We start from the raw sequence: 54,538 nt of genomic DNA, 5'->3' as shown, positions 1-54,538 counted from the left end.
CCCGCCACGGCCACCCCCGCGAACGCCCTACAACTGCTGCGGCAGCCAGCCGTTCTGCACCGCCCGCATCCCGAACTCGAAACGACTGCGCGCACCCAGACGCTCCATCAGATCCGTCGCCACCCGCCGCGCCGTCCGCGACGACACCCCCAGCCGCTTGGCGATCGCCTCGTCCGTCAGCCCCTGCGCCAGCAACCGCACCACCGTCGCCTCCGGCGCACTGAGCCCGCCCTCGTCCCGCACCGCCGACGGCCCCAACTCCCGCGCCTGGCCCCACACGTGCTCGAACAGCGCACACAGCGCCACCAGCGTCCCGTGACCGGTCAGCACGACCGCCCCCGCCCGGGTGTCCTCCCCGCTGACCGGGATCAGTGCCGTCGCCCGATCGAAGATGATCATCCGGGTCGGCAGCTCCGGCGCCGTCCGCACCTCCCCGCCCAGCTCCGCCAACCAGCCCACATACGCCACCGTCGGCTGGCTGTTGCGCACACTGTCCAGGTACACCGTCCGCATCCGCACCCCCCGGCCCAGCAGATCCCGGTCATGCGGCCGGGACGCCTCGATGCTCTCCGGAGAATGCCCGCCACCCGGCGCGAACGTCATGATCTCCGCCGTCAGGCCACGGGCCAGCGAAGCGATCCGGTCCCGGATCTGGTCCAGGCCCACCAACTGCTCCACCCCCGCGTGCGAGGCGGCCGGCCGCAGATCCGCGTACTCCGCGATCAACTGCGCAGCCGCCGCCCGGGACGCCTCGATCCGCAGCTGCTGCGCCGCCAGATCAGCCTGCTGACGGGCCATCAGCAACTCCATGCCGACCTGCGGCGACACCGCTCGCAGCTCGCCCTCCCGCTCGTAGGAGGGCCGGATCAGCGCCAGCTCGCTCAGCAGGTCCAGACAGCGCCGGACCTCCTCCTCGCTGCGCCCGAGCCGCTCCGCCAGCGCCCGCACCCCGTCGCCGGGATGCGCGAGCATGCTGCGGTAGACGCTCTCTGACACGGCATCCAGCCCGAGTGCGGTCAGCATGCCTCGTTACCCCCCGGTGTGTAAGGCCTGAATCGCCAATCGCTGCGTACGCGATCATCGCACGCGAGTGCGAGAGGGGGCCAGCAAGGGCCCTTGGACGGTTCCGGACACCGCCGGAACCGTCCAGGTTGATCCTCTATGCCGGGATGTCGACGGTTCGGCAGAGTCCGTTCCATGTACCTGATTCATGCCGAGATCCAGGCCCCGGTCCCGGCCCCGGCAGCGGCGCTCGCGCCCGACACCGCCGGGGCGCTGCTGGCGAGCGCGCGGCCCCAGGAGCGCATCGAACACGTCGCCGTGCACGAGGGCGCCGGCCCCGGCGCCGTCCTCGGCGTCTACCTGGTCGCCGGCCGGCTGAGCGCCGCCGAGACCGTCGTCGACACGTTCTGCCGGCGCGCGGTCGAGACCGTCCCCGCGCTGCACGGCTGGACGCTCACCCGCGTCGGCGCCCCGCTCGTCGCGCCGTTCTACGAGCGCCTGCTGGACTGATCCGGCCCGGCTGGACGGATCCGGACGCTGCCGCTTCCGTCCACCGGAGAGCCCTTCCACCCGCCCTGAACTGCGACGAAGCTAGTACTCGCCAGCAGGGCCCACCGCCCGGAGGCAAACCGGCCGAGCGTCTACCGCGGGACGCGACACCGGACTCACCGCCACCCGCCCAGTTCTCGAAAGAGGTCCACTCCCATGCTTCGCACCCCGCTCGCCAAGGCCGCCGCGGTCGCCGCCCTCGCCCTCGCCGCCGTCCTGCCGATCGCCGGCCAGGCCTCGGCCAACACCATCTGGGACGGTCCCACCCCCGCCCCGGCCGCCACGACGGCGAACACCATCTGGGACGGCCCCGCGCCGGTCACCACCCCCGCGCCGGTCACCGTCACCCCGGCCAACACCATCTGGGACTGACCCGCCCCGCGCCGGCCACTTCCGTGGACACCATCCGGGACTGACCCGCCCCGCCGTCGCCCGAGGCCACCCGACCGCTGCTCCTGCAGGGCAGCCGTCCGCCTCCCTCCGGGCCACGCCCCTCGACTTCCCGCGCCCGCACCGGGCGCCCACCGCCGCTCTCACACCGTCAGGACGCGTCGTCATGCCCTCCGCGCTCTCCAAGCTCGCCCGCATCACCCTCGCCGCCTCCATCGCCGCCTCCGGCGCGATAGCCGCCACGGCCGTCACCACCACCGCGGCCCACGCCGCCGCCTCGTCCACCGTCGGCGGCCAGATCACCCGGTCGGAGATCCTCTCCCGCGCCCAGTACTGGTTCAACCAGAACCCGGGCCTCACCTACAACCAGGGCGCGACCTTCCCCGACTCCAGCGGCCGCTACTACCGCAAGGACTGCTCCGGCTACGTCTCCATGGCCTGGCACCTGGGCTACAGCGCCACCACCCAGTCCATCGCCACCGACGAGAGCTACGAGATCCCGCGCGGCGACCTGCGCCCCGGGGACGTCCTCAACAGCTTCTACGACCACGTCCTGCTCTTCGAGAAGTGGGACGACCCCGGCCACACGACCTTCTCCTACTACTCCTTCGGCTCCACCCCGGTGAAGCACATCACCGGCGCCTCCATCAACGCCGCGAAGTTCGACTCGCACCCCAACGGCGACTACAAGGCGCGGCGCTACAAGAACGTCGTCGAGGACGTCAGCACCTCCCCGTCCTCGCTGCCCTCCGGCACCCTGGTCAAGTCCCCGAACGGCGCCTCGGTCAAGGTCATCATCAACGGCGCGGGCCTGCCGGTCGCCGGCTCCGACGTCGCCCCCGACGGCTACGACCTGAGCAAGATCGTCCAGGTCGACGACGGCGCCTTCAACGCCCTGCCCACCGTGCCGCCGCCCGGCACCGTGGTCCACGACCAGGCCGGCGGTTCCTCCCGCTACGTCGTGGTCGGCGGCGCGGCGCTGGTCATCTCCGGCTCGGACTGGACCGCCGACGGCTACAACACCCGCGCCGACATGGGCGTCCCGTCCAGCTGGCTGCAGGGCGCGATCAACACCAGCCCGGCCACCGGACTCGTCGTGATGGACCAGTCCGGCACCGACGCCGGCCGCTACGTCGTCGTCAACGGCACCGCCATGCACATCTCCGCCGCCGAGTGGACCGCCGACGGCTACAACACCCAGTCCCTGATGGGCGTGCCCAGCGACTGGCTGAAGGCCGCCATCGCCAAGCCCATGCCCAACGGCACCGTCCTGATGGACCAGTCCGGCACCGACCCCAGCCGCTACGTCGTCGTCGGCGGCGCCGCCCTGCCCATCTCCGCCTCCGAGTGGACCGCCGACGGCTACAACCTCCAGTCCCTGATGGGCGTGCCCGGCGAGTGGCTCAACACCACGGCCAGGAAGACCGTCCCGGACGGCACCCTGATCAAGGGCCAGGCCGGCACCGACCCGTCGATCTACGTGATGGTCAACAACTCCGCGCTGCCGATGACCAGCGCCGAGTTCACCACCACCTACGCCAACCAGCCGGTCCTGGGCGTCCCGGAGGCATGGGAGGCCGCCGAGGTCGCCCGCCCGCTCGCCAACGGCACCCTGATCACCAACGCCGCCGGCACCGACTCCACCGTCTACGTGATGGCCGGCGGCCTGGCCGTCCCGCTCACCTACGCCGACTTCACCGGCTACGGCTACGACAAGCTGCCGCTGCGCGGCGCCCCCGGCAGCTGGGAGCAGGCGGCCGCCGCCAAGAGCGCCCCCGCCGACGGCACCCTGCTGCAGTCCTCCGACGGCCCCACCGTCTGGCAGGTCGTCAACGGCGGCGGCAAGAAGGCGGCCGCGCCCGGCTCCTACAACGCCGCCGACGTGGTGAAGGTCCCGACCGCGCTGACCGCCAAGCTCCCCACCGTCGCCTGACGCGCCCACCCCGCCAGGGCGGCCCGGCCACCGCCGGCCGGGCCGCCCGGCACCCGCACACCTGCTCGCACACCCGCCAACCCGCTCGCCAACCCGTACCTGCCCAGGGGGAATTCCGTCATGACCGCCGCCGCCCGCAAGACGCCGGCCCTCGCCGCCGCCACCGCCCTGCTCGCCCTCGCCGCCCCGCTCGCCCTCGGCGGCCAGGCCTCCGCGGCCTCGGTGTCCACCTGGGACAAGGTCGCCCAGTGCGAGAGCGGCGGCAACTGGAGCATCAACACCAACAACGGCTACTACGGCGGCCTCCAGTTCTCCCAGAGCACCTGGCTCGCCTACGGCGGCAGCCAGTACGCCCCCTACGCCAACCGGGCGACCAAGCAGCAGCAGATCCTGATCGCCGAGAAGGTCCTCGCCGGGCAGGGCCAGGGCGCCTGGCCGGTCTGCGGCCCGGGGGCCAACCTGGGCGCCGACCACGCCAACCCCTACCCGGCCGGCACCTCCTACCCCGACCCGGCGTCGCTGCCCACCGGCACGCTCGTCAAGTCGCCCAACGGCTCCTCGGTCAAGGTCCTGATCAGCGGCGCGGGCCTGCCCGTCGCCGGCTCCGACGTCGCCCCCGACGGCTACGACCTGAGCAAGATCGTCCTGGTGGACGACGCCCGCTTCAACGCCCTGCCCACCACCCCGCCCGAGGGCACCGTCGTCCACGACCAGGCCGGCGGTTCCTCCCGCTTCGTCGTCGTCGCCGGCGCGGCGCTGTCCATCTCCGGCGCGGACTGGACGGCGGCCGGCTACAACACCCGCCCCGACCTGGGCGTCCCCACCGCCTGGCTGCAGAACGCGCTCACCAACACCCTCCCGACCGGCCTCGTCGTCCACGACCAGGCCGGCGGCAACGCCCGCTACGTCGTCGTCTCCGGCGCCGCCCTGCCCATCTCCGGCGCCGAGTGGACCGCCGACGGCTACAACACCCGCGCTGACATGGGCGTCCCCGGCGCCTGGCTCGCCTCCGCCACCCGGGCCACCGTCCCGAACGGCACCGTCGTCAACGGCCAGGCCGGCACCGACCCGTCGATGTACGTCATGGTCAACGGCACCGCCCTGCCCATCTCCGGCAGCGAGTGGACCACCGACGGCTACAACACCAAGACCCTGATGGGCGTGCCCGAGGCCTGGCTGCAGGGCGCCGTCGCCAAGCCCCTGAAGAACGGCACGGTCCTCACCGACGCCGCCGGCACCAACTCCACCGTCTACGTGATGGTCGGCGGCCTGGCGGTCTCCCTGACCTACGCCGACTTCACCGCGATGGGCTACGACAAGCAGCCGCTCATGGGCGTCCCCGGCACCTGGCTGGGCGGGGCCGCCGCCAAGAGCGCCCCCGCCGACGGCACCCTGCTGCTCTCGCCCGACAGTTCCACCGTCTGGCTGGTCGCGGGCGGCGGCAAGAAGGCCCTCACCGCAGCCGACTTCGGCCCCGGCAAGTACAGCCTCGCCGACGTGGTCAACGTCCCGACCGCGCTGACCGCCAAGCTCCCGACCACCACCGCGTAACCCCGGCCCCCGACCACCCCCGAGCCGCCCGGCCACACCCGCCGGGCGGCTCGGACGTGTGCCGCCGCCGCGCTGCGTGCCGTGCTCGCCCCCTGCGGTCGGAGGGGCGGCTCCGCACCGGCGCGGAATCGTCCGTGCACGCCCCGCCCGGCTCTGCCGCGAGCCCGCAGTGCCCCCCCGCGCCCCGTGGCATCCGCCGGGGCACCGGCGCGTCGACGCCGGCGGGCGCGGGCCGACCCCCTTGACTTGGGGGGCGGGGCGCCCCGGACCGGTTCCGCCGTGTGTGCGCCCCGCGCCCGCCGGTTCGGAGAGGACGGCCTTGAAGGTTCTGACGCACAACGTGATGTTCCTGTCCGGGCTGACGCAGAAGAGCGAGGGCGACTGGAACAACGCGGCGCGCTCGCGGCTGATCGCCGAGTCCGCGTACGTCGCGGACCACGACGTGCTGGTCTTCCAGGAACTCTTCGACCCCGGCCCCTCCGAGGAGTTGATGCAGGGCCTGGAGGGCCGGGGGTACCGCCACCGCACGCCGGTGGTCGGGGTGGACGAGTCGGGCTGGGCCGCCACGCACGGCCGGCAGATCTCCCCGCTGCACGCCCGCGGCGGGGTCGCGATCGTCAGCAGGTGGCCCATCCTGCGGATGGAGCAGCACGTCTACGACGTGGCCTGCGGCTGGGACGCCGAGGCCGCCAAGGGCTTCGCCTACGCCGTACTGGAGGTCGACGGCCGGCGCGTGCACGTGGTGGGCACCCACCTGCAGTCCGACGACGGCGCGTGCCCGACCGGCCGGGCGAGGATCATGCGCCGCTCCCAGCTGCGCGACATCGACGTCTTCCTGACGGACCGCCGGATCCCGGCGCACGAGCCGGTGATCGTCGCCGGGGACTTCAACACCGACCGCCACTCGCCCGACTTCCAGGACGTCCTGGGCTTCGGGAACCTCCAGGAGGCGGGCCCCCGGACCGGCTGGAAGTACTCCTTCGACACCATCGCCAACGACGCCGCCCTGCACCGCCACCCGGCCGACCCCGCCGAGGACACGGACCACGTCCTGCTCCGCAAGGGCCACGCCCCGCCGTGCGACGCCTGGACGAGCGAGGTCCTGAAGACCGCCTCGCCGACCTGGGAGGCGGGCGGCCGGGCCTTCACCGACTTTAGCGACCACTACCCGGTGACCGCGGGCCGCTGAGCCCGGGCCGGGCCCTGGGGCGGTCGCCCGGCAAGCGCGAGTCGTGCGACAGGAGGAGCGGATATGAGCTATTCGGCACCACAGCAGTTCGGCGAACTCACCTTCGTCTTCAGCACCGGCGAGACGAGACCGCCCGAGGGCTACCACGCCCTGTGCAGCGTCATCCCCGACAACGCCCCGATGACCTGGGTACGGGGGAGCACCGGCGGCTCGGCCGCGCTGGCCGAGCCCAGGCAGTGGCGCAAGGTCACCGACTCCGACGGGGTGCTGCGCGGCCTGGTGCCGGTGGCCCCTCCCGGGTACCGGGCGCTGAGCGCGCTGTGGTCCTCGGACACGGTCCACGGGCCCCGTGACGTCCTGCGCGACCTCGGCGGCGCGGCCTTCGTCGCCCAGGGCGACCTGCGCTGCGTGAAGGAGGAGATCGGCGGACGCCCCTACGTGGCCGTCGGCGCCTGGCGCGGGCGCGGCGGGCTGGAGATCCCCGAGACCGTCCGCCCCGAGACGATCCCCGGCGGCACGGGCTGCCTGCTGACCCCCGGCATCGCGACCTGGATCTCCTACTTCGACGGCGACTACGAGGGGGAGGACCCAGGCGACGTCCACGTGCTGGACGTGCCGATGCGGCAGGTCCGGCAGGGGACGGCGCAGGGCCCGGCCGTCACGGACGGAAGCGACGCGCCCGAGCGGACCGAGCCCGTCGTCGACCGGGAGGTGGTCCTCCCGTGCACCGCCGTCCTCGACCGGGGCGCGTCCACGGAGTGGATCCTGCACAACTCGCCGACGTACACGGTGCGGCGCCAGCGGTTCTACACCCGGGTCGCGGTCACCGACCTGCGGGAGGACCCGGGCCCGGGCACGGTCGGCGCCACCGTCCCATGGGGGGTGGACGAGGCGCAGTCGCAGGCCTGCCGCGAAGCCGTCGGCCTGTCCGTGGGGTTCGAGGCGGGCGTCGAGATCGAGGGCCACGGCGCCAGGGCGGCCGCGTCCCTCAGCCGCGAACTCGGCTACGACAGCACGCGTTTCGTCACCGCCATGACCCGGGAACGGCAGGAGGTCCGCGCCCCCGCGCCGGGCCTGCACCTCACCGCGCTGTACGTCGAGAGCCACCGCATCGAGGTCGTCCGCAACGACCCGGACCACACGCCCCCCTCGGACCGGGCGGGCCTGACGTTCAACGCCCACGCGTCCTGGACGGCGCCCACCCACCCGCCGCGCCACTGAGAGGTCAGCGTCGTCGGCCGCTGCACCCCGATTAACGCCGTCACCACGATGTTGACCGTTCATCAGATCTTGCGAACTCGTGGTCGTCGGCTGGTTGGGCCGGACGGGCGGTGGCTACGCTCGGCCGTGTCGTCCGATGGGGGGCGGCACCCGTCGCGTGCCGCGCGCGCCCGGCCCTCGTGGCCCTCGGGCGTCGGAGCGGAGTACGCGCGGGCGGTTCCCACGGGAGTGGATCATGAGCTCTGTTGGTCGCAAGACCGTCGCGGTGATGGCCGCGGCCTTGGCCTCGCTGGGTGCGGGGAGCGCGGTCACCGCGTCCGCGGCCGCCTCGTCGGCCCCGTCGTGCAGCGGGGCGGCGGAGTGCCCCAGCCTCAAGCCGACCAGGCTCACGACCAGCCAGGCGAGCCTGAACGTCACCCAGATGCAGCTGGAGAACATCCACGCGATGGCCTCCGACGCGGTGACCGGGGAGCCCATCCGCGGCGCCCGGATCGTGTTCGCCACCGTGGGCGGCCGGACGCTGGGCGCGGCCTACACCGACTACGACGGCATCGCCGCGATCACCGCCCCCGAGAACCTGGGCCCCGGCACCTTGCAGGAACTGCTGGGCGGCTACGAGGCCGCGATGGTCGGCGACGGCGTCCACGCCCCGGCCGGCGCGCACGGGGCCATCACCATCGGCACTGACCAGGGCCCCGGCGTCCCGGGCAGCCCGTGTGCCGTGTGCAGCGACCGCGGGCTCAAGCAGGACGTGGTCCCGGTGGACTGGAGCCGGTAGGGGCGCGGGTGCGGCACCGGCCGATGCGGCACCGGGCGTGAGCGCGTTCGAGGCCGCGTGACGACGAGAGGGCGGGAGACCATGACAGGGCCGGACACCGCGACGGAGCAGCCGTCGCCGGTGAGCACGGACGCGATCTGGCGGCTCCCGGTGACGGTCTGCCGCATCACCGGGCTCCTGGGCGAGCGGACGGCCGGCGCCCTGCTGGCACGCGCCGTCGCCGTCGCCTCCGCAGGCGAGGCGTTGCAGCCCTCCCTGATCGGGGACCGGGAGCTGGCCCCCGACTTCCGCCGCTCCCGCTCGTGCCGGGAGTTCGCCGCACCCGAACTGCTGGCGGCCATCGACGAGGTGCTGGAGGCGGTCGAGCACACCCTGGGCGTGTCCTGCCGCAACACCGAGCCCGACTACACCCTCAACGTGCACAACGACGGCGACTTCTACCGGCCGCACCAGGACACCAGCGCCGAGTTCTCCCCCCGGCGCCTGCTCACCTTCGTCTACTACCTGCACGGAACGCCCCGGCCGTTCGGCGGCGGCGAGCTGCGCGTGTTCGACGCCGCCCTGCCGCTGTACGGCGGGACGACGGGGGAGTGGGAGAAGCGCACCTGGCGGGACTGGGAGCCCGAGCACGACAGCATCGTGTTCTTCCGCCCCACCGCCTGGCACGAGGTGCGCCCGGTGCAATGCCCGAGCCGGCAGGCCGAGGACAGCCGCTTCGCCGTCAACGGCTGGCTGTGCAGCCCCGATCCGGCGAACGGGGCGAGTGGGGCGAGCGGGGTGCGCTGACGCTCAGTCCTTCAGCATCACCAGCGGCAGTCCGCTACCGTCCCAGGCGTGGCGCGTCTCGTCGGCCCGGTAGCGGTCGGCTTCCAGGTCGGCGGCGAAGGCCTCCAGGAACTCCCGCAGGCCGGCGGCCTCGTAGCCGGCCCGCCAGCCCTCGTGCGACCAGTCGATGATCTGGCCGTGGCGCTGCGGGGCGGGCGGGTCCAGGTCGATGCAGATCACGTCGCCGTTGCCGATGGAGATGAAGGGGATCCACCCGGCGGACCAGGCGACGTCCCGGCGGATCACGCCGTCCTCCGCCCGCTCGTCCCAGGGCGGGTCCCCGGCGTCGACGGACCGCTCGCGCCAGTCGTCCACCATCGCGTCGAGCGGGTGGAGCGCGGTGTGTAAACCGATCAGGACCCCCGGCAGGCCGTCGTGGCAGCGGTAGGACTCCCGGACGTCCGGCGGGAGTTCCACCCCCATCGCGGCCTCCGCCGCCCGGATCTGCCCGTCGGTGGCGCCGGGCGGCATCGCGGCCGCCACCTCCGGGGCGATCCGTTCCAGCGCGGCCTCGATCCGCGCCCACAGCTGCTGCATCGGGAAGCCCCCTTCGTCGTGTCGAGTGATCGAGTCGAGGACCGGAACGTAGCACCGGCCACCGACAGTCATCAGTCATCGGGCGGTGCCAGGGCTCCTGTCAGAGCCACCTGGTAGGAAGGGGCTGATCGTCAGCCGACCGGCCGTCGATGCGTGGTCACCGTAGGAGGTCCGGATGTCCGTGGAAGACACTCCCGTGCGGGAGGACGTCATGACGGCCGGGGCGGCCCTGCGGATCTACCCCGATCCGGCGGACGTCTTCGTCGCCGACCAGGCCGAGTTGGCCCGGCACCTGCACCCGCTGGTCTCGATCGACCTGGCCCAGGTCAACCCGGCCTGGCACGGGTGGATCCACCTGCTGAGCCCGCTGGAACCGTCGGAGGGCTGCATCGGCGACCACACCTCGGCCTTCCACACGGGGCTCCAGGCGTCCAACTGGCTCGGCTTCACGCTGGAGGGCGACCGCTTCCGCCTGGCCGGTGACCTGCGCTACTTCGCCCGGGCGGCGGGCCCGGGCGAAGTCCCCGACCCCTGGCCGGGGTTCCACGCCGACCTCGCCGAGCACTGCGAACGCCAGGAGCGCAGCTACCGGGCGCACCGCGACAGCTTCCGCCGCGAGGGCCGGCTCGTCCACCTCGGCGACGACGGCCTGCCGTACCCCGGCAGTACCGGCGAGATGGCCCTCCTTGACCAGCTCGGCGGCTACGCCGACTCCGCCGGCAACTGGATCGAGACCGATGTGTTCCCGCTCGACTACGACGGCGACCGCACCTGGCCGGTCGGCCCGTCCGGCCGCCGCTTCGAGTTCGTGGCGGCAGCGCCCGGCTGGCACTACCGCAGCAGCGGCGCCGACTGGATCATGCTGTTCTTCGAACCCGTCGACCGGCTGGCCCTGTTGACCTTCGACTGGAGCTGAGGCGCGGCGATGCCACCGGAGGAGCGGCAGGGCGGTCAGGGCGGTCAGGGTGCGGCAGGCGCCCGAGCGGCCGCGCAGGACTTCTTCGACGAGATGCGCCGGTGGGAGGAGTGGATGGCCTCCTGCCGGCACGACACCACGGGCGGCGAGCAACTGGCGGCGGTGAAGGAGGTGTTCGCCAGGCATCTGGCGGCCAGGGCGCTGGCCCGGCACCAGTCGCGCTACGACCTGCTGTGCTTCGGCACGCCGCCGGAGTTCGAGGCGCCGATCCTGCGCGTCGAACAGGAGTCGCCGGTCAGGTGCTGGGTGTACGTACCGGAAGGGCTGATCGGCGGCGAGGCCCGCTACGCGATGGTGCGCGAGGGCGGTGCGTGGAAGGCCGCGTTCAAGGAGGCCGACATCGCCCTGACGGGCCGGTGGAAGCGGTGGCTGGATCTCTGACACCCGGGCCGGGCCGACCGCTCCGGGCCGACGGCTCCGGGCCGGTCAGGCGCGGCAGCGCAGCAGTTCCAGCGGCGGGCTGGCGAGGAGGTCCGCCCAGAAGTCCTCGCCGAATTCGCGCAGGCCGGCTTCGGACACCTGGAGTGGGACCCACTCGGCGTCGCCGAACCCGGCGGCCCGCAGGCACTCCTCGTAGACCTCGCGGCGCGGGGCCGCGCCCACGATGCTGATCGGCTGCGGGTCGAGGAGGGCGGTGATCCGCACCTGCGGGCCCGTCTCGATCTCCTCGCCGGTCGGCTCGCAGCGGAACCCGTATTTGTCCAGGGAGGGGCAGTCGAAGCGGTAGTCGGGTTTCTGGGCGAGTGCGAAGAACTCCCCGCCCGGTACCAGGCTCCGGTGGATGTTGCGGCACATCCGCTCCATCGCCGCGACGTCCTCGGCGTAGTTGAGGCACTGCACTCCCAGTGCGATGTCGAAGTGACGGTCGAGGGGCCGCAGTTCGGCCACGTCGCCGACCTCGTAGCGCACGCCCAGCGGGTCGCGCTGCTCGATCGTGCGCGCGGCGGCGACCATCTCGGCGGAGATGTCGACGCCGAGGACGTCGGTGGCGCCGCGCCGCTTGAACTCCCTGCTGTAGAAGCCGGTGCCGCACGCCAGGTCGAGGACCGACCGGCCGGCCACGTCCCCGACCAGGCCCAGGAAGCTCGGCACCTCCCCGTAGCGGATCAACGGCAGGGACTTGAACCCCTCGAACGCCTCGCCGATCCCGTCGTACTGCTGCACGCCCACGTGCCGCCCCTCCTGTGTGTCGCCCGCCGGGTCGCGGCCGTGGCGGAAAGTCTCCTCCGCCCCGCCGGGCCGCCGTACTGGCAGATGACACAAAGAAGTTGGTCGGTGGCGGCGGCTCGGGGTGCGCACCCTCCTATCGCCCGACACCACTCTTCGGGGGGCGGGGAAACGCCGTCGAAGGTCCATTCGGGTGACGTCCCGCGTCCTCGCGCGTCCGAACGGCCACACTGGCAGCGCTGAGGAAGCCCGCCGTTCAAAGGAGACGAGTCCGTGAAGAGCCTCGGAAGGACGCTGGTCACCGTCGGTGCCGCTGCGGTTCTGTGCATCGCGGTCCCGGCCAACGCCCAAGCCGCGGAGGGGACTTTCACCTACATCAGCAACAACCAGGAGCACACGCTGGAGAACCCCGAGGGTGACCGCTGCTACGACCTCGGCCGCCGCGTCGCCGAGCTGTACAACGACACCGACGCGGAGGCGGCCGTCTTCCTCGGCGCCGGTTGCCGGGACGAGATCGGGACCATCAGGTCGGGTGGTTCGAGCATCCGACGCGGCATCGGCTCGGTCAGTTTCACCGACGACGAGTAGTCGGCGCACCCGGCGGTGGGGCGGCCCGGCCGTCCGACGTGATCGTGAAGGGCTCGGACCAGTTGCCGGAATCACCGGACAGGACGACCCGGTAGTCGTCTCCAGGGGGGACGTCCGGCACGGTCACCTCCATCCGTCCCAGCAGGATGTCGAAGTCACGGGCGAGGACGCGGTCGAGGAGGGTGACGCTGCCCGCGCGCAAGGTGATGGACCCCGTGCGGTTGGTGATCTGCGCCGGCGGATCCGAGACGTCCCAGGTGACTTCGACCCGCTCGCCGACCCGCCAGAGCGCCCCCGCCCGAGGGGAGAGAATGCGCGGCACGTAGACGTCGCGTCGGGACGTGCGCTCGGCGGAGTGGGCGGCCACCGCCAGGCCGGCGGCCTGCGCCTGGGCCGGCACCGTGGCGAGCAGGCTCGGCATGGCGGCGGCGGCCAGTGCCACCATGCCCAGGACGGGGCCGTTCCAGATCCTCATGGCCCCAGTGTCTCGGTTCGGCCCCCGACGAGCGCACGGACGGGCGCCCCTTCCCTCGATCGGGGGAACGGCCGTCGGTGACGGACGGCCCGTGAGGGGGGCGTGGCCCGGGGCCTGAGGGCGGCAAGCGGCCCGTCAGCCGCGTGACGGGGTGTGAGGTGCGGGTGTCACGGCTCCTTTTTCGGTGCGGGTCGGTCGCCTACGGTGGGTCACCCCGAAGACGAGGAGCGGAGGTTCCCTGTGGCGGACGAGGCGACGACGCAGTACCGCAGCTATGCCTGGGAGGACGAGCACGGCGTCAAGTACGTGGCCGCCTACCCGGGCGACGAGGAGGCCGACGAGGAGCGCAAGGCCGAGCTGCGGGCGTTGGGCGCCCGCGTGTCGGCGGACCTGGTGGCCGAACAGGAGGCCGAGCGGGAAGCCGAGCGGCGCAGGGCCGGGCGAGGGGCCGGGCGTGCGGGGCCGGCGCTGCGGCTGATCCGTGGTGAGGGTTCGTCCTGAGTGCGTGACCGGGCCCGCCGGTCCGCAGGGCGCGGACGGGCGGGCCCGCTTCAGGCCGGGCCGTCGGGGGTGTGGTCGAAGGTGTGGGCGCGGTGCCGGGCGAGGTCGCTGAAGGAGCGGGCGGCGGCGCTCTGGTAGGCGGTGTCCCGGCGGAGCAGGGCGACGGCGCGCGAGGGGAGCGGCGGGTCGACCGGGACGGAGCGCAGGTGGGGGTGTTCGCGGGTGGTGGCGTCGGGTAGCACGGTGGCGAGGCTGGTGCGTTGGACGATCGCGACGAGCGCGCTGACGGAATTGGCCTCGATGGCGATCCGCGGCCGGACCCGGTGGTCGGAGAGGAACCGGTCGATGTGCTGACGGGTCGCGAAGTCGCCGCTGAGCAGGGCGAGTTGCTGGTCGCCCAGTGCGCGGACCGGGAGCGGGCCCGAGTGGGCCGCGTACGGGTGGTCGGAGGCGACGACGAGGCCGAGGTGCTCGGTGAACAGGGTGGTGGCGGTGACGGCCGGCAGGTGCGCTCCGCCGAAGGCGATGCCGAGGTCGAGCTGGTCGGCGGCCAGCTCGGACTCGATGCGTTCCTGTGCCATCTCGCGGACGTCCAGGCTGATCCCGGGGTGGCGCGCGTGGAAGTCCCCGATGAGGGGCCCGGTCAGGTAGGCGGTGAAGGTCGGGGTCACGGCCAGGCGCAGGGTGCCGCGTGAGAGGTCCTTGACGTCCCGCACCGCGCGCTCGGCCGCCGCGAGGTCGCGCAGGGCCCGGCGCGCGTAGTGGGCGTAGGCCTGGCCGGCGTCGGTGAGGCGCACGGTGCGCCCGGAGCGGTCGAGGAGCTGCACGTGCAGAGAGCTCTCCAGCTGCTTGATCTGCTGCGAGAGGGTCGGCTGCGAGACGTGCAGGGCTTCGGCGGCGCGGGTGAAGTTGGCGTGCTCGGCCACGGCGAGCAGGTACCGGAGGTGGCGCAGTTCCATGAGCCAACTATAGGCAGCACTGATGGCAATGATGGCTACCACGTCTTGGACGCTATAGGGCCAGGTCATGCATCGTTGAGGTCATCGACAGGCACCAACGGTCGTCGAAGAAGGAGTGACCTCATGAACGAGATGGCGCAGGGTTTCCAGCGGTTCAGCCGGGAGGTGTTCCCGGCCCGGGCGGCACTGTTCAAGAGGCTCGCCACCACCCATCAGCCGACCGCGCTGTTCATCGGCTGCTCGGACGCCCGGGTCGTGCCGGAGCTGATCACCCAGACCGATCCGGGCGAGCTGTTCGTCATCCGCACCGCCGGCAACCTCGTGCCCCCGTACACCCGGGGCGCGGACGGTGTCGCGGCGAGCATCGAGTACGCGATCGGCGTGCTCGGGGTCACGGACGTGATCGTCTGCGGGCACTCCGCGTGCGGTGCGATGACCGCCCTCGCCTCCGGCGGCGACCTCACCGGCCTGCCCGCCGTCGCCACCTGGCTGCACCACGCGGACGTCGCCAAGGCCCGCACCGACGCGGGCGAGCACCCGGCCGGCGCGGAGCGGGTCGCCGCCCTGGTGAAGGACAACGTCCTCGCCCAGCTGGCCAACCTGAAGACCCACCCGTCGGTGGCCAAGGCCCTGGTGCAGGGCAGGGTGACCCTGCACGGCTGGGTCTACGACATCGGATCCGGCTCCGCCGAGACGCTCGACACCGACAGCGGACGGTTCGTCGCCCTGGCAGGCTGACCACCGCGTCCCCTCCGACCACTCCCTCCCACATCCCCAGACCAGGTCCGGGCACCCGCCCCGGACCCATCCCCGAAAGGCCCACCCCATGGTGCACGCGCAGTTCGACCAGACCGCCCGTCAGCAGCTCGCCTTGGAGGTCGTCGACGCCAAGATCCGCAAGGACCTCACCTGGCAGGAGCTCGCCGACACGACCGGCCTGTCCGTCGCCTTCGTCACCGCCGCCCTGCTCGGCCAGCACGCCCTGCCCGCCGACGCGGCCAAGGCCGTCACCGAGCTCCTGGGCCTGGACGAGGACGCGGCCCGGCTGCTCCAGACCATCCCGCTGCGCGGCAGCATCCCCGGCGGCATCCCCACCGACCCGACCATCTACCGCTTCTACGAGATGCTCCAGGTCTACGGCACCACCCTCAAGGCCCTGGTCCACGAGCAGCTCGGCGACGGCATCATCAGCGCCATCAACTTCAAGCTCGACGTCAAGACCGTCGAGGACCCCGAGGGCGGCCACCGCGCCGTCATCACCCTGGACGGCAAGTACCTGCCCACCAAGCCGTTCTGACCCCCGCGCGGGCCGGGGCGGACCGACAGGCCCCCCGGCCCGCCGTCCCACCCCGGCCCGCCCCCGACCGGCAAGGAACCGCCACCGTGGACTTCGCTCAGCACACCATCGACCTCGCCCGCCGCAACGTCGCCGAAGGCGGGCGCCCGTTCGCCACCGTCATCGTCAAGGACGGCGAGATCCTCGCCGAGAGCCCGAACAAGGTCGCCCAGACCGGCGACCCCACCGCGCACGCCGAGATCCTCGCCATCCGCGACGCCTGCACGAGGCTCGGCACCGAGCACCTGACCGGCACCACCATCTACGTCCTCGCCCACCCCTGCCCGATGTGCCTGGGCTCGCTCTACTACTGCAGCCCCGACGAGGTCGTCTTCCTCACCACCCGCGACGACTACGAACCGCACTACGTCGACGACCGCAAGTACTTCGAACTCGCCACCTTCTACAGTGAGTTCGCCAAGAACTGGGACGAGCGCCGGCTGCCGATGCGCTACCTGCCCAGCGACGCGGCCATCGACGTCTACCGGGCGTGGCGCGAGCGCAACGGCGGCGAACGCCGCGTCGCCGGCGCGCCCGTCGCGGCCTGACGAGGGCGCACACGATGCCCGAGCCGATCGAGAAGGCCCGCGTGGATCCGGCTGGAGAACGGCCGGGCCCACGCCGCAGTCGGCTTCCTCCTCCGCAGGCCACGGGGCACTTCGCCGAGAGGCGGGTCTACCGGTCGTCGAACTCGCCGGTGCGGGTGGCGGTGACGAAGGCCTGCCAGGCGGGGGAGGGGAAGAGGAGGACGGGTCCGTCGGGGTCTTTGGAGTCTCGGACGGGCTGTACGCCGGTGAAGCCGTCGGCGACCTCGACGCAGCCGTTTGACCCGCCGCTGTACGTGCTCTTGCGCCAGGTGATCGCCATCGCGGTTGCCTCCTGCGGGTGGAGTGGGAAGTCGATGGGGATGGCTTCCCACTCCGGCGCCGGGTTAGGCTTCCCGGCCGCCGCCCCCGGGCAGGGGCGGCGGCGCGCGGGGTGGTGAGCTGGGGTGCGGGGTTGGCAACTCGCGCTGGTCGGGGCGTGCGTGCGCGTAGTGTCGGAAGCATGGCGAGCGATCATCTTGGGGATCGGGTCAAGCGGTTGCGGCGCTTGGCCGGTCTGACGCAGGAGGGCCTGGCTTCAAAGTCGGGTGTGTCGGTGGATGTGGTTCGGAAGCTTGAGCAGCAGCGGAAGCATTCGGCGCGGCTGCCGACACTTCACGCACTGGCCAAGGGACTTGGCGTTGAGCTGACTGCGTTGCTGGGCGACCCTCCGGCGGTTCCTTCGACGGGCGCGATGGAATCACCGGCACTGGTCTCCTTGCGACGTGCGATCACCCCGTTTCCGTTCGCGCCTCCTCCGGAGCCAGATGGAGCCGAGTGGCTGTCACTTGCGTTGGTGAGATCCGAGATCGCTGATGGTTGGTCGCTGTACCACGCTGCTGACTTTGGCCGCCTGATCGAGATTCTCCCGGGGATCATCGCCGATGCAAGGCTGGTTGCCACTGTAGGTCGTGGCCGTGATCGGCTTGATGGCCACATGGCATTGGGAAAAGCGCTTCAGCTAAGCGGGCACCTTGCAATTCGCCTAGGCAAGACCGACCTTGGGGTTTGCAGCCTGGAACGTGCGACTACCGCCGCCGACGTCGCGGAGGATCCTCTGCTCGCCGCTATGGTGAGCAACTCCATGTCATGGGCCTACCAGCGCCAGAACCGGTTGGATGACTCCCGCGCGTTGGCCGTTCACGCCGCCGACGAGGTCGAGCGCGAGCGTGTATCCGATGCGATGGGGCTCCGCGTGTGGGGCGGGTTGATTATGGCCGGGGCGATCAGCGCCAGCCTGGGTGGAGATTACGACGGCGCATCGGAAATGTTGCAGGTTGCCGAGAAGGCGTCGGGAAGACTGGCGCTGATGGAGCCGCTTGCGGACAGCAGGATGGTTAGCATCTTCAGTAAGTCATCTGTTCAGATCAAGCGTGTCCGCCTTGCGGTTCAGCATGCGCGATCCGGTGAAGCTCTGTCCCTGGCGAAGAATGTTCGATTCGACTCCGAGATTCCACCGTCCTGGCGAGCATGGCTCTTTCTCGACGTGGCGAGGGCACACGCCGATCTGGGAGACGCTGCAGGAGCTGTCGCGGCACTCGAACGCCTGCAACGGACCGCGCCAGGGTGGATGAGATACCACACGCTTGCAGTGGGGATCGTCTCTGACCTTCTGGCCGGCTCTGCCCATCCTCCGGGACTCTGGAAACTGGCGCGGTCCCTCGGAATCGCTGACTAGTGATCAAAACTAGGACGCTTCGTCCCTGTTGGATGGAGGCCCCCGACGAGATCCTCTCCGTATCGCTTCAATACGGAGAGGATTTAGAACGTGACTGCTGGTATCAAGCTCCACGGCTACGGGGTCCGCTGGGACCCGGAGGGCCGGTGTTACCGGGTGCGGAACGAGACGACGGGGGAGTGGCTGCGTAGCGGCACCTCGGGTGAGCTGGCCGCCTTCTCCTCGTTCTCCGCCGCCTTCAGCGCCTGGCGGGGGTTCGAGGTTCGACGGCAGGTGGGGGCGTGATGGGGGAGAAGGTCTATCGCGCCACCGTCGACCAGCGGCGGCAGGCGGCCGACGTCCTGGACGACCTGACCACCGTCCTCGCTCTGGCCGGGGTGAAGTTGCCGTCCGTCGAGGTCGACTGGGAGCACGGCCGCAGAACGGGCTGCTACCTCGTCGGCCTCGGCTGCGCCCGTCCGTCCGAACTCCTGCGGGTGGTCGACCTGCTCCGCAAGGGGCTGCGCTACGAGCGCCTGACGCGTGACGGCTGAACTCCTCGCCCGCCTCCTGTGGTTGGCGGGCTTCTCCCTCGTACTCCTCGCCGCTCTCAGAAGGTGAACCGCCCGATGCGTGACCCTCGTCTGCTCGCCAAGCCGCCGGTGTGCCGGCTCGGCTGCCTCGTCCTCGTGCGCAACCCGCGCGGCGACGTCCTGCTCGTCGACCCGGACTACATGGACGGGCTGATCCTCCCTGGCGGCGCCGCCCAGCCCAACGAGCCCCCGCACCTCGCCGCCGCCCGCAACCTCCACGCCGAGACCGGCCTCAACCTCCGTCTCGCCGACGTCCTGGCCGTCGATTTCACCCCCGCCGACCGTTACCTGGAGCGCCTCAACCTGGTCTTCGACGGCGGCACCGTGCGCGACGACGTCCGCCTCACCGTCCCGCCGCAGCACCGGAGCGGGCTGTTCGGCGCCCGCTTCGTCCCCGCCCACGAACTCCCGGACGTCATGGCCCCCGCCCAGGCGGCCCGCGCCGCCGAAGCCCTCGCCAACCGCGCCGTCCCCCTCCTCCTCCACGGCCAACGCTCAAGCTGAAGGGCGCGATCTTAAAACCGCCTTTGACGAAGCCGCCGAGTGGCCGCCGCCTCCCGCCGCCAGCCGCTGGCGGGAGGCGCCGGTTCACCCGTGCGGTGGCCTGGCGTTTCCTTTGCCTGATGTGGCCGGAACCCGTGCAGTTGTCGCCGTACGGTCACCACGGGGTGAACGGGACCTAAAGGTCCAGACCACCGCCCAGTACGGCCAGGACGTCCGCCGCGGTCCAGTGCCCGGCGGCGCCCGGGCGGGAGGCCAGGTAGTCGGCGCAGCGGTGCGCGTTCCAGCCGTGGGACTCGGCCAGGCCTGCGGCCAGGGTGCGCAGATAAGGCGCCGAGGGTGGATTGAGTTCGGCGCCGGCCAGGCCTTCGGGGGCGGTGAAGGTCAGCAGCGGGTGCCCGTCCAACTCGCCCGCGTGCACCAGCGTCTCGTACCGGCCGGGCCCGAGCCGGTCGCGTCCGTGCGTGAGGGTGCGGGTGAGGTCGAGGTCGGTGCCGGGGGAGCGGCGCATCTCCTGGGCGGCGATGTCGCTGAACTGGCTGACCGTCATCAAGTAGGCGCGGCAGGGTAGTTCTCCCGGTGCGGCCGGATCGTAGAAGCCGCTGCCGCCGCCCCACACCGCCGACTCCCGCGCGAAGTACAGCGCGCCGGGCAGCACCGCGGCCACGTCCCGGAGCGGCGGGTGGTGGTCGCGGCAGCCGGGGTAGGTGTGTGCGCCGCCGTCGGGGCGGCCGCCGCGCAGGTAGCAGGCGAGCCGGGCGGCGTGCAGGTTCGACGCGTACGCCGCGTACCAGACGAGCCGCGCGCCGCCCTCCGCGCCGCCCCCGCCTCCCGCGGGCCACCGGCGGGATCCGGCCACCATCATCGCTAAACCTCCAGATCTGGCGGGTCCGCTTTCACTACCGGTAGCGTCCCCGCCGCTATGGCGTAGACCACTCTTCGCCTTCGCGTCATATGCCTCCTGCCTCCGGCGATTACCCTTCGCCGCCGAAAGCGATCGAAAAACCCCGAAATGACTTTCGAATCGTTCCCTGATGCCCCCATATGTCGCCGAAAATGAAAAGTTCCTTTGACTCCACCTCCACGGCATCCAGCGGGCTCCCAGTGGAGTCATGGTGAGTGAGGCACCACGCAAGGTGACTCCCCGCATTCATCCTTAATGACTACTCCCAGCCGAGGACACTCCTTATGGACGCACGCCAGGACATGGCAGGCCCGGGAACGCTGAACCGTCCCGGGCCCGCTCACGCCGCCGGTTGGCCGGCGGTCCGGCCCGCGCACCCCCGCAGCCTGCTCGACATCGTCACCGCCACCGCCGACGCCCACCCGCACGCACCCGCGCTGGACACCGGCACCGCCGTACTCGACTACCGCGCCCTCATGCACGAGGTCGACACCCTCGCCGGCGTCCTCGCCGGGCACGGCATCGGCGCCGGGGACCGGGTCGGCGTGCGCATCCCCTCCGGCACCGCCGACCTGTACGTCGCCATCCTGGCCGTGCTGCGCTGCGGCGCCGCCTACGTGCCCGTCGACGCCGACGACCCCGACGAGCGCGCCGACATGATCTGGCAGGACGCCCAGGTGTGCGCCGTCCTCGGCGCCGAACGCCGGCTCGCCCCCGGCTCCGGGGCCGGGCCCCGCGGCAACCCCGTCTGGCCCACCCCCGCCGACGACGCGTGGATCATCTTCACCTCCGGCACCACCGGCCGCCCCAAGGGCGTCGCCGTCACCCACCTCTCCGCGGCCGCCTTCGTCGACGCCGAGGCCCGCCTCTTCCTGCGGCAGCAGCCGCTCGGCCCCGGCGACCGTGTCCTGGCCGGCCTGTCGGTGGCCTTCGACGCCTCCTGCGAGGAGATGTGGCTGGCCTGGCGCCACGGCGCCTGCCTGGTGCCCGCCCCCCGCTCCCTCGTCAAGGCCGGCACCGACCTCGGCCCCTGGCTCGTCGAGCGCCGCATCACCGCCATCTCCACCGTCCCCACCCTGCTCGCCCTGTGGCCGCAGGAGTGCCTGGACGCCGTGCGCCTGATCATCGTCGGCGGCGAGGCCTGCCCCGCCGAACTCGTCGAGCGCCTGGCCACCCCCGGCCGCGAGTTCTGGAACACCTACGGCCCCACCGAGACCACCGTCGTCGCCACCGCCGCCCGCATGCTCCCCGGCCAGCCCGTACGCATCGGCACCCCCCTGGACGGCTGGGAGATCGCCGTCGTCGACGCCGCCGGCCACCCCGTCCCCTGGTACGAGACCGGCGAACTCCTCATCACCGGCATCGGCACCGCCCGCTACCTCGACCCCGCCAAGGACGCCGAGAAGTTCAGCGCCCACCCCGCCCTCGCCTCCCCGCGCGTCTACCGCAGCGGCGACCTCGTGCGCAACGACCCCGAAGGCCTCGTCTTCGTCGGCCGCGCCGACGACCAGATCAAACTCGGCGGCCGGCGCATCGAACTCGGCGAGATCGACGCCGCCCTCCAGGCCCTGCCCGGCATCCGCGCCGCGGCCGCCGCCGTCCGCAAGAGCCCCGCCGGCGCCGACCTGCTGATCGGCTACCTCGTCGCCCAGCCCGGCACCACCCCCGACCTCACCGCCGCCCGCCAGCACCTGCTCGGACGCCTGCCCGCCCCGCTCGTGCCCGTCCTCGCCCTCGTCGACTCCCTGCCCACCCGCACCTCCGGCAAGGTCGACCGCAACGCCCTGCCCTGGCCGCTCGCCACCACCGGCACCGCCACCCCCGGCACCGCCGCCCCCCTGGACGGCACCGCCGGCTGGCTCGCCGGCCGCTGGGAGAGCATGCTCGGCACGGCCCCCGGCCCCGGCGACGACTTCTTCGCCCTCGGCGGCTCCAGCCTCACCGCCGCCCGCCTCGTCTCCGAACTGCGCACCCGCCACCCCGGCGTCTCCGTCGCCGACCTCTACGCCCACCCCGTCCTCGGCGACCTCGCCGATTATCTTGACAACCTCGCCGGCCCCCCTCATACCGGCGGCGCCGCACACACCCCCACCCCCGTCCCCGTCCGCACCGTGCGCCGCACCCCCGCCAGCGCCGGCCTGTGGCAGACCCTCATCCTGCTCGGCGTCTTCAGCATCTCCGGACTGCGCTGGATCCTCGCCCTCACCGCCTTCGACAACCTCATCGGCAACCAGCTCAGCTGGGCCCCGCACAGCTCCTGGTGGCCCGTCGCCGCCGGCCTCCTCCTCTTCTACAGCGCCCCCGGCCGCACCCTCCTCGCCGCCGGCACCGCCCGCCTGCTCACCGCCGGCCTGCGCCCCGGCAGCCACCCCCGCGGCGGCCAGGCCCACCTGCGACTGTGGGCCGCCGAACGCGCCGTCACCCTCTTCGGCGTCGGCGCCCTCGCCGGCACCCCCTGGGCCCGCCGCTACGCCCGCGCGCTCGGCTGCCGCATCGGCGCCGGCGTCCTCCTGCACACCCTGCCCCCCGTCACCGGCCTCGCCCGCATCGGCGCCGGCGCCACCGTCGAACCCGAAGCCGACATCGCCGGCTGGTGGCTCGACGGCGACACCCTCCACCTCGGCCGCATCGACATCGGCGACGGCGCCCGCATCGGCGGCCGCTCCACCCTCATGCCCGGCGCCCGCATCGGCGCCGGCGCCGACATCGCCCCCGGCTCCTGCGTCACCGGCGCCGTACCCGCCGGCGAACACTGGCACGGCTCCCCGGCCCGGCCCTCCACCGAGGCCCGCACCACCTGGCCCGCAGCCGCCGCCACCCCCCGCTCCCGCTTCTGGAACCTCGCCTACGGCGTCGGCCTGACCGTCTTCGGCCTCCTGCCGATCATCGCCGCCCTCCCCGCGCTCGCCATCGTCTTCACGATGGTCGACACCGACCGCACCCTCACCGCGGCCCTCCTCCAACTCCTGCCCGCCACCATCCCGCTGGCCGCCCTCACCCTGGTGTGCCACGCCACGCTGATAGCGATCATGGTCCGCCTCCTGTCCATCCCGCTGCGCCCCGGCTTCCACCCCGCCCACGGCCGCGTCGCCTACTGCGCCTGGGCCGTCACCCGGCTCAGCGACACCGCCCGGCGCACCCTCTTCCCCTTCTACGCCAGCCTCTTCACCCCGGTGTGGCTGCGCCTGCTCGGCGCCAAGGTCGGCCGCCGCGTCGAAGCCTCCACCGTCCTGTCCCTGCCCGGCCTGATGCGCGTCGACGACGGCGCCTTCCTCGCCGACGACACCCTCGTCGCCCCCTACGAACTGCGCGGCGGCTGGCTGCACATCGGCCCCTCGCACGTCGGGCGCCGCTCCTTCGTCGGCAACTCCGGTATCGTCGGCCCCGGCCGCCGACTGCCCGACAACTCCCTCGTCGGCGTCCTGTCCGACACCCCCGTCAACGCCCCCGAAGGCTCCTCCTGGCTCGGCCGCCCCGCCTTCGCCCTGCCGCGCGTCGCGGCCGCCGGCGGCGACGCCCGCACCTACAACCCGCCCCGGCGCCTGATGTGGGCCCGCGCCGGCGTCGAACTGTGCCGCCTGCTGCCCATCGTCCTCGCCGCCCTCCTCGGCGACCTCGTCCTCGCCACCCTCCAGGAACTGCGCGACGACTACGGCCTCACGCGCGCCCTCGCCGCCGCCGGCCTCGTCCTCATCGGCGCCGCCCTCATCGCCTGCCTGGTCACCACCGCCGCCAAGTGGCTCCTCGTCGGACGCTTCCGCGTCGCCGAACACCCCCTGTGGTCCACCTTCGTGTGGCGCAACGAGCTCTACGACAGCTTCGTCGAGGAACTCGCCATGCCCTTCGGCGGCTCCACCATCACCGGCACGCCCTACCTCAACGCCTGGCTGCGCAGCCTCGGCGCCCACATCGGGCGCGGCGTGTGGTGCGAGACCCACTGGCTGCCCGAGAGCGACCTCGTCACCGTCGAGGCCGGCGCCAGCGTCAACCGCGGCACCGTCCTGCAGACCCACCTCTTCCACGACCGGGTCATGCGCCTGGGCCCCGTCCACCTCGGCCCCGGCTCCACCACCGGCCCGCACTCCATCGTCCTGCTCAACTCCTCCCTCGGCGCCGGCACCACCGTCGGCCCCGCCTCCCTGGTCATGCGCGGCGAGAACGTCCCCGGCACCACCCGCTGGCTCGGCAACCCCGTCGCCGCCTGGAACGCCAACCCCACCCCGGCCGCCGGGCGGCGGGCCAAGCGCAAGGTCGGAGTGTGACGCAGATCACTTTGGCCGGGCGATGAGTTGACGATGCGGTCGCGGTCCTACCTGGGTAGACCGCGACCGCATCCGTTCCCGAAAGGGCGTACCGACCATGACCGCCACCCCCGCCAAGGGCCCCGCCAGCTACTTCCCGTCCATCGAGAAGAAGTACGGCCGACCCGTCGCCGAGTGGAAGGACCTCATCCGGGCCTCCCCGCTCGGCAAGCACATGGAGCTCGTCGCCTGGCTCAAGACCGAGCACGGCCTCGGCCACGGCCACGCCAACGCCCTCGTCGCCCACACCCTCGCCGAAGCGGCGGCCTGAGCCCGCCGTGCGGCTCTGCCGGTGACGCCCGGTCCCTGGTTCTGGTGGTGACGCCCGGCCTGCGCCCTGTGGCGGGTGGTGGGCCGGCGGACGACGACGGGGCCGGGGCCGCCTGCGGCACGATCGGGAAGCAGGCGGCCCCGGACCCGGGTCGTTCCGTACGGGCGGGGCATCGACCGCGATGCCCGTACGGCTGCGGTCGGGACTATTCGACGACTTCAACAGCACTTGAAGTCAAGCCCCCGGCGGCCCGGGGCGCCACAGGGCGGGGTAGCCTCGCTCCCGGCGGGGGCCGGCGGACGAGGTTTCAGGGGCGGTCGAATGGAACAGCAACAGCGCGGCTACTGGCGGGTCGCGGACGGTTCGGCGGTCAGCTCCACCCAGGCCCAGGTCGCCTGGACCAGGGCCGCCTACCCGGCCCTGGTGGACGTGGCCCGCCGCTACCACGCGGTGATCACCTACTCCGAACTGGCCGAGACCGTCCAGGAGGCGGCCGGAGTGCGCACCCGGGTGCACCAGCGCACCTGGATCGGCAAAGTCCTGGCCCTGGTGGTGCGCGAGGCACACCGCCGCGGGGACCCGCCGCTGACCGCACTGGTGGTCCACTCCACCGACGGCATGGTCGGCGTCGGCTACCAGGAAGTACTGGCCGTGGCCGGACAGCCGCCGCTCGCAGCGGACATGGACCGCGAACACCACGCCGCCGCCGCCCGCCTCGCCTGCTACCGGCACTTCGGCGCCCAACTGCCCGCCGACGGCGGCACCCCCGCCCTGGCCCCGCGCCTGCAAGCGGCCGTCAACCGCAAGGCGGCCGCCGCCACCCCGCCCCGCCCCCCGGCGATCTGCCCCTCCTGCTTCCTCCAACTGCCCGCCACCCGCATCTGCGACTCCTGCGGCGCCAGCGCGTAGGGGCTCTCTTCCGGATCACGCCGGGGTGGGGCCGACGGGCCCGGACGGAGCAGCAGGCCGGATGGGATGATCTTGCCGGCAGTTCCGTACGAGGAGGCACGGTGGACGACCACTCGAAGCACGACCACTCCCGGTGGGAGGGCGTCGTGATCGCGGCCCGCGAACGTGCCCGCGCGCGGCAGGCCCTCATGGTCGAGCGCTTCGGACTGTCAGGTGACGTGCAGTACCACTGGTCGATGGACGACGCGCGGATCACCTGGTCGCGCAAGAGGAAGTGGTCGCGCAAGAGCGAGGTGTTCCTCACCGGCCGGCTCACGATGATCGGCAGCGTCAGCCTCGCCCGGCAGACCTGGCTGTGGTCCTGGGCGAACGAGTCGCTGCCGCCCGCCGTCCTGGGCGACATCGAACAGGTACGGCGCTTCGGCGAGGACAACGACTTCCCCGTCCTGCCGTGGCCGGGCTTCGACTCCCACCCCGAACTCGTCGCCGAGGCGCGGGTGGTCGCGGCCTCGGTGCTCGACGCCGACGGGCTGTGGATGGAGTCGACGGACGACACCGAGCTCCACTTCCTGCTCCACGACCTGGTGCCCGCCGCGGCGGCCGACTAGGCGGTCGGACGGTCGGACGGTCGGACGGTCGGCCGGGCGGACGGCTGCTCGGCTGGGTGGTCGGGTAGGCGGGCGGCTCGTCGGACGGCCGGGCGGGCGGCGGGGGCTCGCGGACCTGCGGCGGGGCGTCAGGCCCGGACACCGACGGGCAGGCGGCCCGGCATCTGCCAACCCTCGGCAAGGCGGGAAGGGGCGAGCCGGCGCCCGTCGCCGAAGAACTCGCAGAACTTCATGATCAGCGGATCCCAGCCGAGCGGGTCCACGTAGTGGTCCGTGCCGGGCACGAGCAGGCGCTCCTCGACGTGCGCGCGCACCACGGTGACCTCGAAAGCGGTGCACTGCGGGTTGCCCGCCAGCGGCGTGGCCGCCTCCAACCGGCACTCCAACTGGACCGGGCACTCGGCGACGCGCGGCGCCCGCACCAGCTCCGACGGCTGCTCGGTGAGCCCGGCGGCGGCGAACTTGCCCCGCTCGAAGCGGTAGCCCTGCTGGCGCCGGCGCTCGGTCAGATCCGGATTGGCGGTCAGCATCGCGAGGGCGTCGACGGCGTCCACCTGCCCGGAGGAGGGCAGGTTGAGCACGCACTCGCCCTCGCGCCGCAGGTTGACGGCCGTCTGGGCAGTGTTGCCGAGGCCCAGCACGCAGGACTGCCCCAGCCACCACGCCGAGGACATCGGCGCCAGGTTGGCGCCGCCGTCCTCGTTGCGCGAACTGATCAGCACCACCGGGGTGCCGAAGTAGAGGACCTTGAGATCGGTGGCCTTGTGCACGGGAATGCCGTCCTTGAGTGGGAAACCGTTGCCGGCCTCCGACTCTGCCCCCGCCCGGGAGGGGGCGCTGGCGGTGATCGGACACGGCGTTCCCGGCCCCGGCGGACGGCCCTGTACACCGGGCGGCCCCACGTTGGTCGGCCCTGCGCGGAGGTTCGGCCCGGCACACCGGTTCGGCCGTACGGGCCGGTTCAGCACCCGTACGGGCCGGCGGTCAGAGCGAGGCGCTGACCGGACCGCGGGCGGCCACCGTACGGGCCTGGCCGTCGCGCAGCCGGTAGGACAGGCCCACGACGGCCGCCGAGCCCTCGGCCACCTTGGCGGCCAGCAGCTGGGAACGCTCCAGCAGCAGGTCCACGGTCTGGCGGATGTGCTCGTCGACGATCCCGTCCGGGTCCTCGATGCCCGCGGCCCGGGCCGACACCACGCTCGGGGTGACCCGCTCCACCACGTCCCGCACGAACCCGCCCGGCAGCCGCCCCCGGTCCAGCGCCTCCATCGCCGCGCCCACCGCGCCGCACGAGTCGTGCCCCAGCACCACCACCAGCGGACACTCCAGCACGCTCACCCCGTACTCGATGCTGCCCAGCGCCTCCGCCCCGGTGACGTGCCCGGCCGTCCGCACCACGAACAGGTCGCCCAGCCCCCGGTCGAAGATGATCTCGGCCGCCAGCCGGGAGTCCGAACAGCCGAACAGCACCGCGAAGGGCCGCTGCGCCGGAGCGAGGGCGGCCCTGCGCCCGGCGTCCTGGTTGGGGTGCTCCGGGCTGCCCGCGACGAAACGGGCATTGCCCTCCATCAGCACCCGCATCGCCTGGTCGGGGCCGGATATCGGTGAGGAGATCATGCCTGCACCCTAGATCGCCGCAGGTGGGGCCCGCAGCAGGGGGGCGGGGGCAGGGGCCCGACACCGTGTCGCTCCTCACCCGGCCGGCCCAGTCCACGGCCCAGTCCACGGCCCGCCCACCCTGCTGCGCACGGCCTCGCCCGCCTCCTCGCCGCCCGTGTGGTGGGAGGCCGGGGGATATCGTCAACTTGCCTCCTGCGTAGCGGTGTTGGATATGTCGGCGCCGGTCAGCGGCCCGGCCTGCCCTTGGAGACGAACACCTGGACCGTCGAGTGCGCAGGTACGGTGTGGCCGGCCTGCGGCTCGGAGTTGATGACCGACCCGGCGGGCACGTTCCAGTCGGTGAACTCGTGGACCTCGTAGCGCAGTCCCGCCGCCTCCAGCGCCCTGACGGCCGCGTCCTTGGCCAGGTTGACGACCGGCGGCACACTCACCTGCACCCCGTCGGTCGGCTGCATCACCGGGGAGGGGGTGCCGAAGGCCATCGACGGCCCGGGCGCGGGAGCGGACCCGGCGGGGGATGGCGCGCCGGAGGACATCGGCGCCGAAGCGTTCGCGGGGCCCGCGGGCAGGCCACCGGAGGGCGACGGGCCCGAACCCGGCGCGAGCAGTGCCGCACCCGTGCCGATGGCGACCACCGCGGCCGCCGCCACCGCGCCGCTGAGCACGGTGCGACGGCGCACCGTGCGCCGGATGGCGAGGGCGTCGATGACGGGGGCCGGGGTGTTGTCGGCGAATGCGGTCATGGCGGCGAGGAGTTCCTTGTCGAAGTCGGGGTCGGGGGCGGAGGCAGGGTGGCCGGGGTCGGGATCGTGGGACGGGAAGCGGGTCATCACGCACCTCCGCGCGAGGTCGGCGGCGCGGACGGGACGTCCTGCCGGGGCAGTGCGGACCGCAGTTTCGCGAGGCCGCGGGCGAGTTGGGAACGCACGGCGCCGGGGGAGATGTCCAGCGTCTGCGCGATCTCCTGGTCCCCCAGATCGTGGAGGTAGTACAGGACGACCACGGTGCGCATCCCCATCGGCAGCGTGTGCAGCGCCGTGACGAGCTCCGCGCGCAACTCCACCGACCGGTAGGCGTCGCGCGGGTCGGCGTGCTCGGCGCCGGGCGCCGCGCCGGGCCGCTCACCGGAGCGGCTCAGCCGCCGCCACCGGTCGTTGACCAGGTTCACCAGGATCCGGCGCACGTACGCCTCGGGCACCTCTGCGGCCGCCACCCGCCGCCAGTTGCGGCAGGACCGTTCCAGCGCCTCCTGGACGAGGTCCTCCGCGGTGTGCGCGTCCCCGGTGAGCACGTACGCCGTCCGGAACAGCGCGCCCGAACGCTGCTGTACGAACTCGACGAAGTCGATCCCGGGACTGGCCCTGCGCAGCCTCACCCGCCGCCCTCGCTCTCTTCACTCTTCTCGCTCTTCCGCCGTCACCTTCGCCCCCATGACGGACCCCGGCACCGCCCTGCTGCACCGCCACCGCGAAAGTGACGCGGCTCACAACGCTTCGAGGCCGGACGGGCCGGACCACCACGGCAGCCCGGGGGCACACGCGCGGGCACACGCGCGGGCACAACGATGCGCAAACGATGCGAGTAGCCCAGGCGGTGGCCGCTCCGAGACGGTCGCCGTGTGCACGCACTGATCGACCGGCCGGCCACCCGGTCCCCGGCGCCCCGGCCCCCGGCAGGCGAGACTCCCCGCACCGAACCCCCCGGCAGCGAACCCCCGGGCGACGGCGGGCAGGCCGGGCTGCGCACCCTGGCGGCACGCGTGGCCGGCGGCGACGAGCGGGCCTTCGAAGAGCTGTACGCCGCCACCGCCGGAACCGTCCTGGGCCTCGTGCTGCGGGTGCTGCGCGACCACGCCCAGGCCGAGGAGGTCACCCAGGAGGTGTTCCTCCAGGTGTGGCGGGAGGCGGCACGCTACCGTCCCGAGCGCGGCGAGGTCCTGCCCTGGATGCTCACCCTCGCCCACCGGCGCGCCGTCGACCGGGTCCGCTCCGCCCAGGCCGCCGCCGACCGCGACCGCACCGCCGCCCTGCGCGCCTACACCCCGGTCTTCGACGAGGTCGCCGACCAGGTCGAACACGACCTGGACCGCGGCCGGGAACGCGAACGGCTCCGCCGCGCCCTGGCCACCCTCACCGACGTCCAGCGCGAATGCCTGCTGCTGGTCTACTACGGCGGCCGCACCCAAGCCCAGGCCGCCGAAGCCCTCGGCGCCCCCCTCGGCACCGTCAAGACCCGCATCCGCGACGCCCTGCTACGCCTGCGCACCCAACTCGCCGACCCCCCACCCCACCCGGCACAGCCCCGCGCCCGCACCTGCCTGCCGAATCTGTAGACCGGCCTGCATATTCCCCTCGGGCCCGCGGCCGTGGTGCGCACAGGAAGTCGACGGGTCCGACTTCCTGTGCGCGCTGGCGGGATGGTTCTGTCCCCGGGCCCGCCCTGCCGGGGTTCTCGGCGCGCCGGGGGACAAATCTGTAGACCGACCTGCATATTCCCTCCAGGTCGGCAGCTGCGGTGTGCGCAGGAAGTCGACGGGTCCGACTTCCTGTGCGCGCTGGCGGGATGGTTCTGTCCCCGGGCCCGCCCTGCCGGGGTTCTCGGCGCGCCGGGGGACAAATCTGTAGACCGACCTGCATATTCCCTCCAGGTCGGCAGCTGCGGTGTGCGCAGGAAGTCGACAGGTCCGACTTCCTGCGCACACCGATGGCTTCTGCGGAACGAGCACTGCTTGCCGCTCGCATCCGCGACGCCTGTTGCCCCGTCCTGCCCCGCATAGGCTCACGCATGTGCCCGTCCCCGTCCCCGTCCCCGTCCCCGTCCCCGTCCCCGTCCCCGTCCCGGTTCCCGTCCCCGTGTCTGCCTCCGCCGGTCGGCCGCCGGCCCAGGCCAGCCTGACCACCGGTGCCCTCGCCCGCATGCTCGGTGTCTCCCCGACCACCGTCCGCTCCTGGGAACGCCGCTACGGCGTCGGCCCCGCCCGGCGCGATCCCGGGCGCCACCGCCAGTGGAGTCCGCGGGACGTCGCCGTCCTGGCGGAGATGTGCCGCCTGACCGCCCGCGGCGTCACCCCGGCCGAGGCCGCCCGCCTCGCCCTCGCCGTCGAGGCCCCAGGGCCGCCCGAGGCTCGCGAGGTGCCGGGGCTGCTTGCCGGCGGGCCGGCCCGCGGCGGCGGGAACACCCTGCCCGTCGGCACCGTCCGCCCCGAATGCCGGGGGCTGGCCCGCGCGGCCGTTCGCCTCGACGCCCCCGAGCTCGCCCGGATCCTGCGACACAGCGTCGACACCCTCGGCCCGGTCGCCGCCTGGACCGAGGTGATGATGCCCGCCCTGCGCGCCGCCGGCCGCAAGTGGGCTGCCGAGGGCGAGCGCTACGTCGAGGTCGAGCACCTGCTGTCCTGGCACGTCGCCGCCGCTCTGCGCCGCGCCGCCGATCGGGCCGAGCCGCCGCAGGGTCCGGCCGTCCTGCTCGCGGGCATGCCCGCCGAACTGCATGCCCTGCCGCTGGAGGCGCTGGCCGCGGGGTTGGCCGAACGGGGCCTGCCGTTTCGGATGTTCGGTCCGGCCCTGCCGACCGAAGCCCTGCTGGAAGCGGTTCGCCGCACCGGCCCGCCCGCCGTCCTGCTGTGGTCCCAGGTCGCCCGCACCGCCGACCGGGCCCTGGCCCGCCGTGTCGCCGAGACCGCCTGGGGCCCCCACGGTGCCCGCACCCGCCCCGTCGTCCTGACCGCCGGCCCCGGCTGGACCGGCCCCCGCCGCCCCCCGGGCGCCCTGCGCCCCCGCGACCTGCCCACCGCCCTCGACCAGCTGGAGCACCTGCTGCGCTGAACCCCGCCCTGCGGAACCGCGACATGTGCGCCGTACAGCCTTGCCCACGGGCTCGCGCCGTCGGCCTGGAGTGAATATACCGACCGGTCTACAGATTCGATCGCGCCTGCGGTGCGCACAGGAAGTCGGCCTGCCCGACTTCCTGTGCGGGGTGGTTCGCCCTCGGCTTCGCCACACGGCGGGGCCTGCGAGCGGGGCGCTGCAAACGGGAAAAATATATCGGTCGGTCTACATATTCGACTGCGCGCACAGTGGGCGGGCGGGGAGCCGGGAAGCAGGAGCGGCTCGGCGCGCGCGAGAAGTCGGACCTGCCGACTTCTCGCGCGGCTGGAATCGTGGCGTAGAAGAAATATGCCGGTCGGTCTACATATTTCTCTGGTGGGAGCAGAAGCGCCGCCATGCCGCCGTGCACAGGAAGTCGGCGGGTCCGACTTCCTGCGCACGGGCGAGCCTGCGAGACGTGGGGGAGAATATGTCGGTCGGTCTACATATTTGGCTGGTGGGCAAGCCAGCGGGGGCGGGAGGTGGGGGTGCGGCCCCCGGCTACCGGGGGGTTGTTCGCCGGGGGCCGCGGTTCATGGGCTGATGTCGGCTCAGGAGGCGGGCATCAGGACGGTGTCGACGATGTAGACGGTGGCGTTGGCGGTCTGGACGTCGCCGCACAGCACCTTGGCGGCGGAGTTGACGGTGAAGTCCGGGGCGGCGCCGGTCACGGTGAGGTCGTCGGCGGCCAGGGTCTTGTGTCCGCCGGCGAGCGCCGCGGGAGCCAGGCGCTGGGGGACGACGTGGTAGGTGAGGATCTTGGTGAGCTTGTCCTTGTCGGCGAGGACGGCGTCGAGGTCCTTCTTCGGGAGCTTGGCGAAGGCGTCGTTGGTGGGGGCGAAGACGGTGATGTTCTTCGCGGAGTTGAGGGTGTCCACCAGGCCGGCCTGCTTGACGGCGGTGACGAGGGTGGACAGCAGCGGGTTGTTGGAGGCGGCGGTGGCGACCGGGTCCTTGGCCATGCCGGTGAAGCTGCCCGCCCCGTCCTTGGGGACGGCCGCGCACGCGGTGCCGAACGGCTGCCCGGCCGTCACCTGCTCGGCGGCCGGGGCACCGGAAGCCTGGGCACTGGACGGCTGGGGTGCGGCGGCCGCGGTGGTGCTCTTGGCCGTGTCCGAGGACTTCGCGTCGCCGCCGCTGTTGCTGCACGCGCTCAGGGCGGCGGCCAGCAGGCCGGCGGCGAGGACGGCGGCGAAGGGCTTGCGGACCAGGACGGTCGTGTTCATGGACGGATTCTCCTGTCAGGGGCATCGGGCGGATCCCGGATGCCGAAGGGGTGGGTAGGTCGTGGGGTGGGGTCAGGTGACGGTGACGACGACGCTGTGCCAGCCCGTCGCGCCCGAGGGGTAGGGAGGTGTGCGGGTCTCGGGCTGGACGGCCCCGGTGGCGTCGGTGGCGCGGGCCTCGATGCGGTGGGTCCCGGGGGTGGCGCCGGTCCAGGCGTGGGTCCACTGGCGCCATAGGTCGGGCCCGGCGTCGGCGGCCAGTTCGGCCTGCCGCCAGGGCCCGCCGTCGACGCGCACCTCGACGGCGGCGATGCCGCGGTGGGTGGCCCAGGCGGTGCCGGCCACCGTCACGTCGCCGGGCGGCACGCGGGCGAACGGCGCGGGCACGTCGATCCGCGAGGCGGTGCGGACCTCGCCGGTGCGGTCCCAGCCGCGCCGCACCCAGTACGGGTCGCGGGCGGCGAAGGTGGTCACCTCCAGGTCGACGAGCCACTTGGTGGCCGAGGTGTAGCCGTAGAGGCCGGGCACCACCGTGCGGCAGGGGAAGCCGTGTTCGACGGGCAGCGCCTCGCCGTTCATCGCCACCGCGAGCAGCGCCCGGCGCCCGTCGAGGAGCGTCTCGACCGGGGTGCCGATCGTCATGCCGTCCTGCGAGCGGCCGACGAGCTGCTCGGCGCCGGAGCGGACGCCGGCGCGGCGCAGCAGGGCGGGCAGCGAGGCGCCGAGCCAGCGGGTGGTGCCCGCGTAGGGGCCGCCGACCTCGTTGGAGACGCAGGACAGGGTGTGGTCCAGCTCCTCCAGCCCGAGGGCGAGCAGGTCGTCGAAGCCGATCAGCAGTGGGCGGTCGACCAGGCCGTGCAGCCGCAGCGACCAGGCGCGCGGGTCGATGCGCGGCAGGGTCAGGGCGGTGTCGACGCGGTAGAAGTCGGCGGTGGGGGTGATGAACGGGGGCAGGCCGGGGACCGTGGCGCCGACGGCGCGCGGCAGTGGCGGCGCCGGGCGCAGCGGCGGCGGCAGGCGGACGGCGGCGCGGGCCGCGCTGACGTCGCCGCGCCGGTCGGACAGGACGCGTCCGGCCGTGCCGAGGGCGGCGGCCGCGCCGATCGTGGCGCCGGCCGCCAGGACGCGCCGCCGCTCGGGCCCGGCCGGCCGGACCGCGCCCGAGCGGCGGGAGGGGCCAGGGAAAGGGTCAAGGAAAGGGCCAAGGGAGAGGGCGGGTCCGGTCAGCCACCACAGCACGGCGACCGCGCCGCCCGCCGCGGCGGCGGAGGGCAGCAGGTCGGTGGGGACGGCCTGCGGGCGGGCCAGCGCTGCCCAGGCACCGAGGCCGCCGAAGGCCGCGAACAGGGCGGCGGCCGCGCCGCGACGGCGTCCGGCCAGCACGCCGAGGGCCGCGGCCGCGAGGCCCATGACGGTGTAGATCCCGCCCAGCAGGACCGCCTTGTCGCCGGTGCCGAACCGCTGGACCGCCCACGCCTTGACGGCGGTGGGCGCGAGGTCGATCGCCGCCGAGCCGATCGCCACCACCGGTGAGGCCTGGGGGCGGGTGAACGCCGCCGCCGCCTCGCCGGCTCCCACGGCCGCGGCGGCGGCCGCCAGCCCGCACAGCGCCGCGACGGCCGGCCCGGCGGCACGGGTGCGTGCTCGGGGGAGGGCGCCCGGCGGGCTGCTGCTCGTCTCATCGGTCACGGTCCTCATTCGGCGGTCCGGCTCCACCGGATGGGTGCGAGTCCGGATACCCCCCGATCGGGTGACATTGCTCTGGCCGGGTGACACCTCCCGGCCAGAGCCGGGGCCGCGCTGAGGCCGCCCAAGGGCACCCGGGGCGCCCCCGGGGGGTCGGCCCGGGCCCGTCCGGAGTGTTCAGCCGCGTCACGCGTAGCGGTGAATTCGCCGTCCACGGGCATCGCGCGGCAGGCCGTCACCCGCCCGGTGCCGAATCCGTGCACGGCACCGTCACCGTCACCGTCACCGTCTCCTGACCCCGACCTGACCCCGACCTGACCGACCTGACCGATCCGGCCTTCCGCCCGACCCGGTTCGGCCGCTCAGGTGAACGGGATCAGCAGGACCGGCGCCCCCGTGGGGTGAGCGGAGCCGGCCGAGGGCTCCACCGTGACGCCGATGCCGCGCGCACCGTCCAGGGGGCCGTCCAGCAGGAACGCGCCGTCGCCCCGGGGCATCAGCCCCGCCGGGCGCATCGCGGCGCCGTCGTCGAACCACAGCTCGTACGCCGTGCCGTCCGCCGGGGCGGGCAGGCCGGAGGCCAGGAGGACGGCCCGGCCCCGGCCGTGCGACCAGACCACCGCCCCGCTGCCGGTGCCGCCGGCCGCCGGGCCGCTCGCCCGACGGGCGTCGGGTGCCGCCAGCAGCCCGGTGACCAGGTCCTGGTGCCGCTGCAGCGCGGCGGCGAGGGCCCTGGCCCGGTTAGCCTCCCGGTGCTGCTGGACGGCCACGCCGCCGAGGGCCGCGGCCGCCGCCAGACAGGCCGCCAGCGCCAGCCGCGGCCAGCCGCGGGCGAGCCGCCCGGGGCGCCGGGCGCCGTCGGGCCCGGCCGCGGCGCGCGGGGCCTCCTGCCGGACGGTGTCCAGCGCGTCCATCACCCGCGACTTCAGCTCCCCGGGCACCGCGACGGCCTGCGCGGCGCCCAGCCTGGCCAGCGTCGCCGTGAACTCGGCCACCTCCCGGGCGCAGGCCGGGCACTGCGCCAGGTGGCGCTCGAACTGCGCGCGCTCGTCCGCGTCGAGGGCGTGCGCGGCGTAGGCGCCGGTCAGCGTGTGCAGGTCGGCGCCGCTCATGCTCCCACTCCCAGGCAGTCGCGCAGCCGGATCAGCGCGTCGCGCATCCGGGTCTTGACGGTGCCCAGCGGGGTGCCGAGCAGTTCGGCGACCTGCGGGTAGGTGTACCCGCGGTAGTAGGCCAGCGTGATCGACTCCCGCTGCAACTCGGTCAGCCCCTTCAGGCAGCGCCGCACCTGCTCGCGTTCCAGCCGCCCCTCGACCTGCTCGGCGACCTCGTCGAACGCCGGCACGTGCGAGGCGGCGGCTGCCCGCTGGTCGCGGTCGGCGGCCGCCTGCGCCGCCCGCACCCGGTCCACGGCGCGGCGGTGGGCGATGGTCAGCACCCACGCCAGCACCTCCCCGCGCTCGGGCCGGTAGCGGGCGCAGGTGCGCCACACCTCCAGCATCACCTCCTGCGCGACCTCCTCGGACTGCGCCGGATCCCGCAGCACCCGGCGGACCAGCCCCAGCACCGGGCCCGCCACCGCGTCGTACAGCCGGCCGAACGCCTCCCGGTCGCCGCGCGCGGTCCTGCTCAGCAACTCCTTGAGGTCGGTGCCCGGACGCCCCGGCCCGGACAGGTGAACGACCGTACTCATCCGGCCGCCTCGCGCTCGCAACGCACGGGCGACGGCCCCGGCCAGTGGACGGTGGGCATGGCACGACCTCCAGGGAATCCCGGCCGGACGGACACCCGGCCGGGCCGACGGAACACGGCGACGTCAGGCGTTCGAAGCCGCACCCGGCGCGGATTGCCCGCGAAGGACACCAGATTTCCGGCCCCCGCGAAGGACACCGGGTCTCCTGCGGGCGCCCGCACGCCCGGGCGCCCGCAGGAGACCCCTGGAAGACTCGAATCCCCGGCCCCGTCCAATCCCCGGCCGCGTCCGCTCCGAACACCCCGGCAGCGCCCCCCGCGCCTGGCGGGGTACGGGGGGCGCACCCGCCCGCACGAGAGGAGCCGCAGGTGGACGAGCCGACCCGGACGCGCCCGCACTGCCTGGTCACCGGCGCCACCGGCTACATCGGCGGGCGCCTGGTGCCCGAACTGCTCGCCGCCGGGTACCGGGTGCGCTGCCTGGTCCGCGACCCGCTCCGGCTGCGGGACCAGCCCTGGCGGGCCGACGTGGAGGCCGTCACCGGGGACGTCACCCGCCCTGAGACCCTGTCCGCGGCCTTCGACGGCATCGACGCCGCCTACTACCTGGTCCACTCCCTGGGCACCGGGCCCGGCTTCGAGACCCGGGACCGGCAGGCCGCCGAGGCCTTCGCCCAGGCGGCCGCCGCCGCCGGCACCCGGCGCATCGTCTACCTCGGCGGACTGCTGCCCGCAGGCGTGCCCGAACCGCACCTGTCGGCCCACCTGCGCTCGCGCGCCGAAGTGGGCCGCGCCCTGCGCACGGGCGGCGTCCCCACCGCCGAACTGCGGGCCGCGGTGATCATCGGCTCCGGCTCGGCCTCCTTCGAGATGCTGCGCCACCTGACCGAACGGCTCCCGGCGATGGTCACCCCCCGCTGGGTCGACACCCGCATCCAGCCGATCGCCGTACGCGACGTGCTGCGCTACCTGGTCGGCGCCGCCGCCCTGCCCCCCGAGGTCGACCGCACCTTCGACATCGGCGGGCCCGACGTGCTCACCTACCGGCTGATGATGCGCCACTACGCCGAGGTCGCCGACCTGCCCCGGCGCCTGATCGTGCCGGTGCCCGTGCTCTCCCCGCGCCTGTCCAGCCACTGGGTGGGCCTGGTCACCCCCGTACCGGGCTCGCTCGCCCGCCCGCTGGTGGAGTCGCTGCGCCACGAGGTGGTGTGCCGCGAACACGACATCGCCCGCTGGATCCCCGACCCGCCCGAGGGCCTGACCGGCTTCGACCGGGCCGTGGAACTGGCCCTGCGGCGCATCCGCGACGCCCAGGTCTCCACCCGCTGGTCCTCCGCCTCCCTGCCCGGCGCGCCCAGCGACCCGCTGCCCACCGACCCCGACTGGGCCGGCGGCAGCCTCTACCAGGACCTGCGCCGGCGCCGGGTGGCCGCCGACCCGGCCGCGCTGTGGCGGGTGGTGGAGGGCGTCGGCGGCGAGAACGGCTGGTACTCCCTGCCGCTGGCCTGGGCCCTGCGGGGCCGTCTGGACCGCCTGGCCGGCGGCGTCGGCCTGCGCCGGGGCCGCCGCGACCGCCACCGGCTGCGGGTCGGCGACGCGCTCGACTTCTGGCGGGTCGAGGAGATCGAACCCGGACACCTGCTGCGGCTGCGCGCCGAGATGCGCCTGCCGGGCCTGGCCTGGCTCGAACTGCGCGTGACGCCCGACGGCGACGGCGGCGCGCTGTACCAGCAGCGGGCGCTGTTCCACCCGCACGGACTGGCCGGCCACCTCTACTGGTGGTCGGTGGCGCCCTTCCACGCCCTGGTGTTCGGCGCCATGGCCCGCAACATCACCGAACGCGCCCGACCCGCCGCCCGACCCGCCTGACACCCGACTCGCCGCCTGACACCCGCACCCGCACTCCACCGCACGAGGCCCCCGATGAGCACCGCCGTCGTCCTGTTCACCCAGGACCTGCGCCTGCACGACAACCCCGCCCTGCACGCCGCCCGCACCCGCGCCGACCAGGTCGTCCCCCTGTTCGTCCTCGACCCGGCCATCGCCCGGGCCGGCTTCGCCGCCCCCAACCGACAGGCCTTCCTCGCCGAGAGCCTCGCCGACCTCGACCGGGCGCTGCGCGCCGCCGGCTCCCGCCTGGTCCTGCGCCACGGCGACCCCGCCGAACAGGCCGCCCGCCTGGCCGCCGAGTGCGGCGCCGACACCGTCCACACCAACGCCGGCGTCTCCGCCTTCGCCACCCGCCGCGAACACGCCCTGCGCCGCGCCCTCGGCGAGCGCCTGCACCTGCACGACGCCGCGCTCACCATCGTCCCCGCCGGCCTCGTCACCCCGGCCGGGCGCGACCACTACGCCGTCTTCACCCCCTACCACCGCGCCTGGCAGCAGGCCCCCCGGCGCACCGTCCTGCCCGCCCCGCGCACCCTCGCCACCCCCGACGGCCCCGCGAGCGCCCCGCTGCCCGCCGCCCCCGCCGGCACCTCCCCGGGCCGCGCCCCCGGCGGCGAGAGCGCCGCCCGTCGCCGCCTGCGCGCCTGGAACCCGGACGCCTACGAGCAGTTGCACGACGACCTCGCCGCCGACGCCACCTCCCGCCTCTCGCCGTACCTGCACTTCGGCTGCCTGTCCGCCACCGAACTCGCCCACCGCGCCGGGAAGTCCGACACCCCCGGCGCGGCCGCGCTGGTGCGCCAACTCGCCTGGCGCGACTTCCACCACCAGGTCCTCGCGGCCCGCCCCGACGCCGCCCACGCCGACTACCGCCCCCGCCCCGTCCGCTGGTACGACGACGAACGCGAGCTCCAGGCCTGGCGCGAGGGCCGCACCGGCTACCCGATCGTCGACGCCGGCCTGCGCCAACTCGCCCACGAGGGCTGGATGCACAACCGGGCCCGCCTGCTCACCGCCTCCTTCCTCACCAAGAGCCTGCGCCACCACTGGCGCCCCGGCGCCGCACACTTCCTCGCCCTGCTCGTCGACGGCGACCTCGCCAACAACCAGCTCAACTGGCAGTGGGCCGCCGGCACCGGCACCGACACCCGCCCCAACCGCGTCCTCAACCCGCTGCGCCAGGCCGACCGCTACGACCCCGACGGCGTCTACGTGCGCCGCTGGGTCCCCGAGCTCGCCCACCTGCCCGCCCGCGCCGTCCACCGCCCCTGGGAGCTCGCCGAGCCCCCGGCCGGCTACCCGGCGCCCCTGCTGCCCCCCGACGCCCTCGGCACCCGCCTGCGCGAGAGCGGCTGAACCGCCCTCACCCGAACTCACCCGAACTCACCCGAACGGCGTAGCACCGCGTCCGCTCCCGCGCGGGCCCCACCCGCCTCCCGTTGGATGAACCTGCGGCCCGGCCGTCCCCGGGCAGGTCACCCCGGCAGGTCACCCCGGCAGGCCGTCCCACCCCCGGCGTACCACCCGAAGGAGCAGGAGCATGCCCATCTCCAGGACCCGCGACGGCGTCGAGATCTTCTACCAGGACTGGGGCAGCGGACGCCCCGTCGTGTTCATCCACGGCTGGCCGCTCAACGGCGACGCCTGGCAGGACCAGCTGAAGGCCGTCGCGGACGCCGGCCTGCGGGCCATCGCCCACGACCGGCGCGGCCACGGCCGTTCCGCCCCGGTCTACGGCGGCTACGACTTCGACACCTTCGCCGACGACCTCGACAGCCTGCTCACCGGGCTCGACCTGCGCGACGTCACCCTGGTGGCCCACTCGATGGGCGGCGGCGAGCTCGCCCGCTACATCGGCCGCCACGGCACCGGGCGGATCCGCTCCGCGGTCCTGCTGTCGGCGATCACCCCGTCCATGCTGCAGGGCCCCGACAACCCGCACGGCGTGCCCGGCAGCGTCTTCGACGACATCAAGGCCGGCATCCTCACCGAGCGCTCCCAGTTCTGGCAGGACACCTCCGTCAACTTCTTCTCCGCCGACCGCCCCGGTTCCCGCGTCACCCAGGGCAACCGGGACGCGTTCTGGTTCATGGCGATGCACCAGACCATCGAGGGCGGCGTCGACTGCGTGGACGCCTTCGGCTACACCGACTTCCACGAGGACCTGGCCAAGTTCGACATCCCCACCCTGATCGTGCACGGTGACGACGACCGGATCGTCCCCGTCGAGGCCACCGCCCGCCGGGCCGCCCGGATCATCCCCGGCGCCGTCCTGAAGGTGTACGAGAACGGCTCGCACGGCATCGCGATGGTCCCCGGTGACAAGGAGCGCTTCAACGCCGACCTGCTGGAGTTCCTCAAGCGGTGAGGGCGCCCCAGGGCAGCTTCAGGGCGCGCGGCGCAGGGACAGCGCCGTGACGTCGTCGCGGCTGCGGCCCCCGCTCCAGCGGCGGGCCTCGCGGTCCAGGGCCTCGGGCAGCAGGGCGGCGGGGGCGGCGGCGAGGGCGGCCAGGCCCCGTTCGACGGGGTAGAACGCGCCGGTGGCGTCCTGGGCCTCGGTGATCCCGTCGGTGAGCAGTACCAGCACGCCGTCCTCGGGCAGCGCGAACCACCGGACGGTGCGCACCTCGTCGGTCAGCTCCGCCAGCCCGAGCGGCACCCCGGCCGGCAGCGGCACGGCCTCGACCCGGCCGCCGTGCAGCAGGTAGGGGGCGAGGTGGCCGCAGTTGACGGCCTGCACGTCCGCGCCGCGCTCCACGCCCAGCACGGTCGCGGTGACGAAGCGCTCGCTCTCGCCGCCCTGCACCGCGTACGCGTTGTGCCGCTCCACCGCCGCCTCCAGGGCGTCCGCGACGCCGGTCAGCGCCGGCTCCCGGAAGGCCGCCTCCCGGAACGCGCTCAGCACCGCGAAGCCCGCGCCGATCGCCGGCAGGCCCTTGCCCTGCACGTCGCCCACCAGCACCCGGGTGCCGTACGGGGTGTCGGCGACGTCGTACAGGTCGCCGCCGACCAGGGCGTCCTCCTCCACCGGCCGGTACAGCCCGTACAGCTGGACGTCGGGGGTGAGCACCGGCAGCGGGCGCAGCAGCTGGCGCTGCAGGGCGACGGCGGTCTGCCGCATCCGGAACAGCTCCCGCTCGCGCCGCACCCGTCGCGCGCACAGCCCGACCACGGCCGCCTCGGCGCCGACCACCCCCACCAGGGTGCCCACCCGGGCGGCCAGCGAGGACGGCGGGAACAGCACCGTGCTGACCGCCACCACCCCGGCCACCCACACCGAGACCGCGACCGTCTGCGCGACGGTGCCCAGCCCCGCCAGCAGGGCCGGCAGGAACACCAGCAGCAGCACCAGCCGGGCGCTGGTGCCGCTCGCCGCCTGGGCGAGCAGCACCACCGCGGTGGAGGCCAGCACCCCCAGCACCACCGCCCGGTTGCCCGGCGCCCGCGTCCCCCCGTCGTCCCGGTCCCCGCTCCCGTCCGCGCCGCCCACCCCGCCGTCCTCTCCGCCGCCTCGCCGTCCCCCCAGGCATACCGGCGGCCCCACCCGGCCGCCAGCGCAGCCCGCCCGGACGGGCGAGCGCCCGCCCGGGCCCGGACGCCCGGCGCCCAGCTGCCCGCCGCCCGGGCGTCAGGCGCAGGTGCTGTCCGCGCAGAGCTGCCACGGCTCCCAGGAGACGAACCGGTCCACCTCGGTGGTCCGCCACGAGCGGTCGCGGTTCCACTCGCGGACGGTCACCCGCAGCCGCCCGTCCGGCAGTTGGACGATCGAGGTCGGCGCGCCCAGGCCCGCGTTGGGGTCCGGAAGCCTGGGCAGCTGCCGCACCGGGCCCCAGGAGTCCTGGGCGTCGACGTCCTGGCTGCGCACCTCCATCGCCGCGTTCGTGCCGGCGCCGGAGGCGAAGGCGTGCAGCCGGCCGTCGCGTTCCCTGAAGAGCGTGAGCCCGCCGTGGTAGGGCGGCGGTGACAGCTCGAAGTTCTCGGTCGGGGTCCAGGAGTCGCCGGGCGCGGGCAGGACGGTGTGGCAGAAGCCGCCGTAGGAGGCGAAGAACACCTCCAGGGCGCCGGCGCTGTTCTCGACGGCGCTCACCTGGTACAGCTTCGGGCCCACGGGGGTGGCGCTGACGCGCTCCCAGCCGCCGTAGGCGCCCCCGGGCGCGTCCTGGGAGCGGTGCCAGACGAAGGGCAGGAGGGAGGCCGCCGAACTGTCGTAGAACTGCTGGAACTGTTCGGTCCGCCCGTCGGAGCGCGGCGTCTCCAGCAGGGTGTTCGGGAGGGCGGTACTGGCCAGGCCCTGGGCGGCCGCGTCGGCCCCGCACCCGGCGGCGACGCCCGGCGAGGGGGCGGTGCCCGCCGTCGTCGTGGCCCACGCGGTCGTCCCCGCGAAGGCCACGGCCAGCACACCCGACAGCACGGCTTGCGGAAGTCTCCTGTACACGGTCGGTGAACCTCCCCATTCGGTAACGGAAAAGGAGTGCCCGGCAGGGGAGTTGGCCGCTTTCGCCGGCCCCTCGCGCGGGACCGGCACATTCTCGTGCACCGGCGCCGGGGCGGACAGGGCGCCTGCGGGGCGGCCGGACGGGATCCGGCCGAACGGCGGCCCGCCCCGGCGGCGGGGGAAGGCCGGCCGGTCCGGGGGCGACAGGTCAGGCGGTCGGCAGGTCCGGGGCGGCGTCACCGCGGGGACGGCCGCGGAACAGCTCGTCCAGGTGGTGGGTGAGGATCGCCAGCGCGGCGTCGCCGGTGCGCTGGCCGCCGAGCACGCTGGAGCCGAGGCCGTTGACCATGGCCAGCAGCCCGGCGGCGGTCATCTCCGGGTCCCTGGCGGGGTCGATCTGCCCGGCCTGCTGGGCCGTGCGGACCTGCTTGGCGAGGAAGCCCTCCAGCAGGTCGGGCTGGGGCGTCCCGTGCTTCTCCACCAGTGCGGGATCGCTGAGCACCAGCGTGTAGTAGGCGGCGTAGGTGCGGGTGATCCGGCGGCTCTCCGGGTCGGTGGGCAGGATGCTGGACAGGACCGCGGTCACCAGGCCGCGCGGCGTGGGCGGGGTGGCGGCCGCGGTGATCCACGCCGCCATGCGGGCCTGGAGCTGGGCGCCGAGCCGCTCCAGCGCGTCCAGCAGCAGCCCCTCCTTGGTCGTGAAGTAGTACTGCACCAGCCGCAGGGAGACGCCCGCCTCGGTGGCGACCGCCCGCATGCTGGCCGCCTGCAGCCCCTGGGTGTCGGCGATGCGCAGCAGTGCTTCGGCGATCTGCCGCCGGCGTTCCTCGTGATCGACCCGCGCGTTCATGTGCGACCTCCCTGGTACACCCGTATCATGCCGTGATACACATGTATCATGCGAATCAGCCAGTTCAAGAACGACCAGGCCGGGGACCGGTTTCGCGCCGCCTATGAGCGGGCCCTGACGGAACTGTGGCCCGGGCCTCGGACGGCGCTGGACCTCCCGACCGCGTTCGGGACCACCCGCGTCTACCGGACCGGCCCGCAGCACGGCGAGCCGATCGTGCTGCTGCCCGGCTCGGGCGGAAACGCACTGATGTGGCACCGCTACATCGACACGCTGGCCCGCCACCGTCCGGTCATCGCCGTCGACACGGTCGGCGAACCGGGCGCGAGCGTGCAGAGCGCCCCGATCGCCGACGGCCGGGACGCGGCCGCCTGGCTGGACGAACTCCTGGCCGCACTGGAGGTGACGGACGCCCAGGTCGTCGGCTGCTCCTACGGCGGCTGGCTGGCGCTCCACCACCAGATCCACCACCCCGGGCGGGTCGCCTCCCTCACCCTGGTGGACCCGGCGGGCTTCGCCGACATGGGCGCCCGGTTCTACGCCTGGGTGATCGCCGGCGGCCTCGCCGCCACCGCGCCGCGGGCGCTGCGCCCCCGGCTGGCCCGCCTGGTCGGCAACAGCGCCATCCTGGAGACCGAACTGATGGCCCTGATGCGCGCGTCGATGGGGTTCCGCCGCGCGCTCCCGGTGCCCCCGGTCCTGTCCGACGAGGAACTGCGCCGCCTGGACGTCCCCGCACTGTTCCTGCTCGGGGAGCGCAGCGCCATGCACGACGCGCACGCGGTCGCCGAGCGCCTCGGCCGCCTCGTGCCCTCGGCCCGGACGGAGATCGTGCCCGGCGCCGGCCACGCCCTGCCGACCGACCGGCCGGACCTGGTGGCCGACCGCGTCCTGCACCCCGCCGGGCGGTAGCGCCACCGGCCGGCCCCGGGGGCTCCCGCCGTGCGGGTCCGGGCTCCCGGCCGTCGGGGGAGGGGCGGAATGGGCCTGGTCCGGGCGGCGTTGGGCGAGGGTAACGATACCCCTGGGGGTACATGGCAGAATTGCCATATACCCCCACCCGTATTTTTCGGGACCGCCCCGAGAACGGAGCACCACGTGAACCGCCCCGCCCCCGCCGTACGGCCCGCCGCCGCCCCGCCCCCCGAACCCGACGCCCGCCCCGGGCCGCTCGGCCGGCTCGGCCTGTGGTCGGTGCGCCACGTCAAGGCCGTCCTGGCCGGCTGGCTGCTCGTCGTCATCGGGCTGGGCGCGTTCGCCCCGCAGGTCACCACCGCCCTGTCCGGCGCCGGCTGGCAGGCCGACGGCTCCGAGTCGGTCACCGTCCGCCGGCTCGCCGAACAGCACTTCGCCGGCAACGCCTCCTCCGCGATCCAGATCGTCGTCACCGCCGACCGCCCCGTCACCGAACCCGCCGTCCAGCAGGTCATCGCCAAGGCCGGCGAACTCGCCGCCGCCGACCCCCGCGTCTCCACCGTCATCGCCCCCCGGCCCGGCGCCACCATCAGCCCCGACGGCCGCACCGCCGTCCTGCTCGCCGGCGCCAAGGCCTCACCGGACGACATGGTCCGCGCCGCCGACGACCTCAAGAAACCCCTCGCCGACCTCTCCGCCCCCGGCATCGACGTCCACGCCACCGGCGCCTCCGTCCTGTGGAGCGACTTCAACAAGGCCAACCACGACGCCATGATGAAGTCCGAGTTCATGTCCTGGCCGGTCACCCTGGCCATCCTCGTCCTCGCCTTCGGCTCCCTCGTCGCCGCCGGCCTGCCCCTGCTGCTCACCATGGCCGGCCTCGCCGCCTCCGCCGGCTCCCTGGTCCTGGTCAGCCACCTGTTCCCGGTGTCCGTCTGGGCGATGAACTTCGCCATGATGTTCGCCCTCGCCCTCGGCATCGACTACGCCCTCTTCCTCGTCGTCCGCTTCCGCAGCGCCCGCAGCGCCCGCGACATCCGGACGGGACGCGCCCCGGACACCGCCCGGGCCGTCGCCGAGACCATGGACACCGCCGGCAAGGCCGTCCTGCTCTCCGGGGCCACCGTCCTGGTCAGCCTCTCCGCCGTGATGCTCGTCCCCTCCCCGGCGTTCCGCTCCATGGCCGGCGGCATCATGCTCGCCGTCCTGTTCGTCCTCGCCGCCACCCTCACCCTGCTGCCCGCCGTCCTCGGCAAGCTCGGCCCCCGCGTCGACGCCCTCGCCCTGCCCTGGGCCAGGACCGGCGCACACCACTCGCCGCGCTTCGCCGCCTGGGGCGAACGCCTGTGGCAGCACCCCCTGCGCTACGGCGCCCTCGCCCTCGCCGCACTGATCGCCCTCGCCGCCCCCGTGATCGGGCTGCGCACCGCCATGCCCTCCATCACCGTCCTGCCCGGCGACGCCAGCGCCCGCGCCGGCTACACCGCCGTCCAGCAGGCCTTCGGTCCCGGCGCCCCCGGCACCCTGCAGATCCTCACCCCCGCCGGCCAGGCCGCCGACACCGCCGCCCGCACCGCCGCCACCCCCGGCATCGCCGGCGTCATGCCCGCCCAGGACGCCGCCGACGGCTCCGGCTGGTCGATGATCCAGGCCGTCCCCGCCGTCGACCCCTCCAGCCCCGACCTCGCTCACACCGTCCACACCCTGCGCGCCGAACTGCCCACCGACGCCCTGGTCGGCGGCGCCGCCGTCGAGAACCTCGACCTCCAGCACCTGCTCACCGAGAAGACCCCGCTGGTCATCGGCGTGGTCATGGCCCTCGGCTTCCTGCTGCTGCTCGTCGCCCTGCGCGCCCCGCTGATCGCCGCCCTCGGCACCGCCGCCAGCCTGCTGTCCACCGGAGCCGCCTTCGGCGTCGCCCGCCTCGTCTTCCAGGACGGCCACGGCGCGGGCCTGCTCGGCTTCACCCCGCAGGGCTTCCTGGACGGCTGGGCACCGGTGTTCTTCTTCGCGATGATCTTCGCCATCGCGATGGACTACACCGTCTTCCTGCTCGCCTCCGCCAAGGAGCACTACGAACGCACCGCAGACCCCCGCGCGGCCATGACCGGCGCCCTCGCCCACTCCGGCCGGGTCGTCTTCGCCGCGGCGGGCGTCATGGTCGCCGTGTTCCTCACCTTCGCCCTGTCCGGGCCGCTGCCGCCCAAGGAGATGGGCATCGTGCTCGGCGTCGCCGTCCTGCTGGACGCCGCCCTGGTCCGGCTCGTCCTGCTGCCCGTCCTGCTGCGCCTGACCGGCCGCGCCGCCTGGCACACCCCGGCCTGGCTGGACCGCGTCCTGCCGAGGATCAGCTTCTCCCACGACTGAGCCCGGCCCGGCACCGCGCCGAGCCCGCGCCGAGCCCGCGCCGAGGCCCGTCGAACCCGCGCCCGCGACCGGACGAAAACCGGTTGCGGGCGCGGCCGCACGCCTGCGACCGTACGGCTCCCGCCAACACCCCCTCCACGAGGCCCCGATGACCATCTACTTCTACGGCGCCGACGAAGCCCCGCACGGCTGCTTCTCCAACTTCTCCCCCCACCCCCTCCACCTCGACGGACACCTCTGGCCCACCTCCGAGCACTACTTCCAGGCCCAGAAGTTCGCCGGCACCCGCCACGCCGACCTCGTCCGCCGCGCCCGCACCCCGCTGCGCGCCGCCGAACTGGGCCGCGACCCGGCCGGACCGCTGCGCCGCGACTGGGAGCGCGTCAAGGACGACGTGATGCGCCGGGCGGTGGCGGCCAAGTTCCGGGAGCACCCGGACATCCGCGCCGTCCTGCTCGCCACCGGCGACGAGGAACTCGTCGAGGACACCGGCACCGACCACTACTGGGGGCGCGGACGCACCGGCACCGGCAGGAACATGCTCGGCCGCATCCTGATGCGCACCCGCACCCGGCTGCGCGCCGAGTTCCCCGCCGGACCCGCCGAGCGGGCGTGACACCGCAGCTCACCCGCAGGCGAGTTGACGGAACGTCAGGACGAGGGGGCCGCCGCCATCAGGTCGTGCAGCAGGTCGTCGCCCAGGCCCAGGCCGGTCTTCGACTCGTCGGGCAGGTGGTAGTCGCGGTACCAGTCCGCGGGGGCCTCCGGGTGCGGGCCGCTGACCGCCACCCGGCCGGCGCCGTAGGGGGCGGTGACGGCGGCGGCGCGGCCGTTGGAATAGCGGGCCAGGACGTCCACGCCCGGGCCGTCGACGTCGAAGTACGGGCCGTCCTGGAAGTACATCCGCTGCGGGCGGCCGCGCCAGGCGACGTCGACGAGGCGGTCCTGCTCGTCGGTGACGGTCGCCCCCCGGGAGTGGATGTACTGCCCGGAGTCGCCCGGCAGGAGGTCGTAGCCCGGGTCGCCGGCCAGGTAGCCGCCCATGCACAGGCCCAGGTAGCGCCCGCCGCCCCGGACGAAGTCGCGCACCAGCTCCGGCGAGAAGCCGGGGTCGCGCTGCAGCAGGCCCCACGCGGTGCTCACCTCCTGCCCGTTGGTGCCGCCCGGCTGCACGTACAGCGCGGCGCCGGCCAGCACGCCCGCGCCGAAGCGCAGCCGCTCCTCGGGCCCGACGTAGCGCACCGCGAAGCCGTCGCGCTCCAGCAGCTTCCGTGCCGCCTCCGGGCAGCCCTCGCAGGCCGCCGGGCCCCGGTAGACCAGCGCGAGCGGCCGCCCGTCGGCGGCGGCGACCGCGTCGTCGGCCGCGCCGTCCGGCACGGGGGAGGCGCCGCAGGCGGACGCCGTCAGCAGCGCCGCCGCCACCGCCAGGGCCGCGGCGGCCCGCCCGGGCCGCCGCCCACCCCTCATGACCGGCACTCCCGCCATCGCCGACACCCTCCCCGCGTCCTACGCCGTGTGCAGCGACGACGCTACGGGCACAGCGGCCCGCGCCGCACGTCCGCCCCCCGAACGGATGCCCCCGCGCCGTCCGCGTTGACGGGAGGCGGGCCCGGGGGAGTAGCACGGACGGGCAGGTCAGGCGGGCGCGGCCTCGGCCCGGCGTTCGTCCTGGTGTCGCAGAAGATCGTCCGTCGTCATCGGGCCGTTCTGCCAGCGGCCGCCGGCCCCGGGAATTGACCCGTGAAAGTGGCATTCAATTGCCACCTGATGGCGGGTCTTTCCGGTCCTAGCCTGGTCCCATGACGACGACGAGCAACACCGCCACCGCCGCCCCCGTGCTGACCCGCCACGCCGAGGCCGAGACCTGCGCCGACCCGAGCAGCACCATGACCCTGCTCGCCGACTCGGCGCACACCGAGGGCGGGTTCACCAGCTACCGCTCCACCTTCGCCAAGGGCGCCGTCGGGGCCCCCGCGCACTTCCACACCCGGGCGTGGGAGCTGTTCTTCGTGATCGGCGGCTCGCTGCAGGTACTGGTCGGCGAGGAGGTCACGATCCTGGGCGAGGGCGACTTCCTCGCCGTGCCGCCGCACACCCCGCACGCCTTCGCCGCCGCCCCGGGCGCCGAGGCCGACGTCCTGTTCGTGTTCACCCCGGGCATGGACCGCTTCGACTACCTGCGCCTGCTGGGCCGCGTGATGCGCGGCGAGACCGACCCGGGCGCGATCGCCGCCTCCGCCGGGCGCTTCGACAACCACTACGTCGACAGCCCCGCCTGGCGCGCCGCCCTCGACCGCAGCGCCGCCTCCGCCTGAGGCCCCGCCCCCGCCCCCGCCCGGGGCCCGTGACGGCCGCTCCCGGCGGGCCGGTGTGGGCCGGGTGTGGAACGGTGGAGGCCGGGGGTGTCCTGGTTGCGAGAGGAGTGGCCATGTCGTCGAAGCGTCGCCGCAAGAAGAAGGCCCGGGCCCGGCGCGGGGCCAACCACGGCCGCCGGCCCCAGTGCTGAGCGCCTGAACCGTGCGCGCGGCCGGGGCGCCGCCCCCGGCCGCACCGGGCGCTCAGCCCGGTTCGCGCCCGTGTCTGCGCCCGCGCCCGCGCGGCACGGCGTGGTACGTGCAGGTGTCCGTCCAGTCACGGCCGAAGGTGAGCACCAGCACCGGGCCCCGCCCCTCGGCGCGGGCGGCCCGCAGCAGCGCGGCCGGGTCGCCGTCTGCCGGGATCTGCTCGTGCCGGAAGTACACGTCGCTGCCCAGGCGTGGCCAGTACGGGTCCGGGCGGGGGATGCCGGGCAGGTCCCAGACCAGGGTGGCGTCGGCGGTGGACAGGCTCGGGCCGGGCATCCGCCGGCCGTCGGGGAAGAGGCCGCGGTCGCGGTGGTAGCGCAGCGCGTAGGCGACCGTGCCCGGTGAGTACGGCGGTTCGTCGCCCCAGGTGTTCGGGAAGCCCCAGTCGGCCAGGCCCGCCGCCTCGATCCTGGGCAGGACGGCGGTGATGTCCTCGCCGGTGGCGAAGTAGGCGGCGGCGCTCATCCGGCAGACCAGCACGCCGCGGCCCTCGGCGGTGGTGGTGAGCAGGCCGAGCGAGGCGGGGCGGTCGCAGTGGTCGGCGACGCGGGTCAGCAGGTGCGTCACGCCCCCCACCGCGGCCAGGCCCTCGACCATCCGGCGGATCCGCTCGCGCTCGGCGGCCCGCAGCGCCTCGACCTGCGGCGAGGAGGCCAGGGCGCGCAGCCGGCGGGTGGTGGGCAGGCGGGCGCGCAGCGCGTCCCGGGCCCGTACGGGCTGGGCCAGCAGCATGCCGAGCAGGTACTCGAAGCCGTTCACCGAGCGGGGTCCTCTCGGGCCGGGGAAACACAGAGAGACCGCTCGGGCCGCTGGGGCCGGGCGGTCTCTGCTGTTCGGACGGGCCCATGCGCCAACACGGCCCGCTGCCGGTGTTCCCGAGAATTTGGAGTAGACAGCGCCCCCGGGTTCCTGACCCGCAGGTCTGGATGACGCTGCTGCACATCGTCACATTCAGCCAGGACGGCTACAAGGGCGAGTTGCACAAAAATGCATCAAATTCCGGTTTCGAGTTCCTGAACTGCACTGATGTCACAGGGTTGTGACGAGATTGCGGGCCGGGCCCGGGATTCTGGCGCATCAATCTTCGCGATGTTCACCGAACCGATTGGGAATCACCCGTACGCCTGACAGAGTGTTGCGCGAAACGGGTTCCTCGCGTGACGCCAACCACCGAAGTTCCCGTCCGTTGGAGTAGACGGTGATATAGGAGGTCCTCGATGACGAGGAAGCGGAAGAAGAAGCGCGCCCCCGCCCACTGCACCGCCGGCCACCCGGCGCCGCCGCGACCGGGCCTGCCCTGGCCGTCCGGCCCCGTGCGGACGGCCGTGGTCGTCGTCGTGGTCGTCGTGGCCGCCGCCCTGGTGAGGACGGGCATGTCGGCGGGAGCGGCGCTCGAACTGGCCACCGGCGGGCTGCTGTTGAATGCCAGGCTCCAGCAGGGGCGGGCCTAGAAGGAACGCCGGACCGCGATGGGACGCCAGGAGAAACCGATCGCGGCGACCGAGCCGGCCCTGGGCCGGCTCGCCGCGTTGCTGCGCGAGCAGCGTGAAGAGGCCGGGCTGACCTACCGTCAGCTCGCCGACCGGACCAACTACCACCCGACCACCCTGCAACGGGCCACCAGCGGCCGGACCATGCCGAACTGGGAGGTCGTCGAGGCCCTCACCCGGGCCTGCGACGGCGACCTCAAGGCGGCCCGCCGCAAGTGGACCCTGGCCAACTACTGGGCCCACGTCCCGCGCCCCTCCGGGACCCAGCGCCGGGCGCCCCGACGGCTCAACCCCGAGCAGGTCGACTCCCTCGCCGACCTGCGACGGGCGATGCACGAGATGCGGCGCAAGGCCGACTGGCCCTCCCTGGAGGAGCTGGACCGCCGGGCCCGGGCCGGGGGAGGGCGCCTGCCCTCCAGCACCCTGGCGCTGGTCCTCAGGGGTGAGGCCCCGCTGCGCAAGGCGGTGTTCCTCACCTACATGGAGGTCTGCGGGGTCAAGGAGGCCCGCCGCGCACTGTGGGCGGCGGCCTGGGAGCGGACGAACAACGCCCGCACCTCGGCACCGGTCAACTCCCGCACGTACCAACGGGAGTTCACCCGGGCCATGCAGTCCTCCAGCAGCGGCACCCCGACGGACATCCTGTTCAAACTGTGGGTGACCCTGCGCAACAGTCTGGCCGCCGACCGCGCCGAGGACGCCGGCCACCCCGGCCACCCCGCCGGGACGGGCCGTGACGGCGCCGGCGGCGGCCCGCCGGTACTCGTGTGACCCGGTCCGCGGACGGGAACGCGCCACCAGCGCCCCGTCCGCGGACCAGCACCCACCCGCCACCTCGGGAATCAACCATGCCGACACCACCACGACAGCCGACCACCGCCACCGCCACGACCAACGCCACCGCCATGACCACCGCCACCGGACCGGCGCTGGGCCTGTGGGCGCTGTACGACCTCCACCTGCGCCACTACCTGGACTACGCCGCCCTGCTGCTCCCCGCGGCCGACGCCCCGCTGGCCGTCCAGGGCGCCTTCGACGACCTCAGCGGCCACTGGCTCGACGCCCTGGCCACCGCCAGCCCGGCCGCCTGCGCCTGGCAGGCGGTCCGCCGACGTGTCTGCGCCCTGGCCGGCCCGCGCCCGCTCGGCCCGGTCGCCCACCTCACCGCCCCCCAGCAGGACGTCCTGCTGCTGCACCTGGTCCTCGCCCTGCCCGCCGCCGAGGTCGCCGCGCTGACCGGCACCGAACCGGGCGCCGTCCACGTGCAGTTGCGCTCGCTGGCGGCCGTCCGCCGGTAGCGGCCGCCGCCCCGGTCCGCTCCCGCCGTTCCACCGGCCGGGTTGCCCCCGGCCGGTCCGGCGGCTCACCGCACGGGGCTCGCGACCGGGTCGGGGTCGGGGGCGCTGGGGGAGGGGGCGGCGGCGCGGGCACGGGCGCGGACCTCGGCGACGGCCGGGCAGGTGGCGTAGACGCGGGTGAGGTGGGCCAGGTGGTCGGCCTCGGACTCCAGGTCCGGCCCCAGGGCGTGCGGCGGTTCGGCCGCCGGGGCGGTGCGCGGGGTGTCGGGGTTGGGCCGGGCGCCGGCGGCCGCGCGTTCCAGTGCGGCGGCCAGCGCGGCGGCCTCGGCGGTGGCGGCCTTGGCGGTGGCGTCGGCCCGGGCGGCGGACGGGGGAAAGCGCGAGGTGGCGGCGGCGAGCCACCGCGGGGTGCGCGGGTCGAGGTGCTGGCGCAGGATCAGCCGGGCGTCGTGGATCTCGATGATCCGCCGGTACAGGGCGAACTGCGGGTCGCGCGGCGGCAGCAGCGGCAGCCGGCTGGCCGGGGCGAGCGCGATCTCCGGCAGCACGGTGTGCAGGTCCCGCCAGAGCGGGGCCAGCGCCCGGTAGCGGCGGTGGGCGCGCAGCCAGCCGCGGACGGCGGCGTGCGCGGCCGGCCACACCGTGGTGCCCAGGCCGGTCGCCAGCAGTGCCACGCACAGCAGGCCCAGGACGCCGCACAGGGCGTCCTCGGCGCCGGCCTGGGTGCCGGTGGCCGCCGCCTGGACGACGTCGTCGACGCCCCAGGCGTTCCACAGCAGGCCCGCGACCAGGCTCAGGGTGAGCAGCCGCAGCCCGCTGCGCTGCCGCCCGGGCGCGGCGGCGCGGGCGAGCCGGGCGAGCTGGCGCAGCAGGGCGGTGAGGCAGTAGGCGAGGTAGAGCACGCCGGCGGCGGTGTACCCGGCCAGCGCCAGGCGGGCGCCGGCGGAGGGCGCGGCGGTGAGGTCGGAGGCATCCAGGCCCGGCGCGGCGGCGACGAACAGGACCGCCCGCACCCCCAGGACACCGGCCAGCAGGGCCAGCTGGCGCCGCACCGCGCGGCGGGGAAGTTCGGGATCGCGTAGGACGCCGGCCAGCAGCCGGATCGCGCAGGCCGCGCCGATGCGCAGCGTGTCGCCGAGCAGGACGGGCAGGGCGGGCGCGATCCCGAGCCGGTGCAGCCGGTCGGCGGCCTGGACGGTGGGCGGGGCGAGCAGCAGCAGGGCGGCGGCGAGCAGCGCGGTGGCGTAGCAGCTGTAGCGGGCGATGGCACGCGGGTTGGTCCGGCGGCCGCGGGCGAAGTGCCAGGCGCTCAGGGCGAAGAACAGCGCGACGCCGTAGAGGACGAGGCCGCTCACGGACGCCCCGCCGCCCGGTCGCCGGCCGCCCGACCGCCCGCCGCCCGACCGCCCGCCGCCCGACCGCCCGCCGCCCGGTCGCCGACGGGTCCGGGCCCGGGCTCGCCGGTGAGCAGGACGTCCAGGACGTCCAGCGAGTCCGGGTGCGGGGCAGGGCCGGGCGGGTGCGCGGCGTCGGCCTTGGCGGCCCGGCTGAGGATGAGGGAGGCCAGCAGCTCGGCCTCGCGCTCCTGGGGCTCGTCGTAGCCGGTGCGCCCGAGCACCCGCCGGACCAGGTCGGGGGACAGGTGCGGCAGGAGGTCCGCGGCCGGGCCGAGCGGCGCGGAGCCGGCGTGGTCCAGGAGCAGGTGGGCGATCTCGTGGACCAGGATGTGCCGGCGGTGCAGCGCGCTGGTGTCGGCGGTGTACAGGATGTAGTCCGCCTCCCGGGTGGACACCAGCAGCCCGCAGGGCGCGTTGGGCCGGGCGGCCACCGGCAGCAGGTCGATCGGCCGCCCCCGCCGGCGGGCGATCTGCTCCAGTAGCACGGTGGTGTCGAACGGGCTTGGCAGTTCCAGCTGTTCGGCCATCCGCCGGCAGCGGCGCAGCGCCGATCGGTAGCACCTGTCGTCCCGCACGCTGTGTTCCCCTTCTCGATCAGCGGCCCCGTTCCCCCCGATCTCCCGACCGCCGTGGTTCCGCCTCCGTGCCTGGCCCCCGTCTTCCTAGCCCCGGACCCCGTCCGCCCCGCCCGCGGCCCGTAACCCCGTCCGCGCGCCCGTCCGCGCCGCCGGCGTCAGGGCGCCGGGTGCCGGCGGGCAGCGTCCCGGCGGGCGATGACGTCGATCAGCTCGCTGACCGTGTCCAGGCCCTCGGAGGAGAGGCCGACCGCGCGCAGCGCCAGGCTGCGCACGCCCGCGTCGCGCAGCGCGCCGAGCAGGGCGAGCTCCTTGGCGATCTCCGCGCCCTGCCGCTCGTCGAAGAAGTACGCGGGCGG

At 74.2% G+C, this 54,538-nt stretch carries 57 protein-coding genes and 1 pseudogene (1 of these 58 cut by a window edge); 35 read left to right on the top strand and 23 right to left on the bottom strand.

The features are described from left to right. Positions 1-27: 27 nt before the first annotated feature. Positions 28-1,023 carry a helix-turn-helix transcriptional regulator gene (locus tag A6F73_RS37500; RefSeq protein ID WP_063352933.1) on the bottom strand — a complete coding sequence of 332 codons (996 nt, stop codon included), beginning with the start codon at positions 1,021-1,023 and terminating at the stop codon, positions 28-30. A gap of 174 nt (positions 1,024-1,197) precedes the next feature. Here A6F73_RS37500 and A6F73_RS37495 point away from each other — a divergent pair, with 174 nt between their 5' ends. The 8 genes and pseudogenes from A6F73_RS37495 (at position 1,198) to A6F73_RS37460 (ending at position 9,399) form a co-directional block, all read left to right on the top strand. Further along, positions 1,198-1,512, top strand: coding sequence for a hypothetical protein (locus A6F73_RS37495; protein ID WP_063352932.1), 315 nt, complete (start codon positions 1,198-1,200; stop codon positions 1,510-1,512). Between the two features lie 195 nt (positions 1,513-1,707). After that, the gene (locus A6F73_RS37490) at positions 1,708-1,923 is read left to right on the top strand and encodes a hypothetical protein (protein ID WP_063352931.1); all 216 of its coding nucleotides are present in this window, start codon (positions 1,708-1,710) and stop codon (positions 1,921-1,923) included. A 184-nt stretch (positions 1,924-2,107) separates the two neighbouring features. After that, complete coding sequence (locus A6F73_RS37485) at positions 2,108-3,874, top strand: hypothetical protein (RefSeq protein ID WP_063352930.1); 1,767 nt, start codon at positions 2,108-2,110, stop codon at positions 3,872-3,874. A gap of 120 nt (positions 3,875-3,994) precedes the next feature. Further along, a pseudogene (locus A6F73_RS40140) lies at positions 3,995-4,333 on the top strand (transglycosylase family protein); the annotation flags it as partial. Positions 4,334-5,744: 1,411 nt separating this feature from the next. Further along, complete coding sequence (locus tag A6F73_RS37475) at positions 5,745-6,614, top strand: sphingomyelin phosphodiesterase (RefSeq protein WP_063352928.1); 870 nt, start codon at positions 5,745-5,747, stop codon at positions 6,612-6,614. A gap of 63 nt (positions 6,615-6,677) precedes the next feature. Then, positions 6,678-7,835 (top strand): hypothetical protein, encoded by a 1,158-nt coding sequence (locus A6F73_RS37470; protein WP_063352927.1) that lies wholly within the window; start codon positions 6,678-6,680, stop codon positions 7,833-7,835. 235 nt (positions 7,836-8,070) lie between these two features. Further along, positions 8,071-8,613 (top strand): hypothetical protein, encoded by a 543-nt coding sequence (locus A6F73_RS37465; RefSeq protein ID WP_063352926.1) that lies wholly within the window; start codon positions 8,071-8,073, stop codon positions 8,611-8,613. An 81-nt stretch (positions 8,614-8,694) separates the two neighbouring features. Beyond that, positions 8,695-9,399, top strand: coding sequence for a 2OG-Fe(II) oxygenase (locus tag A6F73_RS37460; protein ID WP_079136657.1), 705 nt, complete (start codon positions 8,695-8,697; stop codon positions 9,397-9,399). A 3-nt stretch (positions 9,400-9,402) separates the two neighbouring features. Here the strand turns inward: A6F73_RS37460 and A6F73_RS37455 are convergent, their stop codons facing one another. After that, positions 9,403-9,975: an SMI1/KNR4 family protein gene (locus tag A6F73_RS37455; RefSeq protein ID WP_063352925.1), complete on the bottom strand. Its 573-nt coding sequence runs from the start codon at positions 9,973-9,975 to the stop codon at positions 9,403-9,405. A gap of 175 nt (positions 9,976-10,150) precedes the next feature. Between A6F73_RS37455 and A6F73_RS37450 the strand changes: the two genes are divergently transcribed. Both A6F73_RS37450 and A6F73_RS37445 read left to right on the top strand, forming a co-directional pair. After that, entirely contained in the window at positions 10,151-10,891 is a 741-nt protein-coding gene (locus A6F73_RS37450) for a hypothetical protein (RefSeq protein ID WP_208869274.1), read from the top strand. A 9-nt stretch (positions 10,892-10,900) separates the two neighbouring features. Then, positions 10,901-11,332 (top strand): hypothetical protein, encoded by a 432-nt coding sequence (locus A6F73_RS37445; protein ID WP_063352924.1) that lies wholly within the window; start codon positions 10,901-10,903, stop codon positions 11,330-11,332. A 45-nt stretch (positions 11,333-11,377) separates the two neighbouring features. On the opposite strand, the gene A6F73_RS37440 is transcribed toward A6F73_RS37445, so the two are convergent. Next, complete coding sequence (locus A6F73_RS37440) at positions 11,378-12,121, bottom strand: class I SAM-dependent methyltransferase (RefSeq protein WP_063352923.1); 744 nt, start codon at positions 12,119-12,121, stop codon at positions 11,378-11,380. A 270-nt stretch (positions 12,122-12,391) separates the two neighbouring features. Between A6F73_RS37440 and A6F73_RS37435 the strand changes: the two genes are divergently transcribed. Then, entirely contained in the window at positions 12,392-12,706 is a 315-nt protein-coding gene (locus A6F73_RS37435) for a hypothetical protein (protein ID WP_063352922.1), read from the top strand. On the opposite strand, the gene A6F73_RS37430 is transcribed toward A6F73_RS37435, so the two are convergent. Next, complete coding sequence (locus A6F73_RS37430; RefSeq protein ID WP_063352921.1) at positions 12,690-13,181, bottom strand: GPI anchored serine-threonine rich family protein; 492 nt, start codon at positions 13,179-13,181, stop codon at positions 12,690-12,692. The two genes, A6F73_RS37435 and A6F73_RS37430, sit on opposite strands and share 17 nt — an antisense overlap. A 240-nt stretch (positions 13,182-13,421) precedes the next feature. Here A6F73_RS37430 and A6F73_RS37425 point away from each other — a divergent pair, with 240 nt between their 5' ends. Continuing rightward, positions 13,422-13,682, top strand: a complete 261-nt coding sequence (locus A6F73_RS37425; protein WP_063352920.1) for a hypothetical protein — start codon at positions 13,422-13,424, stop codon at positions 13,680-13,682. 50 nt (positions 13,683-13,732) lie between these two features. On the opposite strand, the gene cynR is transcribed toward A6F73_RS37425, so the two are convergent. After that, positions 13,733-14,641 (bottom strand): transcriptional regulator CynR, encoded by a 909-nt coding sequence (cynR, locus tag A6F73_RS37420; protein ID WP_063352919.1) that lies wholly within the window; start codon positions 14,639-14,641, stop codon positions 13,733-13,735. Between the two features lie 123 nt (positions 14,642-14,764). Between cynR and A6F73_RS37415 the strand changes: the two genes are divergently transcribed. From A6F73_RS37415 to A6F73_RS37405, 3 genes are all read left to right on the top strand, one after another. After that, positions 14,765-15,379, top strand: coding sequence for a carbonic anhydrase (locus tag A6F73_RS37415; RefSeq protein ID WP_063352918.1), 615 nt, complete (start codon positions 14,765-14,767; stop codon positions 15,377-15,379). A gap of 88 nt (positions 15,380-15,467) precedes the next feature. Then, positions 15,468-15,938, top strand: coding sequence for a cyanase (gene cynS / locus A6F73_RS37410; protein ID WP_063352917.1), 471 nt, complete (start codon positions 15,468-15,470; stop codon positions 15,936-15,938). 86 nt (positions 15,939-16,024) lie between these two features. Continuing rightward, positions 16,025-16,525: a nucleoside deaminase gene (locus A6F73_RS37405; protein ID WP_063352916.1), complete on the top strand. Its 501-nt coding sequence runs from the start codon at positions 16,025-16,027 to the stop codon at positions 16,523-16,525. 127 nt (positions 16,526-16,652) lie between these two features. Here A6F73_RS37405 and A6F73_RS37400 read toward each other — a convergent pair whose 3' ends face one another. Then, positions 16,653-16,844 (bottom strand): DUF397 domain-containing protein, encoded by a 192-nt coding sequence (locus tag A6F73_RS37400; protein ID WP_063352915.1) that lies wholly within the window; start codon positions 16,842-16,844, stop codon positions 16,653-16,655. 180 nt (positions 16,845-17,024) lie between these two features. Between A6F73_RS37400 and A6F73_RS37395 the strand changes: the two genes are divergently transcribed. The 4 genes from A6F73_RS37395 (at position 17,025) to A6F73_RS37380 (ending at position 19,315) form a co-directional block, all read left to right on the top strand. Continuing rightward, positions 17,025-18,239, top strand: coding sequence for a helix-turn-helix transcriptional regulator (locus A6F73_RS37395; RefSeq protein WP_063352914.1), 1,215 nt, complete (start codon positions 17,025-17,027; stop codon positions 18,237-18,239). A 90-nt stretch (positions 18,240-18,329) separates the two neighbouring features. Then, positions 18,330-18,524: a hypothetical protein gene (locus tag A6F73_RS37390; protein ID WP_063352913.1), complete on the top strand. Its 195-nt coding sequence runs from the start codon at positions 18,330-18,332 to the stop codon at positions 18,522-18,524. Beyond that, positions 18,524-18,772, top strand: coding sequence for a hypothetical protein (locus A6F73_RS37385; RefSeq protein WP_063352912.1), 249 nt, complete (start codon positions 18,524-18,526; stop codon positions 18,770-18,772). Before A6F73_RS37390 ends, A6F73_RS37385 begins: the two co-directional genes overlap by 1 nt. Positions 18,773-18,847: 75 nt before the next feature. Beyond that, positions 18,848-19,315 carry an NUDIX domain-containing protein gene (locus tag A6F73_RS37380; RefSeq protein WP_063352911.1) on the top strand — a complete coding sequence of 156 codons (468 nt, stop codon included), beginning with the start codon at positions 18,848-18,850 and terminating at the stop codon, positions 19,313-19,315. A gap of 175 nt (positions 19,316-19,490) precedes the next feature. On the opposite strand, the gene A6F73_RS37375 is transcribed toward A6F73_RS37380, so the two are convergent. Then, positions 19,491-20,177, bottom strand: a complete 687-nt coding sequence (locus A6F73_RS37375; protein WP_347878574.1) for a histone deacetylase — start codon at positions 20,175-20,177, stop codon at positions 19,491-19,493. 323 nt (positions 20,178-20,500) lie between these two features. Between A6F73_RS37375 and A6F73_RS37370 the strand changes: the two genes are divergently transcribed. The 4 genes from A6F73_RS37370 to A6F73_RS37355 all read left to right on the top strand — a co-directional run bounded on the left by A6F73_RS37370 (position 20,501) and on the right by A6F73_RS37355 (position 26,305). Then, a complete protein-coding gene (locus A6F73_RS37370; RefSeq protein ID WP_244293872.1) occupies positions 20,501-24,478 on the top strand; it encodes a Pls/PosA family non-ribosomal peptide synthetase in 3,978 nt (1,325 codons plus the stop codon). Between the two features lie 97 nt (positions 24,479-24,575). After that, the gene (locus A6F73_RS37365; RefSeq protein ID WP_063352910.1) at positions 24,576-24,788 is read left to right on the top strand and encodes a DUF4287 domain-containing protein; all 213 of its coding nucleotides are present in this window, start codon (positions 24,576-24,578) and stop codon (positions 24,786-24,788) included. A gap of 321 nt (positions 24,789-25,109) precedes the next feature. Next, positions 25,110-25,697 carry a hypothetical protein gene (locus tag A6F73_RS37360; protein WP_063352909.1) on the top strand — a complete coding sequence of 196 codons (588 nt, stop codon included), beginning with the start codon at positions 25,110-25,112 and terminating at the stop codon, positions 25,695-25,697. A gap of 101 nt (positions 25,698-25,798) precedes the next feature. Further along, on the top strand, positions 25,799-26,305 hold the full coding sequence (locus tag A6F73_RS37355; protein WP_063352908.1) for a DUF6882 domain-containing protein: 507 nt from the start codon (positions 25,799-25,801) through the stop codon (positions 26,303-26,305). A gap of 128 nt (positions 26,306-26,433) precedes the next feature. On the opposite strand, the gene A6F73_RS37350 is transcribed toward A6F73_RS37355, so the two are convergent. The 4 genes from A6F73_RS37350 to A6F73_RS37335 all read right to left on the bottom strand — a co-directional run bounded on the left by A6F73_RS37350 (position 26,434) and on the right by A6F73_RS37335 (position 29,294). Next, positions 26,434-27,075 carry a flavin reductase family protein gene (locus tag A6F73_RS37350; protein ID WP_063352907.1) on the bottom strand — a complete coding sequence of 214 codons (642 nt, stop codon included), beginning with the start codon at positions 27,073-27,075 and terminating at the stop codon, positions 26,434-26,436. Between the two features lie 214 nt (positions 27,076-27,289). After that, positions 27,290-27,922 (bottom strand): carbonic anhydrase, encoded by a 633-nt coding sequence (locus A6F73_RS37345; RefSeq protein ID WP_063352906.1) that lies wholly within the window; start codon positions 27,920-27,922, stop codon positions 27,290-27,292. A 227-nt stretch (positions 27,923-28,149) separates the two neighbouring features. Further along, positions 28,150-28,755, bottom strand: a complete 606-nt coding sequence (locus A6F73_RS37340) for a PASTA domain-containing protein (protein ID WP_063352905.1) — start codon at positions 28,753-28,755, stop codon at positions 28,150-28,152. Then, positions 28,755-29,294 carry a SigE family RNA polymerase sigma factor gene (locus A6F73_RS37335; protein ID WP_279634988.1) on the bottom strand — a complete coding sequence of 180 codons (540 nt, stop codon included), beginning with the start codon at positions 29,292-29,294 and terminating at the stop codon, positions 28,755-28,757. The genes A6F73_RS37340 and A6F73_RS37335 overlap by 1 nt, the downstream gene beginning before the upstream one ends. A gap of 369 nt (positions 29,295-29,663) precedes the next feature. Here A6F73_RS37335 and sigK (A6F73_RS37330) point away from each other — a divergent pair, with 369 nt between their 5' ends. Further along, positions 29,664-30,257, top strand: coding sequence for an ECF RNA polymerase sigma factor SigK (gene sigK / locus A6F73_RS37330; RefSeq protein ID WP_079136668.1), 594 nt, complete (start codon positions 29,664-29,666; stop codon positions 30,255-30,257). Positions 30,258-30,777: 520 nt separating this feature from the next. Next, positions 30,778-31,749, top strand: coding sequence for a MerR family transcriptional regulator (locus A6F73_RS37325; RefSeq protein WP_063352903.1), 972 nt, complete (start codon positions 30,778-30,780; stop codon positions 31,747-31,749). Positions 31,750-32,342: 593 nt separating this feature from the next. Here A6F73_RS37325 and A6F73_RS37320 read toward each other — a convergent pair. The 4 genes from A6F73_RS37320 to sigK (A6F73_RS37305) all read right to left on the bottom strand — a co-directional run bounded on the left by A6F73_RS37320 (position 32,343) and on the right by sigK (A6F73_RS37305) (position 36,396). After that, complete coding sequence (locus tag A6F73_RS37320; RefSeq protein ID WP_063352902.1) at positions 32,343-33,017, bottom strand: fasciclin domain-containing protein; 675 nt, start codon at positions 33,015-33,017, stop codon at positions 32,343-32,345. Between the two features lie 72 nt (positions 33,018-33,089). After that, entirely contained in the window at positions 33,090-34,706 is a 1,617-nt protein-coding gene (locus A6F73_RS37315; protein ID WP_063353011.1) for a molybdopterin-dependent oxidoreductase, read from the bottom strand. A 359-nt stretch (positions 34,707-35,065) separates the two neighbouring features. Further along, positions 35,066-35,815 (bottom strand): anti-sigma factor, encoded by a 750-nt coding sequence (locus A6F73_RS37310; protein ID WP_063352901.1) that lies wholly within the window; start codon positions 35,813-35,815, stop codon positions 35,066-35,068. Further along, a complete protein-coding gene (gene sigK, locus A6F73_RS37305) occupies positions 35,812-36,396 on the bottom strand; it encodes an ECF RNA polymerase sigma factor SigK (protein WP_063352900.1) in 585 nt (194 codons plus the stop codon). Before sigK (A6F73_RS37305) ends, A6F73_RS37310 begins: the two co-directional genes overlap by 4 nt. A gap of 368 nt (positions 36,397-36,764) precedes the next feature. Between sigK (A6F73_RS37305) and A6F73_RS37300 the strand changes: the two genes are divergently transcribed. From A6F73_RS37300 to A6F73_RS37290, 3 genes are all read left to right on the top strand, one after another. After that, entirely contained in the window at positions 36,765-38,267 is a 1,503-nt protein-coding gene (locus tag A6F73_RS37300) for an SDR family oxidoreductase (RefSeq protein ID WP_063352899.1), read from the top strand. A gap of 54 nt (positions 38,268-38,321) precedes the next feature. Next, a complete protein-coding gene (locus A6F73_RS37295; RefSeq protein WP_063352898.1) occupies positions 38,322-39,644 on the top strand; it encodes a deoxyribodipyrimidine photo-lyase in 1,323 nt (440 codons plus the stop codon). A 184-nt stretch (positions 39,645-39,828) separates the two neighbouring features. Next, a complete protein-coding gene (locus A6F73_RS37290; protein WP_063352897.1) occupies positions 39,829-40,656 on the top strand; it encodes an alpha/beta hydrolase in 828 nt (275 codons plus the stop codon). An 18-nt stretch (positions 40,657-40,674) separates the two neighbouring features. Here A6F73_RS37290 and A6F73_RS37285 read toward each other — a convergent pair whose 3' ends face one another. The 3 genes from A6F73_RS37285 to A6F73_RS37275 form a co-directional block, all read right to left on the bottom strand. Continuing rightward, positions 40,675-41,778, bottom strand: a complete 1,104-nt coding sequence (locus A6F73_RS37285) for a PP2C family protein-serine/threonine phosphatase (protein WP_063352896.1) — start codon at positions 41,776-41,778, stop codon at positions 40,675-40,677. A gap of 138 nt (positions 41,779-41,916) precedes the next feature. Next, complete coding sequence (locus tag A6F73_RS37280; protein WP_159398751.1) at positions 41,917-42,723, bottom strand: hypothetical protein; 807 nt, start codon at positions 42,721-42,723, stop codon at positions 41,917-41,919. Positions 42,724-42,931: 208 nt separating this feature from the next. Next, entirely contained in the window at positions 42,932-43,573 is a 642-nt protein-coding gene (locus tag A6F73_RS37275) for a TetR/AcrR family transcriptional regulator (RefSeq protein ID WP_063352894.1), read from the bottom strand. 48 nt (positions 43,574-43,621) lie between these two features. On the opposite strand from A6F73_RS37275, the gene A6F73_RS37270 reads away from it, so the two are divergent. From A6F73_RS37270 to A6F73_RS37260, 3 genes are all read left to right on the top strand, one after another. Beyond that, positions 43,622-44,485 (top strand): alpha/beta fold hydrolase, encoded by an 864-nt coding sequence (locus A6F73_RS37270; RefSeq protein ID WP_063352893.1) that lies wholly within the window; start codon positions 43,622-43,624, stop codon positions 44,483-44,485. A 186-nt stretch (positions 44,486-44,671) separates the two neighbouring features. Beyond that, positions 44,672-46,855, top strand: coding sequence for an MMPL family transporter (locus A6F73_RS37265; protein ID WP_063352892.1), 2,184 nt, complete (start codon positions 44,672-44,674; stop codon positions 46,853-46,855). 148 nt (positions 46,856-47,003) lie between these two features. After that, positions 47,004-47,471 carry an NADAR family protein gene (locus A6F73_RS37260; RefSeq protein WP_063352891.1) on the top strand — a complete coding sequence of 156 codons (468 nt, stop codon included), beginning with the start codon at positions 47,004-47,006 and terminating at the stop codon, positions 47,469-47,471. Positions 47,472-47,506: 35 nt separating this feature from the next. Here A6F73_RS37260 and A6F73_RS37255 read toward each other — a convergent pair whose 3' ends face one another. Continuing rightward, positions 47,507-48,322, bottom strand: coding sequence for a BPL-N domain-containing protein (locus A6F73_RS37255; RefSeq protein WP_063352890.1), 816 nt, complete (start codon positions 48,320-48,322; stop codon positions 47,507-47,509). Between the two features lie 332 nt (positions 48,323-48,654). Between A6F73_RS37255 and A6F73_RS37250 the strand changes: the two genes are divergently transcribed. Continuing rightward, the gene (locus tag A6F73_RS37250) at positions 48,655-49,170 is read left to right on the top strand and encodes a cupin domain-containing protein (RefSeq protein ID WP_063352889.1); all 516 of its coding nucleotides are present in this window, start codon (positions 48,655-48,657) and stop codon (positions 49,168-49,170) included. A gap of 243 nt (positions 49,171-49,413) precedes the next feature. On the opposite strand, the gene A6F73_RS37245 is transcribed toward A6F73_RS37250, so the two are convergent. Beyond that, complete coding sequence (locus A6F73_RS37245; protein WP_063352888.1) at positions 49,414-50,178, bottom strand: hypothetical protein; 765 nt, start codon at positions 50,176-50,178, stop codon at positions 49,414-49,416. Positions 50,179-50,636: 458 nt separating this feature from the next. Between A6F73_RS37245 and A6F73_RS41145 the strand changes: the two genes are divergently transcribed. From A6F73_RS41145 to A6F73_RS37230, 3 genes are all read left to right on the top strand, one after another. After that, on the top strand, positions 50,637-50,870 hold the full coding sequence (locus tag A6F73_RS41145; RefSeq protein ID WP_063352887.1) for a hypothetical protein: 234 nt from the start codon (positions 50,637-50,639) through the stop codon (positions 50,868-50,870). 18 nt (positions 50,871-50,888) lie between these two features. Continuing rightward, positions 50,889-51,680, top strand: coding sequence for a helix-turn-helix transcriptional regulator (locus A6F73_RS37235; RefSeq protein ID WP_063352886.1), 792 nt, complete (start codon positions 50,889-50,891; stop codon positions 51,678-51,680). Between the two features lie 77 nt (positions 51,681-51,757). Further along, positions 51,758-52,207, top strand: coding sequence for a hypothetical protein (locus tag A6F73_RS37230; protein ID WP_063352885.1), 450 nt, complete (start codon positions 51,758-51,760; stop codon positions 52,205-52,207). 65 nt (positions 52,208-52,272) lie between these two features. On the opposite strand, the gene A6F73_RS37225 is transcribed toward A6F73_RS37230, so the two are convergent. From A6F73_RS37225 to A6F73_RS37215, 3 genes are all read right to left on the bottom strand, one after another. Next, on the bottom strand, positions 52,273-53,562 hold the full coding sequence (locus tag A6F73_RS37225; protein WP_063352884.1) for an MAB_1171c family putative transporter: 1,290 nt from the start codon (positions 53,560-53,562) through the stop codon (positions 52,273-52,275). Next, positions 53,559-54,179 (bottom strand): ParH-like protein, encoded by a 621-nt coding sequence (locus tag A6F73_RS43780; protein WP_244293871.1) that lies wholly within the window; start codon positions 54,177-54,179, stop codon positions 53,559-53,561. Before A6F73_RS43780 ends, A6F73_RS37225 begins: the two co-directional genes overlap by 4 nt. A gap of 158 nt (positions 54,180-54,337) precedes the next feature. After that, positions 54,338-54,538, bottom strand: partial view of a helix-turn-helix domain-containing protein gene (locus tag A6F73_RS37215; RefSeq protein WP_063352883.1) — the 3' portion only. 246 nt of this gene lie beyond the right edge of the window; 201 of the gene's 447 nt are visible here — the last part of the coding sequence; the start codon falls outside the window, past its right edge — the gene reads right to left on this strand; it ends in the stop codon at positions 54,338-54,340.

Source organism: Streptomyces sp. MJM8645, from assembly GCF_001625365.1.
Taxonomy (GTDB): Bacteria; Actinomycetota; Actinomycetes; order Streptomycetales; family Streptomycetaceae; genus Kitasatospora.
Note: the sequence above shows the minus strand (reverse complement) of the source record. Positions and strands in the feature narration are given on the sequence as shown.

Coding starts and splice junctions, on each gene's coding strand:
- A6F73_RS37500 (WP_063352933.1), bottom strand. CDS start 1,023: ATGCTGACCGCACTCGGGCTGGATGCCGTGTCAGAGAGCGTCTACCGC.
- A6F73_RS37495 (WP_063352932.1), top strand. CDS start 1,198: ATGTACCTGATTCATGCCGAGATCCAGGCCCCGGTCCCGGCCCCGGCA.
- A6F73_RS37490 (WP_063352931.1), top strand. CDS start 1,708: ATGCTTCGCACCCCGCTCGCCAAGGCCGCCGCGGTCGCCGCCCTCGCC.
- A6F73_RS37485 (WP_063352930.1), top strand. CDS start 2,108: ATGCCCTCCGCGCTCTCCAAGCTCGCCCGCATCACCCTCGCCGCCTCC.
- A6F73_RS37470 (WP_063352927.1), top strand. CDS start 6,678: ATGAGCTATTCGGCACCACAGCAGTTCGGCGAACTCACCTTCGTCTTC.
- A6F73_RS37465 (WP_063352926.1), top strand. CDS start 8,071: ATGAGCTCTGTTGGTCGCAAGACCGTCGCGGTGATGGCCGCGGCCTTG.
- A6F73_RS37460 (WP_079136657.1), top strand. CDS start 8,695: ATGACAGGGCCGGACACCGCGACGGAGCAGCCGTCGCCGGTGAGCACG.
- A6F73_RS37455 (WP_063352925.1), bottom strand. CDS start 9,975: ATGCAGCAGCTGTGGGCGCGGATCGAGGCCGCGCTGGAACGGATCGCC.
- A6F73_RS37450 (WP_208869274.1), top strand. CDS start 10,151: ATGTCCGTGGAAGACACTCCCGTGCGGGAGGACGTCATGACGGCCGGG.
- A6F73_RS37445 (WP_063352924.1), top strand. CDS start 10,901: ATGCCACCGGAGGAGCGGCAGGGCGGTCAGGGCGGTCAGGGTGCGGCA.
- A6F73_RS37430 (WP_063352921.1), bottom strand. CDS start 13,181: ATGAGGATCTGGAACGGCCCCGTCCTGGGCATGGTGGCACTGGCCGCC.
- cynR (WP_063352919.1), bottom strand. CDS start 14,641: ATGGAACTGCGCCACCTCCGGTACCTGCTCGCCGTGGCCGAGCACGCC.
- A6F73_RS37415 (WP_063352918.1), top strand. CDS start 14,765: ATGAACGAGATGGCGCAGGGTTTCCAGCGGTTCAGCCGGGAGGTGTTC.
- cynS (WP_063352917.1), top strand. CDS start 15,468: ATGGTGCACGCGCAGTTCGACCAGACCGCCCGTCAGCAGCTCGCCTTG.
- A6F73_RS37400 (WP_063352915.1), bottom strand. CDS start 16,844: ATGGCGATCACCTGGCGCAAGAGCACGTACAGCGGCGGGTCAAACGGC.
- A6F73_RS37395 (WP_063352914.1), top strand. CDS start 17,025: ATGGCGAGCGATCATCTTGGGGATCGGGTCAAGCGGTTGCGGCGCTTG.
- A6F73_RS37385 (WP_063352912.1), top strand. CDS start 18,524: ATGGGGGAGAAGGTCTATCGCGCCACCGTCGACCAGCGGCGGCAGGCG.
- A6F73_RS37380 (WP_063352911.1), top strand. CDS start 18,848: ATGCGTGACCCTCGTCTGCTCGCCAAGCCGCCGGTGTGCCGGCTCGGC.
- A6F73_RS37375 (WP_347878574.1), bottom strand. CDS start 20,177: ATGATGGTGGCCGGATCCCGCCGGTGGCCCGCGGGAGGCGGGGGCGGC.
- A6F73_RS37370 (WP_244293872.1), top strand. CDS start 20,501: ATGGACGCACGCCAGGACATGGCAGGCCCGGGAACGCTGAACCGTCCC.
- A6F73_RS37365 (WP_063352910.1), top strand. CDS start 24,576: ATGACCGCCACCCCCGCCAAGGGCCCCGCCAGCTACTTCCCGTCCATC.
- A6F73_RS37360 (WP_063352909.1), top strand. CDS start 25,110: ATGGAACAGCAACAGCGCGGCTACTGGCGGGTCGCGGACGGTTCGGCG.
- A6F73_RS37345 (WP_063352906.1), bottom strand. CDS start 27,922: ATGATCTCCTCACCGATATCCGGCCCCGACCAGGCGATGCGGGTGCTG.
- A6F73_RS37340 (WP_063352905.1), bottom strand. CDS start 28,755: ATGACCCGCTTCCCGTCCCACGATCCCGACCCCGGCCACCCTGCCTCC.
- A6F73_RS37320 (WP_063352902.1), bottom strand. CDS start 33,017: ATGAACACGACCGTCCTGGTCCGCAAGCCCTTCGCCGCCGTCCTCGCC.
- A6F73_RS37310 (WP_063352901.1), bottom strand. CDS start 35,815: ATGAGCGGCGCCGACCTGCACACGCTGACCGGCGCCTACGCCGCGCAC.
- sigK (WP_063352900.1), bottom strand. CDS start 36,396: ATGAGTACGGTCGTTCACCTGTCCGGGCCGGGGCGTCCGGGCACCGAC.
- A6F73_RS37295 (WP_063352898.1), top strand. CDS start 38,322: ATGAGCACCGCCGTCGTCCTGTTCACCCAGGACCTGCGCCTGCACGAC.
- A6F73_RS37290 (WP_063352897.1), top strand. CDS start 39,829: ATGCCCATCTCCAGGACCCGCGACGGCGTCGAGATCTTCTACCAGGAC.
- A6F73_RS37275 (WP_063352894.1), bottom strand. CDS start 43,573: ATGAACGCGCGGGTCGATCACGAGGAACGCCGGCGGCAGATCGCCGAA.
- A6F73_RS37270 (WP_063352893.1), top strand. CDS start 43,622: ATGCGAATCAGCCAGTTCAAGAACGACCAGGCCGGGGACCGGTTTCGC.
- A6F73_RS37260 (WP_063352891.1), top strand. CDS start 47,004: ATGACCATCTACTTCTACGGCGCCGACGAAGCCCCGCACGGCTGCTTC.
- A6F73_RS37255 (WP_063352890.1), bottom strand. CDS start 48,322: ATGAGGGGTGGGCGGCGGCCCGGGCGGGCCGCCGCGGCCCTGGCGGTG.
- A6F73_RS37250 (WP_063352889.1), top strand. CDS start 48,655: ATGACGACGACGAGCAACACCGCCACCGCCGCCCCCGTGCTGACCCGC.
- A6F73_RS41145 (WP_063352887.1), top strand. CDS start 50,637: ATGACGAGGAAGCGGAAGAAGAAGCGCGCCCCCGCCCACTGCACCGCC.
- A6F73_RS37235 (WP_063352886.1), top strand. CDS start 50,889: ATGGGACGCCAGGAGAAACCGATCGCGGCGACCGAGCCGGCCCTGGGC.
- A6F73_RS37230 (WP_063352885.1), top strand. CDS start 51,758: ATGCCGACACCACCACGACAGCCGACCACCGCCACCGCCACGACCAAC.